48 protein-coding genes (1 of these 48 running past the window's edge) are annotated in these 57671 nt (G+C 31.4%); 12 read left to right on the top strand and 36 right to left on the bottom strand.

Annotated elements, in window-relative coordinates; genetic code table 11:
• From M3P09_RS03455 to M3P09_RS03430, 6 genes are all read right to left on the bottom strand, one after another.
• Positions 1–758, bottom strand: partial view of a carbon-nitrogen hydrolase family protein gene (locus M3P09_RS03455; RefSeq protein WP_249972038.1) — the 5' portion only. It extends 196 nt beyond the left edge of the window; 758 of the gene's 954 nt are visible here — the first part of the coding sequence; it begins with the start codon at positions 756–758; its stop codon lies off the left edge, out of view.
• Complete coding sequence (locus M3P09_RS03450) at positions 759–1661, bottom strand: geranylgeranylglycerol-phosphate geranylgeranyltransferase (protein ID WP_099564616.1); 903 nt, start codon at positions 1659–1661, stop codon at positions 759–761.
• A gap of 8 nt (positions 1662–1669) precedes the next feature.
• On the bottom strand, positions 1670–2599 hold the full coding sequence (locus tag M3P09_RS03445) for a mevalonate kinase family protein (protein ID WP_249972037.1): 930 nt from the start codon (positions 2597–2599) through the stop codon (positions 1670–1672).
• Positions 2600–2629: 30 nt separating this feature from the next.
• A complete protein-coding gene (locus M3P09_RS03440) occupies positions 2630–3712 on the bottom strand; it encodes a diphosphomevalonate decarboxylase (protein ID WP_249972036.1) in 1083 nt (360 codons plus the stop codon).
• Between the two features lie 77 nt (positions 3713–3789).
• Complete coding sequence (locus tag M3P09_RS03435) at positions 3790–4338, bottom strand: DUF1697 domain-containing protein (protein ID WP_249972035.1); 549 nt, start codon at positions 4336–4338, stop codon at positions 3790–3792.
• Complete coding sequence (locus M3P09_RS03430) at positions 4339–5550, bottom strand: BaiN/RdsA family NAD(P)/FAD-dependent oxidoreductase (RefSeq protein ID WP_249972034.1); 1212 nt, start codon at positions 5548–5550, stop codon at positions 4339–4341.
• Between the two features lie 48 nt (positions 5551–5598).
• Between M3P09_RS03430 and M3P09_RS03425 the strand changes: the two genes are divergently transcribed.
• The 6 genes from M3P09_RS03425 (at position 5599) to M3P09_RS03400 (ending at position 9795) form a co-directional block, all read left to right on the top strand.
• Entirely contained in the window at positions 5599–6441 is an 843-nt protein-coding gene (locus M3P09_RS03425; RefSeq protein WP_249972033.1) for a hypothetical protein, read from the top strand.
• Positions 6442–6738: 297 nt separating this feature from the next.
• Positions 6739–7299 (top strand): hypothetical protein, encoded by a 561-nt coding sequence (locus tag M3P09_RS03420; protein WP_249972032.1) that lies wholly within the window; start codon positions 6739–6741, stop codon positions 7297–7299.
• Positions 7300–7496: 197 nt separating this feature from the next.
• A complete protein-coding gene (locus tag M3P09_RS03415) occupies positions 7497–8087 on the top strand; it encodes a hypothetical protein (RefSeq protein WP_249972031.1) in 591 nt (196 codons plus the stop codon).
• A 163-nt stretch (positions 8088–8250) separates the two neighbouring features.
• Positions 8251–8649 carry a hypothetical protein gene (locus tag M3P09_RS03410; RefSeq protein WP_249972030.1) on the top strand — a complete coding sequence of 133 codons (399 nt, stop codon included), beginning with the start codon at positions 8251–8253 and terminating at the stop codon, positions 8647–8649.
• A 5-nt stretch (positions 8650–8654) separates the two neighbouring features.
• Positions 8655–9050, top strand: coding sequence for a hypothetical protein (locus M3P09_RS03405; RefSeq protein ID WP_249972029.1), 396 nt, complete (start codon positions 8655–8657; stop codon positions 9048–9050).
• A 178-nt stretch (positions 9051–9228) separates the two neighbouring features.
• Positions 9229–9795, top strand: a complete 567-nt coding sequence (locus M3P09_RS03400; RefSeq protein WP_249972028.1) for a hypothetical protein — start codon at positions 9229–9231, stop codon at positions 9793–9795.
• Between the two features lie 143 nt (positions 9796–9938).
• On the opposite strand, the gene M3P09_RS03395 is transcribed toward M3P09_RS03400, so the two are convergent.
• Positions 9939–10568, bottom strand: coding sequence for a TetR/AcrR family transcriptional regulator (locus M3P09_RS03395; protein ID WP_249972027.1), 630 nt, complete (start codon positions 10566–10568; stop codon positions 9939–9941).
• Positions 10569–10622: 54 nt separating this feature from the next.
• On the opposite strand from M3P09_RS03395, the gene M3P09_RS03390 reads away from it, so the two are divergent.
• Positions 10623–11480, top strand: a complete 858-nt coding sequence (locus M3P09_RS03390; RefSeq protein WP_249972026.1) for an alpha/beta hydrolase — start codon at positions 10623–10625, stop codon at positions 11478–11480.
• Positions 11481–11613: 133 nt separating this feature from the next.
• A complete protein-coding gene (locus M3P09_RS03385; RefSeq protein WP_249972025.1) occupies positions 11614–12243 on the top strand; it encodes a hypothetical protein in 630 nt (209 codons plus the stop codon).
• 24 nt (positions 12244–12267) lie between these two features.
• Here M3P09_RS03385 and M3P09_RS03380 read toward each other — a convergent pair whose 3' ends face one another.
• From M3P09_RS03380 to M3P09_RS03315, 14 genes are all read right to left on the bottom strand, one after another.
• Complete coding sequence (locus M3P09_RS03380) at positions 12268–12765, bottom strand: ion channel (RefSeq protein ID WP_249972024.1); 498 nt, start codon at positions 12763–12765, stop codon at positions 12268–12270.
• Between the two features lie 166 nt (positions 12766–12931).
• Positions 12932–16051, bottom strand: a complete 3120-nt coding sequence (locus M3P09_RS03375; RefSeq protein ID WP_249972023.1) for an efflux RND transporter permease subunit — start codon at positions 16049–16051, stop codon at positions 12932–12934.
• Between the two features lie 17 nt (positions 16052–16068).
• Positions 16069–17148, bottom strand: a complete 1080-nt coding sequence (locus M3P09_RS03370) for an efflux RND transporter periplasmic adaptor subunit (RefSeq protein WP_249972022.1) — start codon at positions 17146–17148, stop codon at positions 16069–16071.
• A 10-nt stretch (positions 17149–17158) separates the two neighbouring features.
• Complete coding sequence (locus M3P09_RS03365) at positions 17159–19498, bottom strand: TolC family protein (protein ID WP_249972021.1); 2340 nt, start codon at positions 19496–19498, stop codon at positions 17159–17161.
• Positions 19499–19604: 106 nt separating this feature from the next.
• Positions 19605–23309 (bottom strand): metallophosphoesterase, encoded by a 3705-nt coding sequence (locus M3P09_RS03360; RefSeq protein WP_249972020.1) that lies wholly within the window; start codon positions 23307–23309, stop codon positions 19605–19607.
• Between the two features lie 145 nt (positions 23310–23454).
• Positions 23455–24672, bottom strand: a complete 1218-nt coding sequence (locus tag M3P09_RS03355) for a bifunctional alpha/beta hydrolase/OsmC family protein (protein WP_249972019.1) — start codon at positions 24670–24672, stop codon at positions 23455–23457.
• Between the two features lie 4 nt (positions 24673–24676).
• A complete protein-coding gene (locus tag M3P09_RS03350; RefSeq protein ID WP_099564638.1) occupies positions 24677–25198 on the bottom strand; it encodes a peptide-methionine (S)-S-oxide reductase in 522 nt (173 codons plus the stop codon).
• Positions 25171–25419, bottom strand: a complete 249-nt coding sequence (locus M3P09_RS03345) for a glutaredoxin family protein (protein WP_249972018.1) — start codon at positions 25417–25419, stop codon at positions 25171–25173. Before M3P09_RS03345 ends, M3P09_RS03350 begins: the two co-directional genes overlap by 28 nt.
• 1 nt (position 25420) lies before the next feature.
• The gene (locus M3P09_RS03340) at positions 25421–25912 is read right to left on the bottom strand and encodes a peroxiredoxin family protein (RefSeq protein ID WP_249972017.1); all 492 of its coding nucleotides are present in this window, start codon (positions 25910–25912) and stop codon (positions 25421–25423) included.
• A gap of 25 nt (positions 25913–25937) precedes the next feature.
• Positions 25938–26477: a peptide-methionine (S)-S-oxide reductase MsrA gene (gene msrA / locus M3P09_RS03335; protein WP_249972016.1), complete on the bottom strand. Its 540-nt coding sequence runs from the start codon at positions 26475–26477 to the stop codon at positions 25938–25940.
• Complete coding sequence (gene msrB, locus M3P09_RS03330) at positions 26467–26928, bottom strand: peptide-methionine (R)-S-oxide reductase MsrB (protein ID WP_249972015.1); 462 nt, start codon at positions 26926–26928, stop codon at positions 26467–26469. The genes msrA and msrB overlap by 11 nt, the downstream gene beginning before the upstream one ends.
• A gap of 156 nt (positions 26929–27084) precedes the next feature.
• On the bottom strand, positions 27085–27558 hold the full coding sequence (locus tag M3P09_RS03325; RefSeq protein WP_099564643.1) for a YHS domain-containing (seleno)protein: 474 nt from the start codon (positions 27556–27558) through the stop codon (positions 27085–27087).
• 8 nt (positions 27559–27566) lie between these two features.
• Positions 27567–27920 (bottom strand): hypothetical protein, encoded by a 354-nt coding sequence (locus tag M3P09_RS03320; RefSeq protein WP_249972014.1) that lies wholly within the window; start codon positions 27918–27920, stop codon positions 27567–27569.
• A gap of 107 nt (positions 27921–28027) precedes the next feature.
• A complete protein-coding gene (locus tag M3P09_RS03315; protein ID WP_249972013.1) occupies positions 28028–29062 on the bottom strand; it encodes a helix-turn-helix transcriptional regulator in 1035 nt (344 codons plus the stop codon).
• A 154-nt stretch (positions 29063–29216) separates the two neighbouring features.
• Here M3P09_RS03315 and M3P09_RS03310 point away from each other — a divergent pair, with 154 nt between their 5' ends.
• On the top strand, positions 29217–30407 hold the full coding sequence (locus M3P09_RS03310; protein ID WP_249972012.1) for a Pycsar system effector family protein: 1191 nt from the start codon (positions 29217–29219) through the stop codon (positions 30405–30407).
• A gap of 1 nt (position 30408) precedes the next feature.
• Here the strand turns inward: M3P09_RS03310 and M3P09_RS03305 are convergent, their stop codons facing one another.
• A complete protein-coding gene (locus M3P09_RS03305) occupies positions 30409–32781 on the bottom strand; it encodes a GAF domain-containing protein (protein WP_249972011.1) in 2373 nt (790 codons plus the stop codon).
• Between the two features lie 242 nt (positions 32782–33023).
• Here M3P09_RS03305 and M3P09_RS03300 point away from each other — a divergent pair, with 242 nt between their 5' ends.
• Positions 33024–33446 (top strand): hypothetical protein, encoded by a 423-nt coding sequence (locus tag M3P09_RS03300; RefSeq protein WP_099564648.1) that lies wholly within the window; start codon positions 33024–33026, stop codon positions 33444–33446.
• A gap of 84 nt (positions 33447–33530) precedes the next feature.
• Here M3P09_RS03300 and M3P09_RS03295 read toward each other — a convergent pair whose 3' ends face one another.
• The 12 genes from M3P09_RS03295 to M3P09_RS03240 all read right to left on the bottom strand — a co-directional run bounded on the left by M3P09_RS03295 (position 33531) and on the right by M3P09_RS03240 (position 54124).
• On the bottom strand, positions 33531–35024 hold the full coding sequence (locus M3P09_RS03295; RefSeq protein ID WP_249972010.1) for an aminotransferase class V-fold PLP-dependent enzyme: 1494 nt from the start codon (positions 35022–35024) through the stop codon (positions 33531–33533).
• 17 nt (positions 35025–35041) lie between these two features.
• Complete coding sequence (locus tag M3P09_RS03290; protein ID WP_249972009.1) at positions 35042–37459, bottom strand: protein-disulfide reductase DsbD family protein; 2418 nt, start codon at positions 37457–37459, stop codon at positions 35042–35044.
• 470 nt (positions 37460–37929) lie between these two features.
• Entirely contained in the window at positions 37930–39237 is a 1308-nt protein-coding gene (locus M3P09_RS03285) for a dicarboxylate/amino acid:cation symporter (RefSeq protein WP_249972008.1), read from the bottom strand.
• A gap of 28 nt (positions 39238–39265) precedes the next feature.
• Positions 39266–40576, bottom strand: coding sequence for a fibronectin type III domain-containing protein (locus tag M3P09_RS03280; protein WP_249972007.1), 1311 nt, complete (start codon positions 40574–40576; stop codon positions 39266–39268).
• 10 nt (positions 40577–40586) lie between these two features.
• Entirely contained in the window at positions 40587–42125 is a 1539-nt protein-coding gene (locus tag M3P09_RS03275; protein ID WP_249972006.1) for a glutamate racemase, read from the bottom strand.
• Between the two features lie 2 nt (positions 42126–42127).
• A complete protein-coding gene (locus M3P09_RS03270) occupies positions 42128–43711 on the bottom strand; it encodes an N-acyl-D-amino-acid deacylase family protein (protein WP_249972005.1) in 1584 nt (527 codons plus the stop codon).
• Positions 43704–45344, bottom strand: coding sequence for a gamma-glutamyltransferase (locus M3P09_RS03265; RefSeq protein ID WP_249972004.1), 1641 nt, complete (start codon positions 45342–45344; stop codon positions 43704–43706). Before M3P09_RS03265 ends, M3P09_RS03270 begins: the two co-directional genes overlap by 8 nt.
• The gene (locus M3P09_RS03260) at positions 45341–46573 is read right to left on the bottom strand and encodes a M14 family metallopeptidase (protein WP_249972003.1); all 1233 of its coding nucleotides are present in this window, start codon (positions 46571–46573) and stop codon (positions 45341–45343) included. Before M3P09_RS03260 ends, M3P09_RS03265 begins: the two co-directional genes overlap by 4 nt.
• Before the next feature lie 11 nt (positions 46574–46584).
• Positions 46585–47739: a M14 family metallopeptidase gene (locus tag M3P09_RS03255; protein ID WP_249972002.1), complete on the bottom strand. Its 1155-nt coding sequence runs from the start codon at positions 47737–47739 to the stop codon at positions 46585–46587.
• A gap of 143 nt (positions 47740–47882) precedes the next feature.
• Complete coding sequence (locus tag M3P09_RS03250; protein WP_249972001.1) at positions 47883–49280, bottom strand: SusD/RagB family nutrient-binding outer membrane lipoprotein; 1398 nt, start codon at positions 49278–49280, stop codon at positions 47883–47885.
• Between the two features lie 11 nt (positions 49281–49291).
• Positions 49292–52816, bottom strand: a complete 3525-nt coding sequence (locus M3P09_RS03245) for a SusC/RagA family TonB-linked outer membrane protein (protein WP_249972000.1) — start codon at positions 52814–52816, stop codon at positions 49292–49294.
• Between the two features lie 156 nt (positions 52817–52972).
• The gene (locus M3P09_RS03240; RefSeq protein ID WP_249971999.1) at positions 52973–54124 is read right to left on the bottom strand and encodes a FecR family protein; all 1152 of its coding nucleotides are present in this window, start codon (positions 54122–54124) and stop codon (positions 52973–52975) included.
• Positions 54125–54230: 106 nt separating this feature from the next.
• Here M3P09_RS03240 and M3P09_RS03235 point away from each other — a divergent pair, with 106 nt between their 5' ends.
• Positions 54231–54818, top strand: a complete 588-nt coding sequence (locus M3P09_RS03235) for an RNA polymerase sigma factor (protein ID WP_099564659.1) — start codon at positions 54231–54233, stop codon at positions 54816–54818.
• Here M3P09_RS03235 and kbl read toward each other — a convergent pair.
• Together kbl and M3P09_RS03225 are read right to left on the bottom strand one after the other, a co-directional pair.
• A complete protein-coding gene (gene kbl / locus M3P09_RS03230; RefSeq protein ID WP_249971998.1) occupies positions 54815–56002 on the bottom strand; it encodes a glycine C-acetyltransferase in 1188 nt (395 codons plus the stop codon). The genes M3P09_RS03235 and kbl overlap by 4 nt on opposite strands.
• 3 nt (positions 56003–56005) lie before the next feature.
• Positions 56006–56968, bottom strand: coding sequence for an NAD-dependent epimerase/dehydratase family protein (locus M3P09_RS03225; protein ID WP_249971997.1), 963 nt, complete (start codon positions 56966–56968; stop codon positions 56006–56008).
• A 170-nt stretch (positions 56969–57138) separates the two neighbouring features.
• On the opposite strand from M3P09_RS03225, the gene M3P09_RS03220 reads away from it, so the two are divergent.
• Positions 57139–57600 (top strand): Lrp/AsnC family transcriptional regulator, encoded by a 462-nt coding sequence (locus tag M3P09_RS03220; RefSeq protein ID WP_099564662.1) that lies wholly within the window; start codon positions 57139–57141, stop codon positions 57598–57600.
• Positions 57601–57671 lie beyond the last annotated feature (71 nt).

The raw sequence follows: 57671 nt of genomic DNA, 5'->3' as shown, positions 1-57671 counted from the left end.
CAACTACCTCCATTAGCCAAAATATTTGGAGCATTTTCTAGAATCTTATTTAAGTGTGGTGTATCTTCAGGAAAATCATTTTTGTTCATTAAGCTAGAAACCGAAATAACAAAAGATCGCGATTCTCTTGCAATAAATCGTGTTATATCTTTGGTATTATGGTCACTCCCCGGCCATACGGCAATATGCAAATTTTCTCCTAAGCCATACAAAGCTGCTCGTGGTAAAGGCATCCAATTTTCCCAACAGTTAAGTCCTCCTACCTTAAATTCTTTAAGCGAATGTACTTGCAACCCATTACCATCACCAGGTGACCATGTTAAGCGTTCATCGTAAGTGGGTTGTAATTTTCTATGCACAGATTCAATACTTCCTTCTTGATTTATATACACTAATGAAGCATAAATACTGTGCCCTCCTCTATCTAAAGGCCTCTCAATTACACCTAAATAAACTGCTATTTTATGTTGCCTTGCTAATTGAGAAACCACATCTAAATCGCCTTTTTCAATTGTAATAGAATTAGATACGTAATGAGCGTGCAATTCTTTATTTACTTTTTTATTCCATTCTGCTCCTCCAGTTAATGCTAACCAATAAGGATAACCAGGAACTAAACCTTCTCCAAAAACAATAAGCTCCACGTCACTTTTAGAGGCTTCAATAATTGAATTTTCAACTTTTTTTAATGTCTCTAATTTATTCAACCAAACTGGTGAAATTTGAGCTAAAGCTACTTTAAGCATGTCTTTCTTCATTTAAATTCTGTTTAATACTAAATCAACATTAATTAAAACAATACTAAAAACACCAGCTAAAATGATGAATTTTAAAATATTATGTAGTATTAAATAATGTGTTTTTGTTTTTGATATCCATAGTAACAATAAAAACCCAAAAAGCAATACAATACATAAATAAAAATAGATGTACATATAACCAATTTCAAAATGGTACACCAATAAATATATAGGAACTAAGGTTAGTACAGCCAGTATAGTTAGCATTACTTTTGATACTTTTTCGCCATAAGCAATTGGTATTGTTTTATAATTTAAAAGTAAATCACCTTTTATATTTTCTAAGTCTTTGGTGAGCTCACGCATAGACACAATTAAAAACAGAAACAGAGCATGTACAAAAATGACTGTTTCAAAATTTTTATAATACATAAAAATGGCAAAAAAAGGTGTAATGGTTAAAACAGCTGATGTTAAATTACCTATAAATGGGAGTTTTTTTAATTTATGTGAATAAAACCAAATACCAAATATGTAAACTGAAAAGAATATAACAGGTTTAAACGACACGTAACTTGCCATAATAACCGCAATAAAATTCAATACAAAATAGAATGACAATTTTGTGTTTTGGCTTACCAACCTATCTAATTTTGATTTTTGCGGACGATTAATTAAATCCTTTTCTGAATCGTAAAAATTATTGATAATATAGCCTCCTGCAATAGTAGCAGCTGATGCTAAAACAAGCATAAACAGGTTAATATCAAAAAGAATACCTTTAAGAGGCTTATCGTGTGCAAGAATATATATGGCTGCTAAATATTGAGCAATAATAATTACCAAAATATTGTAACCACGAACCACAGAAAACATGCTAAAGAATTTTAGCAATACATGTTTTTGTTTTCGAGAAAGCATAATGTAAGTTAGAAGTTGTAAACTACCTCTAATTTATAATCTTTAAGCGTTTTTTGAGCAACATCAATATTTTCGGTAAAACCTAAAATATATCCACCTCCGCCAGAACCACAAAGTTTCAAATAGTATTCATTTGTTTCTATACCCTTTTTCCAAAGTTCATGAAACTGCTTTGGTATCATAGGTTTAAAGTGATTTAAAACTACTTTTGATAATTGCTTAGTATTACTAAATAATGATTTAATATCCCCTTTAAGAAAATCATCAACACAAGCATCAGTATGCTTAATAAACTGATCTTTAAGCATTTTTCTAAAACCTTCTTGTTTCATATTCTCCATAAAAATATGAACCATAGGAGCAGTCTCTCCAATTATTCCTGAATCTAATAAAAACACAGCACCTTTACCTTCACTTTTTTGGGAAGGAATTCCAGTAGCCTCAATGTTATCTTTAGAGTTAATAAGAATTGGAATACTTAAATAGCTATTTAAAGGGTCTAACCCTGAAGATTTTCCATGGAAAAAGGACTCCATTTCAGAAAAAACAGATTTTAGCTTAAGTAATTTTTCTCTTGTTAAATTCTCTAAAACTGTAATTTTATCTTGAGCGTATTTGTCGTAAATCGCAGCTACTAATGCACCACTACTACCTACACCATAACCTTGTGGGATTGACGAATCAAAATACATCCCTTTATCTACATGCTTCTGAAGTGTATCGATATCAAAGGTTACTAATTCTGCATCAATGTTACTTAAATAACTAACAAAATTCTTTAAACTTCTATTAGATTCTATAGCTTCTTCAGATGGGTTTTCGTCCATCTTTAACGCGCCATTATAAAAATTATATGGAATAGACAGTCCTTTAGAATCTTTAATGATTCCATACTCCCCAAAGAGTAATATTTTTGAGTAAAAAAGAGGTCCTTTCATTTAGCAATTTTTTGATTCGGTTTTGCAAAATTACAACAGTTTCGCCCCAAATCCAATTCTATCACTAATATAGTGACCATTTTGGCAATATGCAACTAATTCATTTTTAATGAATTCGTTAACTAATTCCGATTCAGCTTCTGGGAATAATACATGGACATTAGCTCCTGCATCTAAAGTAAAACAAACATTAGAATTAGTTTTTTCTCTAAACGCCCATATTTTATTGATAATTTCCAAAGTATTAGGTTTCATCAAAATAAAATACGGCATGCTAGTCATCATCATTGCATGCAACGTTAGGGCTTCGCTTTCAACAATATCAATAAAAGCCTTTAAATCTCCATTTTTTAATACACCTATAAGGCTAGAAAGGTTTTTATGCGCTTGCTTAAATCGTTCTTCGGCAAATGGGTGATTATGCATTAAGTTATGTCCTATCGTACTACTCACTTGCTTTTCGCCTTTATCTACTAATAAAATAGTGTCTTGATAGTTTTTAAAGTTTTGATGAACTTCAAAAGAGTATTTTACTCCAAAAAGGTCTGAACTTTCAGCAATATCTTGATGTTTACCCCAAACTACTAAATCACCTTCAAGACTTCTACTAGCACTTCCAGAACCTAATCGTGCTAAAAAGGATGCTTTTTGAATAAAATATTCATCTGTCACTTTGACTCCGCTCAATGACCGTTCAACACTCATTAAACAAGAAGCTAAAGCACTCATTCCTGATGCTGATGAGGCAATACCAGAACTATGCGGGAATGTATTTGAGGTTTCTATTTTAAAATGGTAGTCTTTTAAAAATGGTAAATAAACTTCAATACGTTTAAAAAAAGTTTCAATTTTTGGTTTAAAATCGTCTTTATTTTCTCCATCTAAATATACTTCAAAAGAAAAATCATCATTGTTTTCTTTTTTAGAAAAACTAAGCGTGGTAACTGTTTTACAATTATTTAGCGTAAAACTAATGGATGGGTTTTCAGGAATTTGATGTTCCTTTTTTCCCCAATACTTTACTAAAGCTATATTACTTGGAGAGGACCATGTATAACTTCCATTTTCTAGTGTTTTTGAATATGATTTTAAAATAAAGTCTTGTTCTACCATCAATCAATTTTATTCCGACAAAGACTGTCTAAAGACAGGATATTTTATCTTATATTTTCAGCAAAAATAAGTAAAATCTAATCGCCTTTTTCATTTTCCAAAGACATTGCTAGTAATTTTACCATTGTATTATAATTTCTAGCAGTCCCAATTGTTTTGAGTTTTCGTTCAAAAAAATTCATATTGAATTTGGCTTTACCATATCCTTTTTCGCAATAAAAATAAATGCAATCATTAATGATGTAATATTCTTCACCTTCATAAACTTTTTCTGAAGCGATCTTTACCAATTCTTCTTCTGGTAGATTATGCAACATCGTAAAGTAACTTTTTATTTTTTTTTCTTCAGAAAATGGACAATTATTAAAAATAGTCTGTAGATGTTTTCTTGTTCTAACTAAAACAGAAACCTCAAAATCAAAATGCGAGATAATTGCACTTTGCATCATTTTTTCAATGTTTTGAGTGCTTGTATCTGAAGATTGGAAAACTACATTTCCGCTTTGTATGTATGTTTTTATATTTTTTAATCCTGATATGGCAAGCAACTCTCGTAACTCTTCCATCGGCACCTTTTTGTGCCCACCAACATTAATTCCTTTTAATAAAGCAATATAAGTATTCATTTATTTTGATATAGATTTTGCAGCAATGTAAGCTCCTGTCCATGCGTTTTGAAAATTAAACCCTCCAGTTATAGCATCAATATTTAATACTTCTCCAGCAAAATACAAGTTTTTGTGCAACTTACTTTCAAATGTTTTAAAGTTTACCTCCCTTAAGTTTATGCCTCCTGCTGTTACAAATTCTTCTTTAAAAGTACTTTTGCCGTCAACTTTAAAAACCGCTTTAGTTAATTGCATTGCCAAATCTTCCAATTGCTGTTTATTAATTTCTGCCCAAGTTTTGGTTTCATGAATATGGGCTGCTAAAACTAATTGTTGCCATAGTCGTTTTGGTAAATCAAATTGCGAAAATTTAAACACTGTTTTCTTATTTAAATCTTGTTTTAATTGTTTTAGAATAGCTAAACAATCTTCAAACGGTTGTTCAATAAAGTTAACTTCAATAGAAAATTTATAATTGCGTTTAGCCAATTCTAATGCTCCAAAGGCAGATAATTTTAAAATAGCTGGAGCGCTCATTCCAACATGAGTTATAAGTAATGGCCCTTCTGATTCTAAATTAGACTTTACAACTTTTACCTTTGTATTTTGCGCAACAACTCCAGGAATATTTTTGATGCGCTTGTCTTTTATATTGAATGTAAATAATGACGGAATTGGTTTTGAAATGGTATGATTTAATTGCTCAAGCAACTTCCACATTTTTGGATTACTTCCTGTTGCTATCAATACCTTTTCTGAAGTAAAATCGCCTTGATTGGTTTCCAATAACCAGCTTTTAGTATTATTTTGAATAGATTTAACCGAATGGTTATACAAAACATCAACATGGTTCTTTTTAACTTGATTTAAAAAGCAGTCGATAATGGTTTGTGAAGAATTTGAAACTGGAAACATTCGTCCATCTTCTTCAATTTTTAATTCAACGCCTTTTTTCTCAAACCACTCAATAGTATCTCCAGTCATAAATTGATGAAATGGCCCTAGCAATTCTCTTTCTCCTCTTGGGTAATTTTTAGTTAATTCTGAAGGAATAAATTCGGCATGTGTTACATTACAACGCCCACCACCAGAAATTTTAACTTTCTGTAAACCTTCTTTTCCGCGTTCAAGAATAGTAATTTTTAAACTTGAATTTTGTTCAGCAATATTTATGGCTGCAAAAAAACCCGCGGCTCCTCCTCCTATAATAATAACATCGTATGCTTTCATAAGTTTTAAAAACGGTGTAAATTTAGCATTATAAATTATCTCTACTAAATGAATAAGTTTCTTTTATCTTTTATACTACTTACATCTTCTTGCAGTACAGGAAACTTAAAAATTATTGCAGATTTACCTAAAGCATTAAACGAAGCTTCTGGGATTGAAACTAATAATCATTCTGATTTAATATGGATGGTAAATGATGGTGGAAATGCATCTAAATTATTTGGGCTTTCAAGTGATGGAAAAATAAAAAAAGTACTAAAAATAAATGCTAAAAATAACGACTGGGAAGACTTAGCGTCTGACAAGGAGGGAAACATATATATTGGTGATTTTGGAAATAATGCTAACAAACGCAAAAATTTAGCCATTTTAAAAATCAGTGTCGATTCTTTAAACAATAAAGGTAAAATTAATATAGAACGTATTTCATTTAACTATCCTAATCAAAATAAATTCCCACCGAAAAAGAAACATTTATATTTTGATTCTGAAGCATTTTTTCATTTTAATGATAGCTTGTACATATTTACTAAAAGCCGTGTAAAAGGTGATTTTGGTAAAACTGATTTGTACAGAATCCCTGCAAAACAAGGCAAACATATTGCCGAATATATATCTTCTTTTAATTCCTGCCCAGAAATAGATTGTTGGATTACTTCTGCAGATATTAGCGATGATGGTAAAAAAGTAGTGCTTTTAAACTCAAAATCTGTATGGGTCTTTATCGATTTTAAAGAAACTGATTTTTTTAGCGGAAAGGCAATAGAATTCCTGTTAAACCATAATTCGCAAAAGGAAAGTATTTGCTTTAAAAATAAAAATACACTTTATATTTCAGATGAAAAGGCACATGGAGTTGATGGTAATTTATATAAGCTTGAAATAAATTAACCCACTATTTCTTGTTATATAAAATTATGATTACCTTTATTTAATAAGAATTTTCTATCATTTTTTATGGAAACTCAAGAACATAAAAATCATCAAAACTTCCGCATAGCATCCAAAAAAGACCGGATAAAAGGATAAAAGTTCTTTATATAAACAAGTTAGCAAACATATAACCAACCAATGAAAATTTTCAAAATATTTATAATCTTACTTCTATTCATTGGATGTTCTGAAAATAAAAATCGAATAACGGAATTCGACAAAATATTAGGTAAAGAAAATAGCGAAACTCTGAATTTGCTTGTATCTGAATTTGAAAATGACTTTCTAAAAAGACAATATCCGAATTTAGATACCAAAAGTGCTTATGAAAAATTTGTGACTGAAATTAGTGAAGGCAAAACCGAGCATCTAATTGAGTTTTCAGAAAAATCTAGAAATCTTTTTAATGAAAGTACTTTAAGACTTGAAATCTATTGTGTAGTTGACTCAACTTGGATTGAAAAAAATCCATGGAACGATAAAGCTCTATTAGTTAAAGGCAGAACTAAATGTCTCAATTCTGACGGAACATTTGAAAATGGTTTAATGGAAATGCCATTTAATGAAAATGAAATTTCAAGAGATTCGATACAAAAAAGATATATGAATTTTGTGGAATCAAATTTTAACGGAAAATATCTTAAAGCCCTGAATTCAATTTCTGATAAGTCTGATTTCTGGAGTTCTTTTGTAAAAGACAGAAATGATTTTGGAATTATAATATCTGAATTCATTGCCAAAAGAATGTTGGCACATAAAGTGGATTTTGATGATTATTATATAAAAAGATTAATTGTAACTGAATTAAGTTATTAAAATACGTTTGCTAACAACGTGTAAAAATAATTGCTTGTGACTTGCCTACTTGGAAATTCCTGCGGAATTTCCAATGGTTTGGTTCATTTTTATTAAGTTAGTTGCTGAAACACGCAACTATTCTTACACAAACACGTTGTGGTGCATATAACAAAATGAGAACTAACATTAAAATATCGTTTCTGATTTTACTGATTTTGACAATAATCGGATGTCAAAACTCTGACAAAAAAGAAGAACAATTAGTTCACAAAGAATTTGGAAAATGGAAAACAGAAAATGACAGTCTTGGAGTTGAATTAGATATTAACCGATTTAACAACTGGAATGACTTACTAGAACGGACTGAAAAAATTGTTTGTAATGACAGTTTGCCCAAAATAACTTTAACAACAGACAAAGAATTAAAAACCATTTATTTCCGCAATCCTTGTTGGGAAGACTTTGCTTGTATTTTAATCAAACAAAAAAATGTAATTGAAATTCATAACGATACGATTAATAAAAATGATGAAAATTTCTTCCCTTTGGATAGTTTAGAAAGCGTTTTAAAAAGAGACATTGAAAATAATGGGAAAAACCCAAAATTAAGTGATAACCCAGAAAAACTACTGATTTATGTTTCTTACGATAACAAAAATGGATTTAAAAAATTACCTAAAACTTTAAACCAACTGACTGAAACCTATAACCGAATTACAAATAAAACGGATATTAAGATATGGTTAAATGAAAAAATTTATTTTATTCCGCCGCCGCCACCGAAAAAACTAAACGAAATTGAATAAAAAATACGCACCACAACACCGTATAAAAATAATTGCTACATTGTGCTTAACCAAAGGTCGTTGCTGTTTTGCTACATCTGATTTTCCTGCGGAAAATCCTCGCACACAAAACCGCAACTATTCTTATACATAAACGTTGTGCATAATTTGAGAAACTCACTAAATGAAAAATAAATTTGGAATTTTATTAATAATTCTCTCTTTAAATTCCTGCAAGAATGAACCAATTTGTTCTGTAAATGAAAATAATGCTGGAAAAGAAATTTTTGATTTAGATGAGGCGTCTTGCTTCATAGCATTAAAACTGGACAAAAAAGCATCTGATTTGAATTTGATTCGTGACGCATTAGTTGCGGAAGAAAACTATATGAATAAAATTGGACTGACTTCCAATAATCCGAATTCGGAAAACGAAACAGAACTAGATATTGAATTAGATATAAACAGACTCGCGGAATATGCTCTGAACGAGGAAAAAGTTGACTTAACAAAAGATTACCTACTCGAAATCTATGATACTGAAATTGAGTATTTAAAATTCATTGGAGTAGTAATTGAGTAAAATGTATGAGAATTAAGAGTTTTATAGTAGTTAAAGTAATTGTAATATCAGTTCTATTTTCTTGTGCAAATTCAGAAAACTTCAAACTAGATTTACTTTCAAATGATAAAGAAAAAATTATAAAAGCGAGTTATGAATTGGGAGAAATTCGAGATACGACTTCTGTGAAAAATCTTTTAAATAAAGCATTAGACCCAAGAATTACACATAATTTAAAATTCTATGGTTCTTCAGTAAACTATAGCAAACTTATTGCTTTACAAAAAATATCTAATAATGCTTATACCGAGAAAATAAACCAACACCAAGTAGATACAATCGCAACTATTTTCTTTCGAGATTGGGCAATTAAGAATAAATACTTGAAAAACGAAGCAGAAGTTGATATTAACTATTATTAAAAAACTATGCACAACAACGTGTATATTTAATTGCTTGGTCTGTGTGTACTCGGAAAATCCTGCGGATTTTCTATTCAGTTTGTATTTGCTAAATTAGTTGCTTAAACAACGCAACTAATCTTATACAAAAACGTTGTGCTTCATTATGAATCGAACGATTTTCTAAATCATAATTAAAATGGAATTATTTAACTATATCGCTATTGCCTTTTCATTTGTTTATAGTACTGCAGCAATTAGACTTATAGGCGGATTGTCCGCAGCAATAAATAAAAATAGTAGATATGTAGTCCACCTATTATTTATTGTAATTATGTTAATTAGTATTATAACTAGCTTTTGGGGAATTTGGGCACATAGAAATCTCGAAGACTGGAAATTATATAAATTTATTTTCCTACTTATTGATGGTGCACTGTACTATTTCATAGCGACAGTTTTAGTTCCAGAAAATCCTAACGAAGTTGACTCTTGGAGAGATCATTATTATAAGAATAAGCATAAGCTATTTTATGCTATACTAACATTTTTAGTGTATATCCAATTAAATGGTTTTGTTTTGACTGGCGAATTTTACTTTGGTCCAGAGCAATATTTCCATATAATTTCTCTTATTCCTATATTTTTTGGTTTGCGGAGTAAAAATCACAAAGTTCATCTTGTTATTGCTTGTTTCTATATAATAACGACTTTGACAATGATGCTAACTGTGGCCTCTGAACCAGGATGGGTAAGTCAGTTGTAAAATAACGAAAGTACGACAACGTATATAGTTCATTGCGTCTGAAATTCCCTTCGGAATTTCCTCGCAGCTGAACAATGGGTTCTTTCCTTTTTGCTATCTTAGTCTTTACGCAACGAAACCATACACGAACACGTTGTAACACATTACTCAAAAAACTCTGGCAATAAATTTTGAAATTCCTTTTTTCCTTTAGAAGTAAGAAAAGGGAATAATATACTTATGAATGTATTTACGTGATAATCTATATTTCCTGTATTCAATTTATTCGAATAAAGATGACTAGAATATAACCAAGTATTACCATAATCAATCATTCTTTCCGCTAGAAAATTATATTCTAATTCAAAAGATGATTCTTTCATCAAATCTTTTACTTTCATTTTTTTAAATAACAAGAAACACCCCTCAATTCTTTTTTTATATACCTGTTGAAAATGTTTTTGTACTTTACTATTTATACAAATAAGATTATATAAGTCAGTCCAAAAAAAATTATAATCTAACATTCTCCTCATACTTCTCTCAATATCAATTTTAACTTGTTCAATTGAGACTTCAACATTAGCTAACAGGTCAATTCTTTCGTCAAATTCTGAAACCATTTCAAAATACAAGGCCTCAAAAATATCTTCTCGTTTTTTGTAATGATAATTTAAATTTCCCGAACTCATATTCATTTTTAAGGCTATCATTCTTATAGTTACATTGTGATATCCTTTTTCATTGAATAAAGTCTTAGCTGCTTCTAAAATTAGTTTCTTTTTTTTGCTCATTAGTAAACTTGTCCTAAATAAATATTTTTAGTAAACTTGTCCTAAAAATACAAAATGAAATCATTATATAAATCACAAATTGGAAAAAAAGAGATTATAAGTCTTTATGATCAAAAATTAAAGGACTTAAATATTGATTATAAATACAAACTCATCAATACGAGTTTTGGAAAAACCAATATTATCGTGATTGGAGATTCCACGAAACCACCAATATTAATAATCCACGGTTCAAATGGATGTGCTCCAATTTCATTAGAAACCTATCCAAATCTTTACAAAGATTTTCAAGTATTTGCAATAGATGTTCTTGCGCAACCCAATAAAAGTGCGGAAAACAGGTTGAGTATGAAAGACGACAGTTATGGTTTTTGGATGAATGAAATTATAAATAAACTAAGCCTAACCGATGTAACTATGGCTGGTTTTTCGTTTGGAGGTCTAATTATACTCAAAACATTAATTCAAGATGAAAAAAACATTAAAGTAGTGTTTTTATCTGCTCCTGCTTTTATTGTAAATGGTAATCCTATAGTTTTATTATTTAAGGTTTTTATTCCTATGAAGCTCTATATGAAAACTAAAAAATCAAAGTATCTTGAGAAGTTTTTAAACACTCTTTTTACAGAACCAGATACATTCGCTCTTGAGTATTTATCAAAAGTGTTTTTATATTTTAATATGGACTTCACACCTGTTCCTGTAATAAAAGATTCTGAAGCCAAATTAATAACCACTCCAATAAATATATTTGCCGCAAAAAAAGATATTATGTTTCCTGGAATAAAAATGCTTAAACGTGCTAGCAAAATTTTTCCATCTTTAAACAATACTATTTTATTAGAAAACTCTAAACACGTCCAAAACAGAATTGATAATAATAAAATAGAAAAAATAATATCGAGAAAATAACGTATTACAACAAAGGCTAAAAACAGAACCTAACCTACCAAACCGATTTTCCGTATTTTAGCTGGAACGTTGGCAGGCATTTGCGAGAAAGATATGCGGGTACTATTATAAAAATTAATGGGCAAAAAAAATCATGACTGTAATAAATCAACTTTCATCATCATTAGGACATAAAGGGAATGATGCGAATATAGCTTTAGCTAAGAAACTTGCTGAAACTGAAAATAGTGATGCTATTAAAGAACTTGTTGAAAATCTAAAAAACAAGGATAAAAAAATACAAGCTGATTGTATAAAAACACTTTATGAAGTTGCCTATATAAAACCAGATTTGATTGCGAGTTACTATTCAGAATTTTTAGAATTATTATCAAACAAAAACAATAGATTGGTTTGGGGTGGAATGATTGCCTTAATGACAATTACAGATTTGAAAAGTAAGGAATTATTTGAATCATTAGATTTGATTTCAGATACGGTAAATCAAGGTTCCATTATAACGATTGATTCAGGAGTTGAGATTTACGCAAAGCTTAATAAATATTCGGAATATCAGGACAAAGTAGAAAATTTGTTGACTGACCAATTATGGAAATGCCCAATAAAACAATTGCCTAAGTATATGGAAAAATCAATTATTTCGATAACTAAATGGAATAAGGAGATTTATAAAAAAATAATTAATGAACGAAAACCGGAATGTGAAAAAGACTCTCAAGTAAAAAGACTTGATAAAGTGTTGAAACAGATTGATAAGATATAAAACGCATTATGAGAATTAGTATAGCTAATCTTTAGTAGAATGCTGAATGTATTTACCAACTACAATAGCAGTAACAATTACTAAATAAAACTGCCCCATTAAACCTGTTATAATAGCTGCTTTTTGAGATAAAGGAGTAGTAGGAACAATATCGCCGTAACCAATAGTCATTAAGGTTATGTAAGAATAATACATAATAGAATCTAAGCCTAAAGCGACTTTACTGCCATCTATTACAATTCCTTTAAACGAATTAGGCTCTAATAATTCTATAGTAGCAAATAGAAAAAAAGCAATAAACCCTAAAGAAATATAACCACACATTAAACCAATAACTACAGTGTTATTAACCCGTTTAGCTTTCCATATTTGCATGATAATTTGGTGGGTAACTATGATATAAAAAATAAAATAAACACTTAATCTTATTAAAAAATTATCTTGAAAATCTGTATTTCTACTTATCATACTACTACCAAAAACAAATAAAGAAATGGTAAATAGTATAATTAAAAACCACATCAATTTTTTCTTTTTAGAAATAAGCAAAATCCCTGCTATTGTATTGACTAAAAATAAAATTGGGGTTAATACATTTTCGAAAAATTCACTAGGAAACAGTAAAGACCCAAACAATATAAATAATTGTGTAACAAAAAAAATCTCGAATCTATGTTTATATAAATCCTTAATCATCCAATAGGGTTTCATTGAACTCATAATCTTTATAATTCACCTTAAAAAAGGCACTGTATAATGAAGGTATAAATAACAATGTAATTACTGTACCAAATAATAACCCTACCATTATGCCTATAGCCATGCCTTCCCACATTTCACCTCCAGAAATATATAATGGTATTAAGCCTAAAACGGTAGTAAATGTAGCTAGAAGTATTGGGCGAAAGCGTTGTAAACAAGCCGCTATAACAGCATCTTGTTCTGTTCTACCTAAATCTCGTTCTTCTATTTCCATACGATCAATAAGTACTATAGCATTATTAATTACAATTCCTGCTAAAGAGATTACTCCTAAAAACGGCATAAATCCAAACGCTTCTCTAAAAATTAACAACCCAATTACTACACCAATAATTCCTAAAGGAATAGTTAACACTACCATGGTCATTTTTCTGAAAGAATTAAACTGAATAATTAAAAGTAAAACAATAATAAACCCAGAAACAGGTAAGTACCCAATTACTGAGCCCATACTTTCTGCTGTTTGTTTGGCATCACCTCCAAACTCATAGCGATAGTCTTGTGGCCAATTTTGCTGTTGTTCTTCTAACCAAGGTGTTATCACTTTGGTGATTTCAGATGCATTCCCACTTGCTCTTAATTCACTAGTTACATTTATAGTTCTACGTAAATCAAAACGTTTAATTTTTGAATATTGCCACTGCGGAACTATGGAAGCTACTTGCAATAATGGCACACTAGCTCCTGAGTTTTGTGAGTATATATTTAAAGTTTCTAATGATGCTAAAGATTGTTGCTGATTATCATCACTACGCATGAGAATTGGAATCGATTTATCATCTTCCCGATATTCACCAGTTTGAAAACCATCTAAAACCGTTCGTAAAGACGTTGCAATATCTTCACTGCTAACCCCTGCGGTTTGTGCTCTATTTTGATCTATTTCTATTAAGAATTTTTTGCTTTTTGGCCCCCAGTCATCCTTAACATTTTTGGTTCCTGAAATACTTGATAATTTTAATTTAACAGCTTCAGCTATTTGAGATAACTCATCTGGATTCTGACCTGAGACTTTAATTTCTATCGGCGTTCCTCCTCCTCCAGCCCCTAAAGCACCTACTTTAATATCTGCATTTGGGAAACTATTAAACGTAAACTTATCTAGTTTCGCAACCATTTTATTGTTTTCATTAAAAGATGAGGTGTTCACTAAAATGTGTGCGTAATTAGAATTTGCTTCATCTGGCGAATATCCTAAATCATATGACTCTGGTCCTTCTCCTATATATGATGACCAATCTGAAATTCCAGCAGTTCTACTATCATTAACCTGCAACGAATCTGCCATAAATTGCTCAATACGTTTTACAACTTCTGTAGTACGCTCTATTTTGTTTCCTTCTGGAAGATTAATGTTTATAGTAATCATATTACGATCGCTATCTGGAAAGAAAATAAATGGAATTTTGGTAAAACCATACAAAGAGGCAAAGAAAATAAGGAAAATGCCAATAATCACTTTCCACTTATTTAACAGTGCCAGCAGAATAAGGTCTTTATAATACACTTTAAGTTTATTAATAATTCTATCAATAAAGCTTGGTTTCTTTTCCCCTTTAGGGGCTACTTTTAAAAACAGGTAACAGAATAATGTAATAACTGTTAATGCTATTATCCAAGATGATAGTAATGCAATTGTTATCACAACAAAAATAGGTCCTACAATGTCTCCCATTGTTGTAGGTGATAAAAAGAATGCTAAAAAGGCGGCAGACGTGGTTAAAGTAGAAATGAGTAATGGCATCCATAATTCAGAAAAAGCTTCCAACGCTGCTTGCTTTTTGTCTATGCCTTGTTCCATTTTAACCATAATAGTCTCGGCGACCACAATGGCGTTATCCACTAACATTCCTAAAGCCATAATCAAGGCTGCTAACGTCACTTGATTTAGTCCTATATTTATGATTCCCATAATCATTAAAGTCATAATGGTTACAATAGGAATCAAACTGGCAATAACAAAGCCTGTTCTAAAACCCAGAAAGATTAACATAACTAATAATACAATACCTATAGATTGCATAAGGTTTACAATAAAGTCGCCAACTTTAACATCTATGTATGTATCTAAAGAAGATACTCTGGTAAGCTCTAGTCCTATTGGTAATTTTTGTTGCCATTCGTTTACAACTTTATTTACTTCTTCTCCTAGTGTAATTACATTAGCATTTTCTTTTAAGTTAACATGTAATGAAATAGCATCTTTCCCATTAATTCTTACTTTTTGAGTTGGTGGGTCTATATAAGCCTTTCTTATAGTTGTGATATCTCCTAATTTTACCAATTGCGAGCCATTGCTATTACCAACAGATATAAGCATGTTTCTTATATCTTCAACCGAATTAAAATTTCCAGTAGGCTCCAATATAATACGCTCATCTCCTAAATTAATTTGTCCGCCAGAATTTAAAATATTAGTAGAAGCTATAGATTGTTGTAGTTTAGAAGCAGAGAGCCCATATTCTTTTAACCTCGTATTGTCAAACTCAACAAAAATGCGCTCTTCTTGTTCTCCTCCCATTTCAACTTTTGCAGCATCAGGTATTTTGATAAGTGCATCTTTTATATCATCTGCATATGTTTTCATTTCTGCATAGGAATAACCGTCAGAAGTTAAGCCAACTACAATACCATACACATCTCCTACACCATCATCGTTTAAAGAAGGGTTTACACCCTGAGGTAATCCTTGTAATGCATTTAATTTTCTACGAAGTCGATCCCAAACACCTTGCATTTTTCCTGACGCTACTTCATCTTTTAAGGTTACGGTAACCACAGACAACCCTGTTCTAGAGGTACTAGAAACTTCTTTTAATTCAGGGAGTTCTTGGGCTACTTTTTCTATTTTATCGGTTACTAATTGCTCAACACGTTCTGGTCCAGCGCCTGGAAATTGAGATACTACCGTAGCAACTCTTACCGTATAGGGAGGCATACTATCTCGAGACAAGCCAGAATACATAGTTAAGCCCATAAGTATTATGGTACCTAGCACCATAAATGTAATTCTGTTTTTATCTATTGAAAATTGTGCTAAATTCATTGGTTGGTTGTTTAGAATTATTGAAGCCTTACTTCTTGTCCATCTAATAATGTTTGTAAGCCAGCAGTAGCAATTTTTTGTCCCGCTTTTAATCCAGATTTTATCTCAAACCCTTCATTAGTTAAATCACCAATAGTAATTTGTTGTTTCTTAACTTTAGTAATCTCTCCTGCTTCTTCTACAAGAAACACAAAACGCCCATTACTATCTTCTCCAACAGCATTTGCTGGTACAACTAAAATAGTTTTATCATTTTTACTATCTCCAAAATCGAAAGTGATATTAGCTGCCATACCACTTTTAATTTCATCACTAGGGTTTACTATAGTGACACGCACTGGATAAGTAGATGTATTGGCATCAACTGCAGGTGCTATTTCGGTTACTTTAGCTTTAAATTTTTTATTAGGTAGAGAAGAAAAGTCTACATCTACCACCATATCTTGTTTTACACCATTAATAACACTTTCAGGAATTCCTAAAGTAATCTCCATATCTCTTCCTGCATTAAGTGTCGCTACAGGGTCGCCAGGGTTAACATTTTCATCAACTTCAGAATTTACAGCAGCAATAACACCATCTTCTGGTGCGTAGAGGTATCCAAAACGAATTTGTTCTTGTTGAATTGATACGCCTCGTTTAGCAGATTCATGACTTTGTTGCGCAGTTTTATATGCGTTTTTTGCCGCTTCAAAATCACTTAATGACGAACTCCCTTTTTCGTATAGTGAACGCACTCTATTTAAACTCAATTTAGCTGTGTTCATTTGAGAAGCAGCACTATTCAAGTCTGTTAAGGATTGCTCATAAGACAAGCGAGACTGAACATTATCTAGTTTAGATAACAACTGTCCTTTTTTTACTTTCTGCCCTAATTTGATATCATATTGAGTAATGATTCCTGTATTTCTAAAACTTAATTTAATAATTTTATCTGTTTGAGCTGTTCCGCTAAATGTTCTTATTTTTCCTCCTCCTAAATAACTAACTTCTTGATATTTAACAGGGCGCACAAACTTTTCTACAGTCTTTTTCTCTTCAGCACAAGAAAATACTACTAAAAGGATTATGATACAAAGGTTGGTTATATTCTTCATAATTATATTTTTAATTTCTATTATTCAAAAATTCAATAAATCGTTGGTTAAAATTTGCGTTATCTGCTTCACTATTAAGTAAAAAATAATACCCTAAATAACGTTCTAACTGCAATGCATTAATCATATAGTTATACACTGCACTTACTCTTGCTATCTGAGCATTTAGATAATTGTTTTGAGCATCAATTAACTGAACAATATTTACTGCTCCGTTAGAATAAGAGGCTTGAGTTAATTCAAGGGCTTCATTCGCAGTTTCTTCAGAAACTTTAGATAATTCAATATTGGATATTTGATTAATAACATCTAAAACAATGTTTCTAATGTTTACTGCAATATTTAATTCAGTATTCTCCTTATTAATATTTAGTTGATCTTTTTGAATTAATGCCGTTTGACGATTTATATTAGTTTGGTTGCTATTAAGTATAGGAATAGAAACATTTAAACCAATATTGTAATTGCTATCTAAAAAGCTAGAGCCTGCTGGTGCAGTACTGCCTACACCACTTCTATCAAAAACCCTATTGTATTGCCCTTGTAACGCTACTGTTGGCAAAAAACGTCCAGAGCCATTTAATTTGATATTCCGATTTGTGGCCTCTAAGTTATAACCTAAAGCTTTTAATTCAGGTGCGTTTACTTTAGACTCTTGAATCAAAAATTCTATAAATGGTTCTCTTAAAGTAGGGTCGTCCAACATCTCTATAAAATTGTCATAGTTATAACGCTTTAATAACTCACTGGTTAAATCAACATCTTCTATACTAATCTCTCTATTTATGGGATTATTAAGCAGTTGATTTATAACTACAAGGCTTTGTTCAAATTGATTAATTGCTTCAACCAAAGATTGTGTGTTTTGTGCCATTTGACTACGAAAACGAAGTAGATCTGATTTACCTGATTCACCAGCTTTAAAATTCTGTTCGGCTATTTGCAAATTACGTTTGGTAAGGTCTAAATTTCTTGCCTGTATCTGTAAGTTGGCTTTTAGTATGAGGACATTAAAATAAGCGTTTGAAGCATTAAAAATAGTATTAAGCTGTTCTATATTGAAGCTTTCTTGTTGTGCTTTCTGTAAGCTTTTTTGAATAGAGATATTAGCATTTGCTGCCTCTGAAAAAACCGTTTGCTGTAAGGTTATATTTCCTGCTGTTTGAAATTCTGGATTTTGGCCACTACTAATTTCTGCTAAATTAGGATCTGTATACGTTCCATTAGCAGATGCCGTTACATTGGGCAAATAATTACTCTTTGCCAACTTTACGTCTTGCTCACTTAACACGACATCTTTTTGAACAGATTGCAAGGATAAATTCTGATTAAGTACAGTATTAATTACTTCTAATAAATTGTATTGTTTCTCTGAGATTGCATTCTTAAAGTCTCCAACAAAATCTGTGTCATTAATTAAGCTGTATTTTATGGGAACACCAACTAATTCGGCAGTATTAAAATTCATGGTTAAACGACTGCTATAGTCAATAAAAACTGGCATATTAGATAACAACTCTCCGTTTATAAATCCTTCTATAGAAAGCGCAACACGACGGATAAACTGATCGAAATTATCTTCAGGCTGATTAGTTGCCATAATACCTAATTTCACTTGTTTAATACTATTATTGGTAAACGATGGTAACTGCTTACTAATAAAAGTTTGTGCAAGTAAATCGACTTCACTGTCTTTTAAGAAAAAACCACTAGCTAAATATACCGCATCAACTCCTTCTAGGTTTGAAGTAATGTCTGATACTGTTTCAAAAGGAATGAGCTTGTAATCTGCATCTATGTCTTCAAACTCTTTATCAAATGTTTCTTTTATAGGTAAAAGATCTATAATATGGTTTTCAATTAAGATGCCTAGTTTTTTATAATTAGTAAGTTCTTTAAACTTGATAAAGTCTTCTTGATAAGACTCCGATTCTACTAAATAAGTAAAATTATTTATACCAGATGTTACTTTAGTAAAATCAATTGTGCTAAAATCTCGGTTAACAGCTCCAAACAAAATAGTTGGTTTTTTATAAACCGTTTGCTTACTAACTATTTCGTTGTTTATTATACCAAACGCAAGAATTATGTCTGTATCATTATTGATAAGCTTATTATAATCTTCTTCAGCCTTTTTAAGATTATAGTTGTTTACAAGAATATTACTTTCAGAAAAACTAACCGTAGCATCTTCTCCTACTACTGCAATAATTTGGTCTTGCATTGTTTTTAGCAGTGGATTGACTTCTTCTGTTCTATTATCTAGAAGAATTCCTATGTTATATATTTTTTTTTGTGCAAAGACGAATGATACTGAGAGTACCATAAGGATGGTTAATATCTTTTTCATTTACCATAAAGTTAGTTAGCTTCAATTTACGAAAAAAAAACATCTATCCTAATTTATAAAAAATAAGGCTATTAACTTTTTATGAAAAAAAAAGCTTGAAAGAAGTTTAAAAACCAAACCCAATTTTGAAGGCTAAACGTAAACCATCATCGCTATTAAATGCTGAGATATTAGCAGTAAACATATCTGCAGCATTGGCAAATATTCCACCACCAAATGATGTATTCCAAGTATTGGAATGGTACATAGGGCTTAACAACAAACTGTCGTCAACCCAAACACGTCCATAATCAAAACCTCCATAAAATCCTATATTTAAAGGCATTAATCCTGTTTTTACCTTACGAAGATTTAATCGTATATCTGTACTCTGCGCAAAGGCACTTTTACCTGTAAAACGTTCATTTCTATAACCTCGCAGTCCATTATTAGCACCAATATTTGCGCCTTGATAAAACTCAAAATCATCTCCTAAATTAAAATGCCCTTTAAATTTTGTAGCTAAAACTAGTTGGCCACTTGGCTCCAGCTTATAATCGAAGCTCAATTCTGGGATAACATACCCAAAACCTTTAGATTCACTAACATTATTTTTATAACCTGTTTGGATTGCAAATAGCATCCCTAAGGTTGGAAACGCTTTATTATCAGAATTTGCAAATTGATACTTTGCATGAATGCCATAAAAATCATCATTAACATCAACATTATCTCCAATAAATTCATCATTTATAAATCGTCCTTCGGTTTCTTCAACCTCAATAGATTCGTAGGATACTCCAACCTCAAAACTAGCGCCTAAGCGACCTCTCCATACTAAGGTAGGATAAAATTCTAAAGTCCTTAATTTTACTCGATTATAGTCCAAATCTACATCAAGGCCATCATTTTCATCAGCCTCTGGGTTGGGTGTTGCATTACCATAACCAAAAAAGTTTACAGCATAATTTGGACTAGTAAACTTAGCATTTATACCTAAATTCATGTTTCCAACCACATTTGCAAATTCTCCTTTGTAACCTAAATCAAATCCTTGAGTAGCAAAATAATATGCTGCAGACATGGTATGCTGAGAAGTAAATGGATTACGTTCAAAACCATAATGAGTTAGGGTATTAGAAAAGCCTATTTTAAAACCATCATCTGGGTTAGACCCTATAGTTGGCACAAATTGATTGCTACTATTTTTTAGTTTCTTATAATCATATACATTTGTTTCGTAATCATCTGTTAGTTTTCTACTTCCTTTATTGGTTTTAAACTTGCTTTTTTTAGATTTATAATCATATATTTTTACGCGTTTCCCATTCTGAACATCATAAACATCTTTGTTTTGACCTCCTATTAAGCGGAGTTTAATTAACTGATTACCTACTCCAGATACTTTAAACATATCGTCATCATCTAAACCATAAATCCAGATTTCTTTGGTGTCATGGCAAGTATAAATACGTTGATGAAAAACATCTGCTTTTTTTCCTTTTTTAATACGATAGGCTGTTACTTTTGTATCTCCTTTTGGCATACGTTCAACCTCAAACCAATCGTCTTTATCTGTTCCTTTTATAATTGCAAACTCATTAATATGATTATAATATTGATCTGATATTTTTTGAAGATTGCTGCGCCTACCTTGTAACTTTCTTTTAATATCTTGTATTGTTTCTTGATTTACTTCTGAAGGGAAATAAGTAAAGGCTTCATCAATAATACCATCTGTTAAATTCTCGACAATATGCTTTACTTGAGCATTCCAAACACTTCGATTAGATTGATTTATCAAGGCCATATCTAACGGGTAAGGTTCTAAATTAAACCATTTTGGACTTTTTAAATCTTCATCATAACTTTTCATTAAACGGAGCGATGGTAAAACCGTTGTTGCAAAACTTAGCAAAGCGCCATCGGCCATAATTGAAAACGCTTGATCGCGATCTCTAGGCACAGGGCGATATATTGTTTTTTTATTTTCCTTAAACTTTGCCCAACGCCATTGATCTTCATGTCTATCCCAGTCTCCAATAAGCATATCAAATAAACGTGCTCTTACATAAGCTTCTTCATCTAAAATGATGTCTTCATCTTTATTTAATTCTTTAAGTAAATCGTCTGTACTAATTAACTCATTTGAAAAACCAAAGCTAGCCTTGTCTCCATGACCATCAGAAGCACGTTCTTCTATCATATATAATTCATCTCCAAATTCATCATTAAATTCACCTAAAGCTTTTTGTTTAGGAATATAATACAATACAGGGTTGGTATGATAAACACCCACAGCATTTGATAATGTTGCTATTGTGAAAGGCGCATAAGGATGAGACCCTGTAAAAACATCTAGCAATAGTTTTTCGGTATAAGTATCATTAAACTGTCCTTCAATATATTGGTCTTTAAAAGCTACCGCTTGTAAATACTGAAGTGCATTTTTACGAAGTGCACGCATTACATATTCTCTGCCTTGTTTATCTTGCAAACGAACAGATTTAGACTGATGCCCACCTCCTTTTCTTACTGGGGTTAACCCTCCGAATAAAGTGTCAAGATTAACTGTTGGAACTGTTACTTTTTTACTAAACTCTTCACGATAACGCTCTCCCCAAAGTGCTTTATAAATACCGCCTTTAGTGGTTTCTTTTTCTGAATAAATTGAAGCCGTTTTTTGCTTAACTAAATTCTCACTGTATTTAATACTTGGTACCGTTTTTTCTGGAGCAATAACTTCTGTTTGAAATACAACGTTATTTACTTCTGTAGAATAAAAACGAACATGAGATGAACCATCTTTAAACACATCTAATCTAGCATATCCTGGCGTACCGTAAGAGAATTTCCCGTTTCCAACATTTCGCGTTGCCATAGATTTGGATCCCGATCCGCTAACAATTTGTGGTAAGTTATCTTGAACAATATACTGTAAATTATGATCGTGCCCTGAAACAAAAATGGTTTTATCATTTTCTTGAGATAATGTTATAATACGTTTTCTAAAATCATTATAGAGGTTATTTTGAATATCGACTGTAGTTACTCCTCCTGTTTTGCGAAGCACATTTTTTAATGTTCCTAAAACAGGAATAGGAGACATATGACTGCCAAAAGAATATTGCCCACCATGAGAACCATTAGTAAACATAGGATGATGCAATGCTACAATTGTTGTTTTCCCTCTAGCTTTCTTTATTAAACTTTCAAATTCTTCAAAAAACTTAGCTCGTGTTTTAATCTCGCAATCATCATTTATAGTTGGATGTTTATCCCAATCGGTTAAATACCATTCCGAATCAACAACTAACATAACAACCTCATCAGATATATTTACCTTTTCAATTGGGCATCCGTTTTCTGGCAAAAATGTATTCTTGCCTAATGCATTTTCAATGTACTTTTCTTGACGTTTAAGCCCTTCTAGACCATTGCTATACCAATCATGATTACCTGGAATAAAAATAGCTTCTCCTTTAAAATCCTTAACTGCATTGGTTTGAATTTTTAATTGATGTTCTGCAAAATCATACCCTTCATCTCCTTTATTTGGCAACCCGTTTGGGTAAATATTATCTCCTAAAAAAATAGCCGTACTATTTTTTGAAGCTTTACTCAATTCAGTTTTAAACGCTAGTAATGCCTCCGAAGATGAACCTATAGGCGAATTTCCAGCATCGCCTATTAAATAAAAAGAATGCTCTATCTCTTTATTAGGGAAAACAGAATTGGTATTTTGATTTTTATATTGTGGCTGATAAGTTGCGCATGCATTAAGTATAAAAAAGATACCTGTAATGAAAACGATTTTGGTTAGCTTATACATTTTTGGTTGTTTAATTGTTTAAATTTAATCAAATCTAAAGTAACTTTAACATAACAAGTGGAATATTACTTTGGAAGACAGATTTTGAATTTTACTGCAATTACTTGTTTTCACAATTTTATGCATCCAAATACGAATACAAATTTTAAATTATTGATGTGTCAAACACTACTTTACTTGCAATAGTTTTATGTACTGGGCAGCGTGATGCAATTTCTTTTAAACGCTGTTTTTGCGAGGCATCTAAATTACCAACAAATTTTAATTTCTTACTAATATGATCCAAATACCCTGGTTCTTCTATATCTAGTTCCAACTCATCGCTATGCTTTTTAGAATGCGATATATAAACAAATACTTCTTGTAAATCCCATTGTTTACGTTGTGCATACATTTTTAAAGTCATAACTGTACAGGCCGCTAAACCCGCATTTAGATACTCGTAAGGTGAAGGTCCAAAATCATCTCCTCCAACTGATGTCGGTTCATCTGCAATCATACTATGCTTTTTGGTTTGTATAGAGGTTGTAAAGTTATCTTCAATTAAATTTAAATGCCCTACTAATTGCTCTCCTTGCGTTTCCAGCATCGTATTTTCTTTAGGCTCAAAGTAACGCTGCACCCAAGTTCCAATTACATTTCCAACATAATTACTATCATTAGAATTAGTTAATAAGTGATCTGCATTATCAAGTGTAATAAAACTTTTTGGATGATGCGCATTATGATACAATTGCTCAGCATTTTTAATACCAACAATAGCATCAGTTGGAGAATGCATTATTAACAGCGGTTTACGTAAGTTTTTCACAACTGAAGGCAAATCGGTTTTATCAAAATCTGAAACAAATTCAGGGTTTATTTTAAATGGTCGCCCACCAATATTTACTTCGGTTAACTCGCCTTCTCTTATTGAATCGATATCATGAGAGAATAAATGCTTAACATGACTTACCGTTGCTGGAGCACCAATTGTTGCTACGGCTTTAATGTTTTCTAGTTTTGAAGCTGCGCTAATTACAGCTGCGCCACCAAGCGAATGACCAACAAGTAATGCTGGTGCTTTATAATTGTTGCCCATGAAATTATTTACCGCAATTAAATCTCCTACATTTCCTGAAAAATGACTTTCGGCAAATTCGCCTTCACTTTTGCCTAAGCCTGTAAAATCAAAACGAACCACTCCAAATCCGTAATTGGTTAATGCGCGACTAATATTTTTTACAGCACTTAAAGAACTTGTACATGTAAAACAATGTGCAAAAATAGCATATCGATTAGGTTTTTGATTTGCTGGCAATTCTAAATACGCTTGCAAAGCCAAGCCTTTATCGTTTTCTATATTTAATTTTGTACTCTTCATTTTTCTAAATTGATATTATTAAATGTTCAACTTTCTTATCATCGACATAATTAGAAAACTTATCTAGCAAAAGTTGTAATTTAGGGTTGATAAATGTTTCGCAAAAAGGCTTATTTGGGTTTTTCTGATAATAGTTTTGAATGGCTTCTCGTGAGGCTTTAAATTCTAAAAAAGGAAATACTTTAGTTATAATCTTATCATCAAAACCCTTTTGAAGATTTTCAATTATCTTTTTAGAATTATTTTCTTGCTCACTTGAAAACGTATAAACTGCCGAACGATATTTATTCCTCATAGAATGATTACTATTGCTTTTATGCGTATGTAAATGAATCTCTATTAATGTTTCTAATGTAATTTCTTCGGTATTAAAATGTACAACAACAGCTTCTGAAAACTCTTGGTTTTCTCCAACTGAAGACACATAACCTTGCTCAACTTTTTCAACACCTTTCAAAGATTGAAAAACGGCTTCGGTACACCAATGGCATCCGCCTCCTAACGCAACTTTTGTTTTTCTATCCATTTATTTAGCTCTTTATCTGATGGGTTTCTCAGCTTCTTTTCATCAATAGTTATAGTCGGAAAATTAAGCTTTCTGTTTTTGTAAAGACCACGCAATTCTTCTGCGTAGTCTTTACTTTCTTCTACATCAAGAAATGTATAACTTAAACTATGTGTTTCAAAAAATGCTTTATAATACTGCGTTTTGTGACACCTTTCCGCTCCATAAAGTTTAATTTGCATTTTAGTTTAGGCTTTTAAAAAAGGTAATCGCTGCATCTGGGTTTAAGTGAAAATCTGAAAACACAACATTATCATTTTTATCAATAAAAATAAACCAAGGTGTGCCTCCTGTTTTATAGTTTCTCATAATATTTGAATGCGATTTACCATCATCTCCAGCATCATGTCCAAATGGTATTTTCAAATTATATTGCTTTTGAGTTTCCTCCATCTTTTCATAAGTATTAGAATCATGACCTTCAAAAACAGTTTGTATTGCTAAAAAAACAATCTTATTGTTATCTTTTAAAGCCTCTACCATTTTCTTCAAATCTGGCAACCCTTTGCTGTGGCAACCAGGACACCAATGCTGAAAACAATACACCACTTTAAACTTTCCTCTAAAATCTGAAAGTTTGATAGGTTCTGTTTTCTTTCCGTTGGCGTTAATCCAATCATTAACTAGAAATTCGGGAGCTTTAAATACTTGGGCTTCCTCTGCTTTATTTGACATTATAATTGTCCTTTCTTTTTTAAGGTTATTTTAATTTATCAGCATGGAGTTTTCTCAGTTTTGCCAATTTAGGTGTAATTACAAAACTGCAATACCCTTGCGTTTGATTATTTCTATAGTAATCTTGATGTTCTTTTTCTGCTTCATAAAAAACATCTAAAGGCGATATTTCTGTTACTACAGGGTTTTCATAATAAGGTGATATTTCTTTTGAAACAATTTCAGCAATTTCCTTTTGCGTATCATCATGATAATAAATTACCGAACGATATTGTGTGCCTCGATCTGCCCCTTGACGATTCAAAGTTGTTGGATCATGAGTTGTCATAAAAATGACTAAAATGTCTTCATAAGAAATTATACTTGCATCAAAAGTAACCTGTACAACTTCGGCGTGTCCAGTTAAACCTGAACAAATCTCTCTGTACGTTGGATGCCCTGGAACATTCCCTCCAGAATATCCAGACACTACTTTTTCTACACCTTTAACCTCTTGAAAAACAGCTTCTGTACACCAAAAACAACCACCACCAAAGGTAGCTATTTGTGAATTCTTATTTCCCATTAGCTGTCTCCTTACTTAAAGTCATTGATTCTGAATTGATGCAATAGCGTAGTCCACTTGGCTCAGGTCCATCAGGAAAAACATGTCCTAAGTGACCATCGCAAGTATTGCACATCACCTCTACACGAACCATCCCAAACGCAGTATCTCTTTCATATTTAATGGCATTGTCTTTAATAGGCTGTGTAAAACTAGGCCAACCTGTACCTGAACTAAATTTAATAGTAGAATCAAACAAAGGTGTATTACAACACACACAATTGTATTTACCTTCATCATAAATACTACAAAGTGCTCCACTATGCGGCCTTTCGGTTCCTTTTTGTCTTGTGATTCTAAATTGCTCTGGAGTTAATTGAGCTTTCCATTCAACCTCTGTTTTTTCAACACGTCTGTCTGGAATTGGGTTTCCTTTTACGGAAAAGTTGATTACTTCTTTCCAAGTTAGCATACTGTCGGTTCCTTTCTTTTTTAATTAATAATATGCTTTTTTTCAACTTAAATATAGTCGAATTATTGTTTAAAAACTTACAGTTATAATTTAAAGAGAAAAGCACATCAATTACTACCTGTATCGATGTGCTTTTTTCAATATTCTAAGTGAGCTCTAATTATAAGTATTACTTAGGTTTTTCCAATTTTTGTCGGCTATAGAAACGAGTTTATTATGATTTTTTTCAGCCAACCATAATTGCTGAGCATCCAATTCTAGATTATATAAATATAAGAAATACTTACCATCTTTAACTATAAACTTGTTTGGGTCTGGTCTAAATTTTGCTCCTGCATAAGCTCCAAAAGCACAAAACCCACCGTATTGAGGTTCATATTTTGCAGGGTTTTTATCGAAACTAGCTTTTTGCTCTGCCGATGTGAAGTAGTAAACTACTTTCTTGTATTCTGATTTATATTTTTTTAAGCCTTTTTGAGCGATTCCTAAATTTAAATATGATACTGGGCTATACCCTTGTAAAGCAATATTACTATTGTCTATGTTATTTGCTTTTTTATCCTGAGCAAATGATACTGTAGTCATTAAAAATGTTATGACTAAGGCTGATGTTTTTATTAAGTTTTTCATTTTATTAATTATTGTGCATTAAAATATTCTTCTTGTATTACTCTACCTTCGTCATTCCAAATACGACGTATAATTTCGTGCCAGTAAATTTTAGTATTGTCTTTCATATTAAAATCGAAAGTAAACTCTGAAGCTGATACATTTCCATCAACAATTGTATGATGTAGAGTAATACCATTTACAGCAGCAATAGCTCCTGCAAAACCTTCCATTTTTTCAACCATTTGTGCTTTATTGGTTGTTGCTAAACCATTATAATCTGACGTGGTTGCATTATCTGCAAAGAATTGTTTAACAGCATCTACAATTGCTCCTTGAGCTACGATGCCATCAATTTTTGACGCTTGTTCTTTAATATTCATTATTATTTTTTTAGTGATTAAACAAATTGTGTTTTGTAATTACACTGCAAATATGCGAATGAACTTAGATTAAGAACATATACAAAATACGCTAAAAATTGTACTTTTTATTTTTTGTGAACTGAAGGTGAAACACCAACATGATTTGTGAAGAACTTAGAAAAATGATTGGCTTCTTCGAAACCTAAAGCAAACGCAACATCTTTAACATTTTCATTTTGAGAAAGCATTATTTTTGCAGATTGAATAATTTGAGAGCGTATTAGCTGACCTAGAGAACAGTTCATTTTTTGTTTCACTTTTTTTGAGAGTGTTTTAACACTAATATTCATTTTATCTGCATAAAACCCTAAGGCGTGCTCTTCTTTATGAAACAATTGAATTAGCTCAATAATGTTTTGAGAAAACATATCTCTATCCTCATAATCAAACGTATTTCTAAACTGGTTTGGTGTTTGTCCTATAGTATCTTTAAACACTCGGTTAAAATAAGCAGGATCTTTATAACCTTTTTCGTAGGCAATTTCTTGAATACTTTTATCTGTAAAAGCAATATCTTTTTTACTTTCTAAAAGCTGCTTTTTATGAATGAGTTTATTTATGGTAATACCTAGTTTATCTTTAATCAAATGCTGTACGTTATAATCATTATGCATATGATTCATAAAAGATTTCACATTAATTTTATTAGTAAATTCTTCGTCTATTATATCTTTTACATCAAAAATAACTTGATACTCTTCTTTATTTGCTTGAAAAGGGTTTTGCCAATACCATTGTTTTGTAGAAACATCAATAAGGTTACTCATTTCATCATTAAAAACAGTCTTATTTAAAAAAGACTGACAATCTTCACATTCATTAAAGTTTATATAGCCTAAAGAAATAAGGTGTTTAAATAGAATACGAACATCTTTAGATTCAAATAATATTTTATCTGGAAATTCAATAAAACGAACCACAAAATCATCAGACATAAACTTTATATACTGTCCTTTTTCTAAAAAAATAGCTTTGTCTTTCCAATCATGATAGCTATTAAAATCTACTTGAATATTTCCAGTGCCATTAAGTATATGTATTAAAGTGTACTTATTAATAAAATATACCTTGTTTATTTCAGCTTTAATTTTACTTACCATTAACTTTAAATAATTATGGTTATTTAGACGTATACAACTACTAAATACTACAATTTAATACGACTTGAAAGTAATAACAAAATTTACGACAAATTATAGCGTTAATTTACATTAATAAAAGTTTAGTATTTTTACTAATAAATCATTGCTCTTTATGAAAGACCTTATTGCAGAAGCTGAAAAACATGTCGTTCATCTATTAAATGAAAAACTTGACAATACATTTGTTTACCATAATTTGGGCCATACACAACTTGTGGTTGAAAAAGTAAAAGAATTAGCAGATTTATCTAATTTAAATGATTCTGAAAAAACTGAATTAATTATTAGTGCTTGGTTTCATGACACGGGTTTCACCGAAAGTATTGAAGGTCATGAGGAAAAAGGTGTAGAAATAGCTACAACCTTTTTAAAAAAACATAATGTTTCTGAAAAAGACATAAATAACATTTCTTCTTTAATACTAGCAACCAAATTAGATTATAAACCGAAAACACTATCAGAAAAAATAATACGAGATGCTGATTGTGCTCATATTGGAAGTAAAAACTTTAGTGACATAACAGTATTACTTAGAAAAGAATGGGAGCTTAACTGTAATAAAACTTTAAATGATGATGAATGGTTAAATGAAAACATAAACTTTTTAACAAAAAAACATCGATTTTATAGCGATGCTGCATCCTCTAGTTGGGATAAGGCTAAAAGTAAAAACATATCGCAGTTATTAAAAACTCAACAAAAACTGAATGAGAACACAAAAAAGGTAAAACAAAAAAAGGCTGAGTTAGACTTCAAAAAAAGTAAAATAGAATTACCTGAACGTGGTATTGAAACTATGTTTAGGGTGACATTAAAAAACCATATAACCCTTAGCAATATTGCCGACACTAAAGCCAATATTTTGCTTTCAGTTAATGCCATTATTGTTTCCTTGGTGCTATCTAACTTAGTTTCTAAATTAGACAACCCTTCTAATAGTTATTTAATAATTCCAACCGTTGTTTTTGTATTATTTACTGTAGCTTCAATTGTTTTATCCATTCTAGCTACTCGACCAAATGTAACGAGTGGTAAGTTTACTAAAGACGATGTTGCTAACAAAAAAGTAAACTTATTATTTTTTGGAAACTTCCATAAAATGAGCCTTAAAGATTTTGAATGGGCTATGGGAGAAATGATGCAAGACAGAGAGTACCTTTATTCTTCAATGAAAAAAGATTTGTATTTTCTTGGATTGGTTTTAGACAAAAAATATAAAATACTCAGACTTACTTATTCTGTTTTTATGGTTGGTATTATTGTAAGTGTTATTGCTTTTGCTGTAGCGTTTCAATATTCGTGAGTTAAGCCTTAATTTCTTTCATTAAATCATTATATGTGTAAAAAGATTTATCTTCTTCACTTTTATGATACAACACACTTACCCTAATTGCTTTTAAGCCTGTTACTGCTTGTAAATCTTGCAATTCAACTATTTCTACATCGGTATCTAAATAGTGTTTAGATTGTAAAAACTTAATATATCTTAAATACTCACGTTCGTCTTGTTTTTGAGAATAAACAATACTTATTTTCCCTTTTTGAGTTACACGTTCTTTTGTTCCTTTTATATAGGCTTTATCTACTCGTTTTTTTACAATTTCGTAACGTGCGTTATAAGTACCATCAACATCAAATTGTTTTTCATCCATTCTAAAACTAATAGATAAAGGCTGATTAAATACTAAAATCATAGACGCCACATCTAACGCCACTGGAAACCCTGACTGCATTTGGTAATAAGAATTTTCCATTTCGCACATAACCTGTAACTGCCATAAACGTAAATTATATAAATAAATAGGACTAAAACTTTCTTCTTTAGTAATAGATTCTCCTATGTACATATTATGCTCAACACCATCAGTTTTAAAGCGCTCAAAATAATGTGGATACATGGTTTGTGCTACTTCTTGTTTTTTATCTAAAAGAGAAGCCATTTCTTTATTAATCAAAGCAATAGTATCATCATAATCTTTTCTATGACGGTACAAAACATCTACCTTATCATCAATACTATCAAAATAAGCATCAATAGATTCTTTTAAGGTATCAATAGTATAAATGTGTTTAAGTGCTGGCTCAATTTCATCTTTAACAAATTCAGATATTTGTTGCTCGCTATCAACTTGAAAATGTGTATTTAGACCTTCTAAATACTCATTAATTTGATAAATAAATTGATCATAAATTGGTAAGGTTTCTATTTCTGAAGCTTTTTCAAAAATATCCTTAACTGCATTTAATTGAAGTGTTAAATCTAACCTTGTTGCTTTATTTCTAGCTTCTGAAGATCCTTTAATATCTATTTGTCCATAAAGTGGATAAATATTATCGAAAGCTATTTTTTTAAAAATAGCTTGTTCGCCATTAAATTCAGATTTTATAAAATCTTTAGCTTCTTTTTCAAAACGCCAATGTACACTCGGATGTATAGAAGTACATTCTTTTTGAATTATAGCTTCAATTAAATTTTCTTCATCACTTTTAGAACGTTCTACAGCTGATACTATAAAAGGCATAACATCTATTAACTTATTAGCATTAATACTATTAAGCACTTGTGGTTTATTAGACACTATTTCGATAATACCCATTAACCCACTTTCATTAGCTATAGGAGCAAAAATAGCGCTCTTAATGCCTTGTTCATGTAATGCTGTAATATGTGGTGCGCTATCTTTAGCCTTTTCCATGATTCTATCTACATCTGATACAGAAAAATATTTATTTTCATTTATCAGTCTATTATATGACCATGAACATAATGACCCTGAACAACTAGCGCTTTCTTTGTTTCCTAAAAGAAAACTATTCATCCCTACACCATATACACGTTCAAAAATACCTTCCTCTTTATTAAAGATTGAGAACCCTACCTTTAAATCGTTAATTCCAAAAAGAGACCTGAAAATTTCATGGAATCCTTCCATAAAATTCTCATCTTTTCTTTTATCATCTCCTATAAGGTTAGATTTTATATTAGATATCGATTGATCATCTGTTACATCAAAAATATTTGAAATAACAAAACCTTTAAAAGTGTAACTGTTTGGTGGAAATTTTTCTTTCCATAGATCAATGTTTTCAAAATTATCTAACAATTCATCATAATCCTTTTGAGTAATTTTAGGTGCATTTTTATTTGGAATTATCTCAGTAAAATCTGCATTATATAATATCTTGTAATAATGTAGTATCCCATTTGCATCTGGTATTTCGTAATAAAATGGTCTTTTAAAATTTAAATTATACCCATAGCAAAAGTTTAAAATGATAGTACAAGCAATGATATACTTATCATCTTTAGGCATGTTTTTAATATCAAGCTCAAAATCATCACCAGCAATTTCTATTATATTTTTAAATCTTTCAGATGAATTAAAAATTAAATTGTGAAAAGGAACTGATGCCGTTTTAATTTCGTTTTTTGTTAAAACAGGACTAAAAGAATCTTGAAGAATAACACTAATTTCTTTTTCTCTTTCCTTTAACATTGAAACATCACTAAATCCATCCCTTAACTCAGGAAAATTATCAGCTGTTTTTAAAATACGCGTTGCCTTTTCTGCTACGAACTCATCATCGCTATTAGCCAAAGTCTCGTAGTGTTGAAGCAATTTGTTAAAACTAACCTGTAGTCTTAAAGGCGATTCAATATTATCGTTAATATCCATGATATCAGATGTCTTATAATGCAAAGTTACAAATTATTGGATTAGTCGGCATAAACTAGACTTTCTAACATTAAAAATGTTACAAGTTTATGTGTTAAATTTTCATGTTTTTAACACCTAAAAAGCAAAGATTATAAAGCTTTATTCTAATTGAATTTTAACCAACTATTTAACAGTAAAAATATGAATTTGATAATTTTATGTATTTTTAAACACACATTAACTAACTAATACTAATTATTATGTTTTCAAAAACAAATTTAATTTCTACGCTTGTAACAGGTATTTGGGGCTTTTTTGGTGGCTGGATACTTTGGGGTATGATTGGAGACCCAATCTTGAAAGATCATGCTATTACTTCTGGACTTATGAAAGAAATGCCAGATATGGCTATTCTTGCTATTGGATGCTTAATTGTAGGATTTGCTTTTTCAACCCTATATTCAAAATGGGCAAGAGGCACGCATGGTGTTTCTCATGGTGTACAATTTGGCATATGGCTAGGTGTTTTAATAGGTCTAGGTAGTGGTTTAATAGATCATTCTACTGCTAATATTTTAGATTTGACAGGAACTATTATTAATGCAGTAATTTACATTGTGCATTTTGGTATTATGGGCATTCTAGCAAGTCTAGTTTATGGAAAGTTTAGCTCCGCTGAATAGGTAATAATAAGAACTAAATCAAACTAAAAAACTCCTCGTACGAGGAGTTTTTTAGTTTAATACTATTTGTGTTTAGCTCGTTTTCTATAATTTAAACCAATTTTGAGTAATTTCTTCTTCTATGTTGTAATTTCCTTTATGAATAAACTCGTTTTTAATAGCATTATATTCATAATCTTTACCCCATTCTTGAAAATTATTAGCAACTTCTTTTATAGAATCACATATGAAATGAATTTCTTCATTGGTCATCGTTGGGTGAATAGACATGCGTATCCAACCTGGTCTTTCTATTAAACAACCGTCAAGAATTTTTTTCTCTATAGATTTTGACGTAGGCTCATCTACATTTAATAAATAATGCCCATAAGTTCCAGCACAAGAGCACCCTCCACGCGTTTGAACGCCAAAACGATCATTCAAAAGTTTAACAATCAGGTTGTAATGAGCATCGTCAATATAAAATGAGAACACACCTAACCTGTGAGTATGCTTTGGGGCCAAAATTTGTACATTGTCTATTTTAGAAAGCTTACTAAAAATAATATCGTTTAGCTCATGTTCTCTATCTAAAATATTTTGAACTCCCATCTGTTCTTTTAACTGAATGGACAATGCAATTTTTATAGCTTGTAAAAAACCTGGCGTACCCCCATCTTCACGAGTTTCAATATCATCAATATAATCATGGTCTCCCCAAGGATTTGTATAACTAACTGTTCCTCCTCCTGGATTATCTGGCACTAAATTTTTATATAATTTTTTATTAAAAATTAAAACCCCAGATGAGCCTGGACCTCCTAAAAATTTGTGTGGAGAAAAAGTGATCGCGTCTAAATACTCGTCTTCATTTTCGGGATGCATGTCAATATTGGTATATGGCGCAGAACAAGCAAAATCTACAAAACACAAACCATTATTTTGATGCATTATTTTTGCTACTTGATGATAATTGGTTCTAATACCAGTAACATTAGAGCAACCTGTTACCGCTGCTATTTTTATTGGACAGTCTCTATGTTTTTCAATAAGTTTTTCTAAATTTTCTAAACAAGGTAAACCCTGACTATTAGAAGGTATTACTTCTACTCTTGCTATGGTTTCTAACCATGATGTTTGGTTAGAATGATGTTCCATATGAGACACAAAAATGATAGGTCTCTTCTCCTCGGGGATTTCTGTATGATCTTTTAAATTCTCATTAACTTTTAAACCTAAAATTCGTTGAAATTTATTTATAGCTCCAGTCATTCCTGTGCCAACTGTTATCAATACATCTTCTTTAGAGGCATTAACATGCTTTTTAATTATGTTTCTGGCATCATGATAAGCCAACGTCATTGCAGATCCTGTTATAGCAGTTTCTGTATGAGTATTAGCTACATATGGCCCAATCTCATTAAGCAGCTTTTCTTCTATAGGTCTATATAATCTTCCACTTGCTGTCCAATCTGCATAAATCACCTTTTTTCTGCCATAAGGAGAGTTGAAATATTTATCAATTCCAATAATATTTTCCCTGAATGGCTTGAAATAATTTTCAAGATTTGTCGATTTTTTAATAGTTGGATTAATCATAGTAGAATATAATTAAGTTAGTTTTGTTTGTTAAAAGAGTCCAAGCCTTTTTGCAAGAATTGAGCATATTCGTCTTCATCAGGCGTATACCCGACTGGTTCATTTAAAACCTCGTTATTGTTAGGGTTAAATAAAACGTAATAAGGTTGAGAATTTGATTTAAAGAATTGTGTTTGAAAATTAGCCCATTTATGCCCATAATTTTTAAGTAACCTTGTACCTCCATTAACTCTGTTAACTTCAACTTTCTGGTTATCTGGAAGGTCTTTTTTATCATCAACATATAAAGAGATTAACACATAATCATTTCTCAAATAACTATCTATTTTTTCTAATGGCCATATATGCTCTTCCATTTTTCTACAATTTACACAGGCATACCCAGTAAAATCAATCATGATGGGTTTATTGACTTGTTTTGCATAAGCAATTCCTTCTTTTAAATCTTTAAAAGTTTTTAAATTATTGGTAGTATTACTAGGTAAAAACCAACTATAGCCAACAGGAGGCGCCAAACCACTTAATAAAGTTAATGAGGTAAATGTATTAGTCTCTTTATTAACTCTAAATCCTGATGCTAAATATATAGCGAACGATGCTACCAGAATACCTCCGGCTATTCTTGTAAAAGAAAGCTTTTTAATCGGTGAATCGTGAGGGAATTTAATTTTTCCAAAAAGGTAAAGCGCTAAGCCTGCAAAAATGATAATCCATATCACCAAAAATGGTTCAATTTTTAAAATACCCCAGCGTTTTACTAAATCTGCATTTGATAAAAATTTAAAAGCTAATGCTAACTCCAAGAAACCTAATATTACTTTTGTTGTATTTAACCAACCACCAGATTTTGGTAGCGCATTCATCATATTAGGGAACATCGCAAATATTGCAAATGGAAGCCCTAATGACACACCAAATCCAGCCATACCCGCAGTAAGTTGCCACGCACCACCATCGGCTGTAAGCGAACCTGCAAGTAATGATCCTAAAATAGGTCCTGTACATGAAAATGATACAATTGCTAATGTCAATGCCATAAAGAAAATACCAATTATACCACCTGCGTTTTCGCCTTGGGTAGTTTTTGTTGTCCAGCTTGAAGGAAGTGTTAATTCATAGTATCCAAAGAATGAAAATGCAAAAAACACAAATACGGCAAAGAAAATAATGTTCAACCATATATTGGTTGATATCTCATTTAAAATGTCTGGATTAACAGAGTCTAAAAGATGAAAAGGAATGCTTAAAATTAAATAGACCATTAAAATGAAAAATCCATAAAGAATTGCTTTAGAAACGCCAGAACCTTTTCCTTGATCTCCTTTTTTAGTAAAAAAACTAACTGTTAATGGAATCATTGGAAATACACAAGGTGTTAAAAGCGCAAGTAACCCACCTAAAAACCCTAACCCAAATATAGTCCAGAGTGATTTTTTTTCAACTGAAGTAACTTCGGTTAACTTTATATCTTCAGGAACCATTCCGTAAAGCATATTATTTACTGAATCATTGTCAATATTTGAATTACTTGCAACCGAGTTTCTCTTTTCATTATCATTTAGAGAAAAGGTAAAAACTTCATCTATTTGCAAACATACCTTTTTGCATACTTGACCACTTAAACTCAATGATACTTCAGAGATATCAATATTTTTTAATTTTACTCTTTGTTTAAGAATTGCTGAATCATCAAAGAAAGATTCATATACCCCAAAAATTTCATTAAACTTTTTAATGGTATCGCTCTCAACAGCTTTTCCTTTTAATTCATAATCATCTGTCTGATTACTTTTTTCTATAACTATAGGAAGAGACCCACCTTCAGCAGTATATTGAGAATACACATGCCATCCTTCTTCAATTTCTGCTTTAATTACCAAATCATATTCTGTTTCAGAAATTTTATCAACCGAAGTTTGCCATTTTACAGGCTGTAACATGCCTGTTTGTTTATTTTCAAAATTATTTGAGGCCTGTTTTTTAGCAATAGGCATATTAAATACCAAATCAACCTCAGTTGGTGGTAAACACCTTGTATCATCACAAACCATAAATTCAACAGTTCCTCTAACTTCATTTATACTATCAATAACTTCTATAGTTTGCGTAAAGGTTGCAGATTCTTCAAAAAACTTAATTTTCATATTGAAAACAGGGTCGTCTACAGTATGTCCAATGTCTTCAGAAGTATTTCCAATAACTTTGAAGGCCGTATCATCTTCATCTCCATATAAAAATGTAGTAGGTATTGGTCCATCCTCAGGAACATTTTGAGAATACAAATGCCAGCCAGATTCAATCGTAGCTTTAGTTATTAATTTATATTTAGTATCTGAAACTTTCTCAACTGAAGTGGTCCATTTTACTGGATCCAGTATTTGTGAAAAAGCATTTAAGCTTAGTGATAATAGGAGAATTAAAAATAATTTCTTCATTTATAAATTATTATATTTTTCAAAAATAGAATTATGTTTATTGTTTAAAGGTAACATGTGTTACTTAAAAGTATAAGTATTATTAAAGGTAGTATAAATTATTACTTGTTAGTTTATAAAAAGAACTAATTAATTATCCTTTCTGTTACCTTTAAATCATTAATTAACTAAAGTTGCTTACTCAAAACAAAAGTATTAAAGAAAGACTTAAGTTTTGCCATTCTCTATTTTCATTTGATATAACATGTTTAACACGTGTACTTTTATGCTTATAAGACGTTTAAAAAGCCATTTCCCCTACTAAAGAAATGTTAAATAACATATTTTAGAGTTTTAAACTAGTACAAAGAGCTAAGAGATTTGCACATTTTTACAAGAATCATTGAAGTATTTTAATTGTATTATGAACCGCATAAACAAATACATTTACCAGATTTCCATTTATTTTTTCCTCAGAGAAACGCCTTTAGTTATTTTACCGATTCGTAGTTATCGTCCCAATTTTTTACTTTAGGTTCACCTAATTTCCCAATAGATTTTGCTACCAGCATTGAAACGGCCGCATCACCTGTTACATTTACTGCTGTGCGGCACATATCTAAAGGTCTATCTACAGCAAAAATAAGTGCTAATCCGGCTTCAGGTATTCCAGCGTAACCTAATACACCAACTAACATAACCATGCCTGCTCCTGGTACAGCTGCACTACCAATTGATGCCAATGTTGCGGTAGCTATAATGCCTATTTGTGTACTAAAACTTAAATCCATACCAAAAGCTTGTGCTATAAAAACAGCAGCTACTGCTTGGTACAAACTTGTCCCATCCATGTTAATAGTTGCTCCTATTGGTAAAACAAAACTTGCGGCTTCTTCCTCAACTCCTAAGTGTTCTGTAACTCGTTCCATAGTTACTGGTAATGTTGCTGCACTTGAACTTGTTGAAAATGCTAATAACTGCGCTGGAGATATTCCATTAATAAAAAAACTAGGTTTCTTCTTGGTAAACACTAATACTAACATAGTATAAATTGCAATCATTAAAAGCAATCCTATAATTACTGTTAATGCGTACCAACCTAATGCTTTGAATAAATCAACACTTGGTGATTCTACAACTAAAGCTGCTAATAAAGCAAATACCCCATATGGAGCTGCGAGCATAATAAGATCAACCATTTTCAAAATGACTTCATTAAATCCATCAAAGAAGTTTTTAACGGTCTTGCCTTTTTCTTCAGGAATCAAAATCAATCCAATACCAAAAAATACCGCAAAAAAGATAACTTGCAGCATATTACGGTTACTAGTCGCTGATGAGAAAATATTTTCAGGCACCAAATCTTCTAAAGGTTTTAGTGGACCAGCTTCTTTTTGAGCTTTTGCCGTTTCTTTATATTTAGTGGTGTTATCGGCATAATTACCAACCATTTCCTGCCTAGTTTCTTCGGATATAGAATGCCCAGGGTTTACCAAATTAACCAGAAGCAACCCAATAGATACTGCAATAATAGTAGTAGAAATATAAATACCTATAGTACGCCCTCCCATTTTTGAAAGCTTAGAGATATCTTTTAAATCAGACACACCCTTTATCAAAGCTGCCAAAATCAATGGTATGGCAATAAGTTTTAAAGAATTGATAAATATTTTTCCAAATGGCTTTATCCAATTTTGAACTATTTCTTTTCCCCCATCAAAATTCGTAAATAATAATCCTACTATTACTCCAAAAAGCATCCCTAGCAATATTCTCCAGTGTAGCGCAAGTTTCTTCATGTTTTTAAAAATTTAATGGTTATATTTTTTAGTTAAACACACTTTTTAGTGCATTGCTCATTTTAATCCATTCATCAGCACTTTCCCTAAGTTTAGTTCTTTCCTGTTCTATATGAATAAATCGGCCTGTAGTTTCTGATGCAGAAGCTGAACATGGGTTTGATGAACTATTTATTAATCGTCCTTGGGTATTCGTAAAACCTATAAGCCTCGTCCAACCAGTATCAATATGTGCCAACTTAAAAGTTAACGAGTTATCCTCAACTAAGAGTGCATCTTTTATTTGTGTGGCGTAATCTATTGATGGTGTTTCTCGTGTTCCATTGCTCAAAATAACATAAGGGTCGGTTGCATTTTTACCAAAACCATGTAATTGAATAAAAACAGAATTTGAAACTGCATTAAAAACATTTTCTGTTGTTTTTTGAAAAACAGAATTGATATTGTGAGCTAAATCAGAAACTCTGTAAGGTTGCGATCCAGAATTACATGTAGAAGTTGTTCCAGAACATGTTGACTCTTCACTATTATTACAACGATGAGCCCCACTTATAAAAACCGCCTTAGCAACATTATTTTTAAAACAATACACGGCTTGTTTACCAGTATTGGTGTCATTCTTTATATGTGGCGCTTGAATAATAAGGTTATTTATAGTAGGTGTTTTACTAAACACATAAGTTCCCCAATAATTAGATTTATCTGATTTCTCTTCTAAAATATAAAATACTTGATTTGGTGTTAATGATGTATCAGTAAACTCGTTAATTTGATAGTTTATTTCAGATGATTTTAAAACTGCATCATCAATATTTTCACCTAAAATAGCATCAATTATTTCATCCCATGTAGTTAATTGTGCGTCTAAAGGAATTTTATAATTATTCCCAGAATCTCCAGGCACATCATCGATAAAACTTCCTAAATAGGCTTCAATATCTCCAGATGTTGTAACTAAAACCGCTGTATCATCATCCGTTTTAACGTTAACAACATTACTAAAGCCAGATTCGTTTCCTGCAGCATCCCTTGCTTTTAACTTAAAAGAATATGTGGTGTTAGCGTCTAATCCACTTGCCGTATGACTTGTTGATGATATTGTTGCTAAAGCTTCATCATCTTTATAAATACTATAATTTTTAACCCCAATATTGTCTGTAGAAGCTGTCCAGCTTAAATCTATAGACATTGTAGAAATGCTTGTAACTATAAGGTTTGTTGGCGCCGAGGGAGGAGCAGTATCTGTTGTTTGTGCAGGAGCTGAATCGTCAGAGCCTCCACTAGAACAACTTGAAATTATAACACAATATACTATGGCTAAATATCTATAAACTTTCATCCTCTAGTAACTAAATTTTACTTTCTTCCTTTAGTGATTTTGTTTTATTATTTTTCTGATTAAAACCCTGCATTAATTGATATACATATGGGATTTGCTTTTGAAAACGTGTTAAAATATCATACGAGATATTGTCTCGACTAAAAGGGACAACTTTTACATACTCTTGAATTTCATCTACATTCCTACCATATTTGTAATCATAAGGAAAACGACCATCTGCATCAATTATATTATTTACATTGTCTTTGTTGGCAACACTAATGTAAAACTCGCTATCTTTAATATTTCCGTTAGGGTTAAACAAAGATTCATTATTTAAATAATCGTGTAACTCTTTAGCTGTATCAACTGCTGGGTCTATTAAGTTTATATTTTCAACCATAAATTCACGGTACATATACTTGCCATTTTTCCCTTTGTAGCTATATAATTCTTTTAAAATATCATCAATCTCATTCGTCATATATGGATAATGTGTACAACCTAAAATGATTGATTTTAATTTGTTATTAGTTTTTGATTGACGGATTTGCTCCATTAAAGTTACTAAGTGATAACGCACATAATTTTTTGCATCATTAATTTGAAGGATTGAACAATCGTCAACTTTTTCAGTATCGCAAAGCATTTTACTATTATCGAAATCGAAATTATAAATATCGAAAAGCGCTTTATCTATTTTTACATCTCCATCTAAACCAGGTCCTTTATAATCGTTTCGTGGTTTTTTCAAGTTCTTATCAAAATAATTTGGGTCTTCGTCAACAGCTTCTGCAATACCAATACCTCCTTGAGAAAACACTTCAATATTCCCGTTATAACCTAAATCTTCTTTAAACTTTAAAAGTGTATTTCTATAACCTTTAGAAGCCACAGTTCCTGCTGTAGCCAATACTCCAATAATAGCATCCTCATCTTTTTCAATGGTTGCCAATGTGCCTCTAACTCCGGCATCAATAACACCAATTACTTTTAGGTTTGAATTGGCTTTTCTTAAGAATTCTTCAATATATTCTTTTCCGTAAGCTGTAGCAGTGTTACAAGCAATTACCAAGGCTTTTACAGGTTGTTTATCTGTATTAACTGAATTATCTGTGGCATCTAAATAATAATTATTACTCATTAAAAACTGTGCGTCTTTAATAATATGCTCATTTAGTAAATCAACTTTATCTTCTTTTGAGTAATTGCCATAAGGCATATTAGCTTGGTCTCCCAGATATATAAAGGATTCTTTACTAAAATCTATCTCACCATCGCTTCCTTTTTTATGGTTTTCGTTATTATTTTCATCATAATTAACAATAGCTTTAAGAACTGTTAAACCACCTGTTCCTGAATCGAAAACACCAATTGGTAAACTTTTATCTCCATTAGGATAATTATTAAAATCGATATGATAAAAACTATCTTTGTCTTCAATAATGGTAGTAATAATATCTTTCTTTACTTCAGAAGTTTGTGATACTTCTTCTGTTTTTGCCGCCTTTTTACAACTTACTATTAGCAATGCTAACAACAAAAACAAGAGTTTTAACTGTCTCATAATTATTTCTTTTTTAATACTTTTCCGTTTAAAAGCCCTGTGAATTCACCTTTCTCAATAGATACTTTTCCATTGATGATACTATACTCTAACCCTTCTGCATATTGAAAAGCGTCTTTGTAATCTGCTATATCTCTAAAAGTTTCTGGGTTAAAAATGATTATATCAGCATAATAACCTTCTTTAATTTGCCCTCGCTTAGGTATTCTAAATATGTTTGCTGTTTTTGAAGTGCTCCCATTAATAAATGTTGCCATATCAACTATACTATCTTGTTTTACATATTTGTGATACTTACGCGGAAATGTTCCATATTTTCTAGGATGCCCTGTATTTCCATCTGATCCAGTAACTACCCAATCTTGTTTCATGAAATTGTGAATATCATCAGGATTCATGTTAAATGAAGCTACTCTTACATATCCAGTTTCTAGAACTGGGTATACAGCTTGTTCTGGCGGTATGTTTAACAATTCTGATATTTGCTGAAGTGTTTTACCCAAATAAGTAGCATTATTACATTTAACAACAAGTAGTTTTTCTGCACCACCTCTGCGCCTAATATTATTTCTGGTTTCTTCAAAAATGCGCTCTTTTAATTTTGGATTGAAAGCACGATACAATAAAGAATCTTTCCCTCCGCTTTCTGCCCAACGTGGTGAAACTGCAGCATTCAAACTAGTACCAGAGGCATCATACGGGTATTGATTTGCTGTTATTTCAATACCTTCTTTTCTTGCTGCTTCAATAATTTTAATAATAGAATCGCTTTGATGCCAAACATCAACGCCTAAGCATTTTATATGTGAAATATGTATTGGCAATTTTGCCTGACGTCCAATTTGTATAGCTTCTTGAACCGATGCTACCAAACCAATGGTATTAGAGCTTTCATCTCGCAAATGCGTATCATAAACACCTCCATTTTTTGCAACAATTTCAGCCAGAGCAATAACCTCATCTGTACTTGTATAACTCCCAGGAGCATAATATAATCCTGTTGACATGCCAAAGGCTCCTGCATCCATTTCTTTTTGCATTAACTCTTGCATTTTAGCAATATCATCAGGTGTAGGTTCAACATTACTTTTCCCAATAACTGCTTTTAAAATTTCGTGATGCCCTATAAGTTGTACAGCATTAGTACCAATACCTTGTTCTGAATATAACCTTTGATATTTCTTAGCAGGATAAAAACTATCACCATCATTACCAACTATGGTTGTGGTGATGCCTTGCATCATAAAAGGGAGGTTGTGAGCTGTTTTTTTGTCTTTATACTCTCTATCGGCATGCGTATGCGGATCTATAAAGCCTGGTGACACGATTAATCCTTTTGCATCGATTGTCTTTGTCGCTGTTATTTTAACATCGCCTTCATTCCCAACAAAAACAATTTTATCATCTTTTATAGCTATTAAAGCATTACTTGAGGCTTTATCTGTTCCGTTATAAACGGTTCCGTTTGTTATTAGAATATCGGCATCAACCTTTTCTTCAGAACAGGAAAAAATCAAAAGAATAATTAAACAACTTATAATGTTATTTCTTAAATACATTGGTTTATATAACTTATTATTATTCATTCATCACAGTTATTGTTGTACCATCTCTTCTGGGATCTGCTGCAGCTTTCCACTGACCATTCCTGTATTCTATAGCATGAACCCCTCCAAAATAGGCGTTCAATCCAGATTTATTGGTTAAGTCATAATTTGGGAATGCTATTTTAAACCTTTTGCTTCTAATTTTTTGAAGATTTTTTGAAGTTATATTTTCATCTTCTATATAGGCAAGGTTTCTAATAGCATGAACACGGGGCTCATTAATGATATCTGTAATACTCATTTCACTATCTACCCATAATTGAATTAATTGTGAAATAGTTGAAACAATACGCTTGCTTCCTGGTGTACCAATTACTAATACATTCTTGCCATCTTTTTTAACTAGGCTTGGACTCATTGATGATGGAATACTAACATTAGGTTCTAAAGACTTACCAAGACCAAAACCCATTAGTGACTTTAAATAGCTATTATAAAAGAAACCTAAACTTTTAGTGGATGTTATTGAGCCAAAATAAGCACCAACACTCGAGGTTACACTTACTGCGATTCCTTCTTTATCTGTTACTGAGAAATGTGTGGTTTCCCCTTGTCCTTTTTCTTCAGAATTAGGAATAACTTTTAATAAGTTATTGGCATTCTTCAATAGAGTCTTAGCATAATTTTTGGAGATTTTCTCATCTATTTCAGACTGAAAATTGCTATAATCTTTAATAGCATTATCTAACCTATCATTATGACTTAAATTAAGAACATTAAGTATCGCCAAAGTTCTTTCAGTGGTATTAGCCTTTAAATCATTCACATGATATTGTTCAAGCAAATTTAGAACTTGTAATACTTGCCAACCACCTCCTGGAGGGATAAACGAATAAACATCATACCCCCTGTAATTAACATGTAAAGGTTTATGTTCTTTTGGTTCTGGAAAATTTGATAAATCGTTAAACGTTATCCAGCCTCCATTATTTTTAAAATCTTCTGCAATTTCCTTTGCTACGTCTCCTTTATAAAAGTCATCACCTCCATTTATGGCTAATTTTTTTAGGGTCCTAGCTAAAGTTGGTTGCTTAATTAAATCTCCAATAGCAGGAATCTCATTATCTACTAGTAGTTCTCTATTATGATATGGATTATCTATAAACTTTTGCTGCACTCTTTTAAACACATGATGTCTATGAATCCCATTTATGAAGCCATTTTCTGCATAATGGATTGCTGATTCTAATAATTCTTCCCATTTTAATTGACCACTCCCATACTTTTTCCAAACATAATTTAGAATTTTTACCTGAGAAGGTATAGAAACTTGCTTATAGAATGTAAGATCTTTTTTTTCTATGTTTGAGTCTAAAATCGTAGGTGTTAAAGAAATACCTCCTATAGCAATAGGTTCTTGATTAGGAAGTGACAAAATAATCATTGTTCTGCCTCCTATACCAGACATAGCTGGTTCTGTTACTCCTAAAGTAAAAGCAACAGCAACTGCGGCATCCACTGCATTACCTCCTTTTTTTAAAATTTGCGCTCCAGATTCTGTTGCTTCTGGAGTTGCTGAAGATACTAGTCCTAAGGTTTCATTTTGCGCTATAACAACATTAAAGTATAGAATACTTATCGTTACTGAAGCTATTAAGTGCATTGTTTTCATTTATTTTTATTTAGTAAAACACGCATCATTTGTTCGGCAGTAACTTTACCTATTAATTTTATTCTGTCTTTAGGTGTTGCATCTCCAATTTCATAAGTTATACCTGTAGCATTATGCCCGTATAAAAACCAACCTTTAGATACAGGCTTACTACTGTTTCCTGCGGCTTCATTTACTTTATAATTTGGGATATTTTGCTCTAAGGCTTTAAACCAATCATCAATAAAGTTTGGCAAGGTTGTTCCTTTTCTAATTGTATTTGTATAAAACACATCTTTGTTTGTGGAGTGAAAGTCTAAGCCTAGTATCACTTTAGCCTTATTTTTTTGTAAAGTTTTTGTAATATATTCTACAGTTTGTTTCACTTCTGGTTGGTTGTATATTGACCAATCTCTATTTGTATCAACACCTCCTGCATTATGACGCCAATGCCCAAGATCAACTCCATCTGGGTTCATAATAGGAAAAGCCAATACCCGATACTTATTTAAAAATGTATCAGAAATATTAGATTGAGTTAAAATGGTTTTTAAAAACTCTTGAAATGCAAAATAACCAGTAACTTCAGGCGGGTGTTGGCGCGTTAATAGAACAATAATATCTTTGTTTTTTTTATCTCCTTTATAAATATCAAGAACAGGTAAATTTCTCCCTAATGTTGATTTTCCAAAATTGCTAAAGTGTACATAATCCTCTTTCCCTTTAATTAAGTTTGTATACCACAATTTAACATCTGATGACGAGTTTATTTGCTGAGCTGCCACAGTTAAAGGAGACTTATCTAATTTTAGCTTTATAGTTACAATGCTATCTCTTTTGAAAAAATTAATAGAATCAATGATAAACCAATTTTTATCTTTTTTTAATTTAGGTGCATATCTATGTTTATACCCCTTTGGATATTGAAACTTTAAGTAAAATGACTTTGGGGTTTTTGACCAAATTTTAAAGGCATAATATGCGCTATTATTAATGGGCTCATTTTCAGGATTTATTAAGAGAACAGCTGTGCTATCATTTTCCTTTTTCAACCCATTCAATCTTGCGCCATCAAACTCATTGCTAGCATAAACCCCTAAATCATCTAAAGTAAACGTTTGTTTCTTTTGAGATTTAATGGACTTTGTTGTAGTGTCTACAGGTGTTTTAAAAGAAACAGTGTCTGCGCTTTTACAACTAACTAAAATTAGAATAATTAGTACTAAATAGTTACGATGAAATAGTTTCATAAATTCGTTCTTTAAAAATTATTACTTTTATTTAATGTTGCCATAAATTCGTGGGCGTATACTTGAGCTCTTTTTATTATGAGGTCTCTATCTACCTCATCACCTTCCTCATAGGTTACTGCCTCACAACCAAATTTGTTAAAGAAGTAATTATAACAATACGGCAAGCTTTGAGCTCGTCTTCTAGCTTCAACCTTAAACGTTGAGTTATTTTCAATTCGAGGAATCCAATTTGGAATAACTTTATTCCTTTTTGCTTCATTTATTGAATCTAAAATTAAAAGGTATGGTCCTGAGTATGATGTATGAAAATCAAGTGCAAATCGAATTTTTTTTCCTTGGCTAGTTTTATAAGTTAAATATTTATCAACCATTTGAGTTTCTGGTTGTGTAAAGTCTACCCAATCTCGATTTAAATCTACACCATTAGCATTGTGCCTCCAATTACCCATATCTGCTCCATCTGGATTTAATAAAGGAAACGTATAGATATTAAATTTACTTCTAAAAGTATTGGCTGTTTTATAGTTACTTAATAGCTTTTCGTAAAAAGCTTTAAATGCAATAGTACCACCAGGAACTTCTGGTGGATGCTGTCTGGCAATTAATACTATTGTATTTACAATACTATCATTATCAACCTCTAAAGCATAATTATTTTTGTTTAAAACTGTTTTCCCAGCAACTATTTTATTGATTTTTGGATGCTTAATCAATAATTGATTCATCCATAAATAGGTGTCTTCTGATGATTCTATTTCTTGCGCTGCAACGTATAATTTTTGAGGAGAAACATTTAACTTCAATGTTGCTATTCCTGTGCTAGTATCAATCTTAATTTTTTGAGAGTCAATTTTCTCCCAATTCTTTTTGTCAATACTTAATTTAGGAATATAGCGGTGCTTATACTTACCATAATTAAGCTTTAACTCTATCTGTTTACTTATTTTAGAACTAATACCAAAAGCAAACCACGGACTTTTATTTACCGGTTCGAAGGCTGGAGATATATAAGCTGTATACTTATTTGCTCCTGTCTTCTCTACTTTGGTTAATTTTGAGCCATCAAAGTCTGTATAAAAAATAGCATCTTCAGACACTTTTTTATTACAACTAAGTATGCTACTTATTACAACCAAACAAAAAATAAATTGAAAAAGCTTCATATAGGTTTACTTTAGTATTGAGAATAAAATATTAGTGTATAGGCTTATATAACTACTCGCCATTACTTAAAATGAGGGATTGTCTTTAATAAGAAGTTTTTAAAAACAACCCCTACACTAACTCAAAAATCAAACTTTTTTGTCTATTGGTTTATTTGTGTTTTCACAAAAATATCAGCTATATCAGGTACATTATCCGCATTGGTGTTTTCTTCATCAAACGGATATAAGAATCGTTGTGGTCTTTGAGATCCTGTATTAAAAGGTACAGGCACTTGTAATGCCGTAGCGTCTTTTTCAGTTCTTCTAATATCGTTAAAGCTTAAAATATCTGCAAAGAAAGTTACATAACGTTCTTCAATAATTTCTCTAAGCAAAGCATCTTCTTTTGATAAAGAGCTGTCAGCATTTTCAATACCACCTGCTTCAAAATCTGCTTCGACATAATCGTCATAAATTCCAGAACTTGTAGAGAAGTATACACCATTTCTCAAATTAGCTCTATGCTCATTTAATTTAGCTAAAGCTGAACTAAAATTAGTAGAGTTTGAACGTAATGATGCTTCTGCCCAAGTTAGCAGATTCTCTTGATATGATATCTGATTCATTGGCTCGTTGTTTGCTGCTATTCCTGATAAATTAATATCTACACCATCATAATAATAAGCAGCACGATCTACTTCATCCGTTTTAGCATTGTTTCTACTACTAGCACCAGTTCCTACCAAATCAATTAAAAAAGATCCTTCTGTAGTCAAATCATCTGGAAAACTACCAGTAAAAAACTGATTTAATAAATTTGTATCACCAGTTAAAACAACTGCTGGCGGGTAATATTTCATAGATTCAGATTCTGAAGATATCCCGTTTTGAGCCGCCGCCGCCGCATTAGAATAATCCCTAACATCTAAAAACAATCTTGCCTTTAATGTATAAGCAGCTTTAACCCATTTGCTTGAGTCGCCTCCAAAATAAATATCTTCGTTTATTCCTCCACTTGTCCCTGCTACCTGCAAATCTGATATAGCTTCATCTAATAAAACTTGCAGAGCTGTATAAACTTCTGTTTGGCTATCATACTTTGGTGTTGGTATTTCATCATTGCTCGCTTCTGAATAGGGTACATCTCCGAACACATTTACTGCCGTACCAACAGCATAAGCTTCTAAAACTTTTGAAGCCCCGTAGAAAAAGTTTTTATTAGTAACTTCTATTCCGCTTCTTATTTCTCTAGCTTGCTTTACAACACCAACATAAATATTACGCCAAGGCGTATTCGAATTAGTGTTTCCGTATTCATAGTTTTGTACTGGAGCAAATCTACCAGAACCTACAAAGTTTCCTGTCCAAACTCCTGCAGCCCAATTTAAATAGCCAGATTGTGCAGTTGTATTTGCTAATTGCATACCTGTAAATAATGTTTGACCATCTACAACTCCAATTTTATTTGGGTTGTTATCATTTATATCGTCAACAACGCTTTGGCATGCTACTAAACATATAAAGGTTGCTATAATTAAACTTGTTTTAAATAATCGCATAATTAATTTTTTTAAAATGTTATATTTAAATTAAACATATAAGACTTTGTGGATGGGTTTGTGTAATAATCTAACCCTCTAGAATTACCAACTCCTGCAAAATTCTTATCAGGATCATTACCAATCACATCAGTCCATAAAACCAAGTTTCTACCAGTTACACTAAAGGCAACCGCTGATAATTTTAATTTGTCCAATACTTTTTGTCCTAAAGAATATGTTAATGTTAATTCTCTTAAACGTGTCCATGTTGCATCTTGTAGCCATAGCTCACTAAACCCTCTATTTCCTGCTCCATTACCTCTATACCAGTTTTGTTCTAAAAGTACTTGTCCTGCACCAAAATCGTATAAATTACCTCTTACTACATCTCCTGGAGTATAGGCGTTACCATTAACATCTACTACTCCTCCTGCTGGAATAGTAACCTTATTCCCTGATTCTGCACTAAAACCTCTTTGAGAATTAATTTGCCTTGTCATGTCATAAAAATCTCCACCTTGTGAGTGCTCAAATAACACATTCATTGACAGGTTTTTAAATCCAATATTAAAACCTAAGCCTCCAGTCCAGTCTGGGTTTGGGTCTCCAATTATATCATAAACAGGAGTTCCTACCGGAAAACCATTAGCATCTAATTCAATACTTCCATCTGCATTTCTAGGTAATTTACCTCCAAATATGGCTCCCATTTGATACCCTTCTGCTGCCACAGAATCACCTGTACCAAAACCAGTTAAAGCCTGAATATCTGCTCCTGCCAAACTTGTTACTTCATTTTTATTGGTACCAAAATTACCATAAGGAGAGAATGACCAATTCTCATTATCTCTTAATAGATTGGCATTAAACTCAAACTCAAATCCATTATTTTTCATTGCAGCTCCATTAGTATAAATACTTGTAAAGCCCCCACTTGGAGCTCTATCTAAAGTTAATAGGATATCCTCAATATCATTTGAGTAATATGTGAAACTTGTAGACAATGCATTATTAAAAAAGCGTAACTCTAAACCTCCTTCAATTTCTGTTTTTATTTCTGGTTTTAAATCTGCATTTCCTAATTGATTATCTAACCTAAATCCTCCTCCATGGTTAGTTGAAGAAAGGTTACCAAAAATACCATTACTATAAGTGAAATCTCCTTCATAATTTGTAGCACTTCGGTAAATTCCTGGTTGAATACCTACTTTACCCCAACTTAACCTAGCTTTTGCAAAACTTATAAAACTATCTTCTGGGAAGAAGCTAGCATCTGAGAATTGCCATGCAGCACTAGCCGCTGGATAAAAGAATGGCTTATTAATTGTTGAAGCTGCTTCTACTGTACCAGATAAATCTATAAATAGTTGGTTATCTATTCCAAAATTTGCAGTTGCAAACCCCCTGTTGGATCTACGATGACTTATAAAATTATCAGCTTGAATTATTCGTGAATTATCTAAAGTATAAATTTCAGCATTTACTATAAAGTCACTACCCACAGTAGTTTCTCTATTAAACTTTCTATCGTTAACATTCCAGCCCAACACAAACGAAGAGGTGATTTTTTCATTAATATCTGTATCATACTTAGCAATAGCATCAAAATTCAATTCTGTAGCCCCTATGCTTTCAAATGTTAAGTTACCTTCAAGTCGTGGTTGAGATCCTGTTCTAGCCGATCCTCTTGGGTATAAATAAGTTCTATCATCACTATAAGTATCAACACCACCTCTTAACTTAACATTTAAACCCTTAACAGGAAAAAGATCAAGCTCTGCTGAATAAATATGTCTATTTACAATATTTGGTGCTTTTTGTTTATTGGTTGTCCATAATGGATTATTATAACGAGGTCTTTCACTCGCACCAATTGGATTTCGATATGATCTATGACGGCCACTTGTTTCTGCACCAGAAGCACTTACATAAGTTCCTGTATAATCTTCAATATCAAAATCTGAAATATTTCTATAAAACCCTAGTAATAATCCTGCAGTATTTGAGTTTTGCTGAATTCTGTTAGCACTTACTCTTGAATATTTACCTTTAAGTTTTAAACTGATAAAGTCACTAAACTTCCGAGAAGCACTCAAATTTACAGTATGTCTTTTATAGTCATTATTTCTAACAACACCTTCATGATCTGTATTTCCTAAACTGAAAAAGATATTACTATTATCATCTCCACCACTTATACTAACCGATTGCTCTAATAATATTCCTGTTTGGAATACTTGATCGAAATTCTTTTGCAAAAATGTTTCTTTAGAATTTTTACCTCCATGAAGATTTGTAGAAGTTCCATCTGGAATATCATAATATATTCTACCAGTTTGGTCTCCTATAAAGTAGGCTCCCGAAGTATCAAATGCATCTTCTCCTCCAGATCTGGTTGATATTTCATCTCCCCAACCGTGTAAATAACCATATCTAAACCTACCACTTAATCCTTGACCATAATTAGATTGAAGAGGTGCAGTTGCGTTAACTTCGTCCAGAGCTAAAGATGTTTTTAAAGACACCTTAAATCCTTTTTTTCCAGATTTAGTTGTAATAATCACTACTCCATTTGATGCTCTTGACCCCCATAACGCTGCAGCTGATGCGCCTTTTAAAACTTGTAAGGTTTCAATATCATTAGGGTTAATATCATTTAAACGAGATTGTTGTGATGTACCGTTTCCTGTAGAGGAACTAGCTCCACCTTGCGAGTTACTATTACTTACAGGAATACCATCAACAATAATGAGTGGTTGCGTACTTCCAAAGATAGTATTAGCTCCTCTAATCCTAATATTAGAACCAGAACCAGGATCGCCATTTGAGCGTGTAATATTAACACCAGACATTTTACCTTGTATAGCATTCGCTACAGAAGTTTCTCCTGATCGAGTCATCGCTTCTGCTTTAACACTAGATACAGCACTACCTAGTTTATCTGTCTTAACAGCAAAACCTAAGGCATTAATCACAACCTCATCTAAACTTGCTGCATCTTCCTCTAAAGTAACATTGATTTCTGTTTGGTTTCCAACAACAATTTCAACTGTTTTAAAACCTATATAGCTTAAAACAAGAATAGCTCCCTCTTCTACATCTAAACTAAAATTTCCATCAAAATCTGTTGAGGTTCCTGTTGAAGTTCCTTTAACTATAACATTAACACCAGGTAACGGAACACCATAATTATCGGTTATTGTACCTGTTAGTGTTTTTTGTTTATTTTTTTTAATTATTATCTCTGGCTTTTCATTAATAACGATTGAGTTATTTTCTGAAACCTCAAAATTATAATTACTGACTGAAAAACATTTCTTCAATAACTTGTGTAGTCTGATGGTTCCTTTAGTAATATGAACCTTAGGCAAGTCTTTAAATAAATCTGTTTTATAAATAAATTTATAATCTGTTTGATTACTGATTAATTTAAAAACCTCATCAATACTTACAGTTTTATCCTGATCAATAACGACTTTTACATTCTGGGATAAAACATTGTTCGGAGTTAAACTGAAAACTACGGAGCAGAAAAAGAATATTAAAGTTTTCATAACGATTGTTAGTAGTTTCTTTCTAAAAAAGAACAAAACTTTAGTTGGTTTAATTTTCATAAATTTGCATGTGTTAATTAGTTACATTTAATTGATTAATTACCTAAAGGGGGAGGAAATGTTTGCGGTGAGATGTTAATACTTCCGACCCTCTTTTTATTTTAATATGATAGTATTATTGTTTATTTCATAAGCATTAATAATTTTTGTTTTTTTGATTAAATCTAATACGTCTTCTATTTTTTGATCTCTACCTAACTCTCCATTGAATTCTGTATTTTCAAAAGATTTATTTTGAAAAATTATAGTAACATCATACCATCTAGAAAGCACTTTCATTATTTCTTTTAATGGCTTTTTGTAAAAAATGAATTCTCCATTAATCCAACTAATTTCACTATTAACATCAACCTCTCTAACCCTTATATTATTAGTAGATACATCAATAACAGATTGCTGGTTAGGTTTTAAAAATTCTGTTTTATCATTATTTTTAACCGAAACTTTACCCTCAACTAGCGTTGTATATATAGCACTTTCATCTTTATAAGCCTTAATATTAAACTCTGTTCCTATAACTTCAATTTCTTGAACATCAGAAAGTATTTTGAATTTTGAGCCTTTATGTTTTGTACTTGGAGATACATCAAAATACGCTTCGCCATATATTAATTCTACTCTACGGGTTTCTCCTTCAATGAAACTTACTGGGTATTTTAGTTGAGATTCAGAATTTAACCAAACTTGGGTTCCATCTGAGAGTTTTACAAAAAACTGACCTCCCCTAGGTATTGTAAGATAATTATATACTATTTCGGATGGTTTATTTTTGTTAGCAGAGCCATAAACTATTTGTTCTCCATTACTGTTTGCATTTTTAGTTTTAAAAGACTCTCCTTTTTCCAATTCTACAACAGAACCATCACTTAGTGTTAATGTGGCTTTATCTGTACCAGATTCAATATTATTTACAATTATTGGGCTGTTTTCTACAGGATTATAAAATATATTATCTCTGAAAAAATAACTTGAAGCCAATATTCCTATAAAAACTGCAGCAGCAACGTACTTTACTATATTACTATTTTTACGTTTTTCTTTTCTTATACTACCTAATATATCTTTCTTAGCTTTTTTAATATCATACTTACTTACAAGCATATTAGCATAAGCGTTAGTCTTAATATATTCAAAAAACAATGTTTCGTTTTTAGGATTACTTATCCATAATTCCAACTGCCTAAGCTCATCAATATTTGCTTCATTAGTAAGAAACTTTGTAATTATTATTTCGGTCTTTTTATCCATTTTTTTTACGGCATCTATATTTGTATAACGAAACTAAAATTACTATACCACCACGCTTTATTAAAAAAAAATTAAATTTGTTTTAACTTAATTCCATATTATCTAATTGCGCTACGTATTTTCTAATCAAAAAAAACTCATAAAACACCTTAGAAAAGGTAATACTGCTGCATATTCTTATTTGGTAGATCTCCATTATAAAAAGTTATGTGATTATGCTAGTAATCTTGCTAGAGATAATTTCAAATCAGAAGATATTGTCCAAAATGTTATTACCAGAATGTGGATAAATCGAAAAAAATTAAGCCCTGATATTTCTATTAAGAATTACCTTTATAAATCAGTTTACAATGAATTTATAGATCAATATAGAAAAGAAATAGCAGTTACAATTTTAGAAAAAAAATATATAGAAGGCTTAGAGACAATTATTGAAATAAAGGATATTCCTGAAACAAATAAACTAATGACTCTTGTACAAAATGAAATAGAACAATTACCACCTAGGTGCAAAGAAACCTTTTTACTAAGTAAGCAGGATGGCCTTACATATGTTGAAATTGCAGAATATCAAAATGTATCTGTCAATACTGTTGAAAAACAAATGGTTAAGGCCTTCTCAATTCTTAGGAAAAAGATGAAAGAAAAAGTTATGTCGTTTATGTTTTTACTATTTAATATTAAAAGCTCCTAAATAACTTCTAACTTTTTACCTACTTTAACGAAAGCTTTAATGGCTTTTTGAATATGTTCTTTATTATGTGCAGCAGACAATTGCACTCTTATTCTGGCTTTTCCTTTAGGTACCACTGGAAAGAAAAAACCAATAACATAAATACCTTCTTCTAATAAATACTTAGCAAAGCTCTGAGCCAATTTTGCATCGTATAACATAATTGGAACTATAGGGTGATGTCCTGATATAATATCAAACCCTGCCGCCGTCATTTCAGAGCGAAAATACTTTGTGTTTTCTTCTAGTTTATCTCTTAACTCTGTTGAATTTGATATTTTGTCTAGTACCTTTAAAGTTGCTCCAACAATAGCTGGCGCCAAAGTATTTGAAAATAGATAAGGGCGAGAGTTTTGCCTTAAAATATCAACAATCTCTTTTCTAGCTGCTGTAAAACCTCCTGAAGCACCTCCTAAAGCTTTACCGTATGTACCAGTAATAATATCAACTCTATCCATAACATTATGATACTCATGAACCCCTCTACCTGTAGCTCCCATAAATCCTGTTGAATGGCATTCATCTATCATTACTAAAGCATTATACTTATCAGCTAAATCGCAAATTTTATTTAATTGCGCAATAGTCCCGTCCATTGAAAAAGATCCGTCAGTTACAATTAATCTACGCCTAGAAGAACTCGCTTGTATAAGTTGTTCTTCAAGACTAGACATATCGTTATGTATATATCTAAACCTTTTTGCTTTACAAAGACGAATACCATCAATAATAGAGGCATGGTTTAAAGCATCAGAAATAACTGCATCTTCTGCAGAAAGCAAAGGTTCAAATAAACCTCCATTGGCATCAAAAGCTGCAGCATATAAAATGCAATCTTCCATGCCTAAAAACTGTGCGGTTTTTTGCTCCAGCTCTTTATGAATGTCTTGTGTACCGCAAATAAATCTCACCGAAGACAAACCAAAACCATAGTTTTTAATGGCATTTACTCCTGCTTCAATAACTTCAGAGTTAGAAGCTAACCCTAAATAATTATTGGCGCAAAAATTTAGAACCTCTTCTTGAGTTGTCGTGCTTATACTTGCTCCTTGTTTTGAGGTAATTATACGTTCATTTTTATAAAGACCGTTAGATTTAATAGTTTCAATTTCTGTTATTAAATCATCTTTTATATTGCCGTACATAAATTATATAGTTATAGGGTTGTTATTGTATTTAAGTTCTAAGTTTCTAAGCATGACATCTGTCATTAACTTTAAATCAAATTTAGGTTGCCAATCCCAATCTTTTTTAGCATCGGAATCATCTATACTCATTGGCCAAGAATTTGCAATATCTTGCCTAAAGTCTGGCTTGTATGTTATCTCAAAATTTGGGTGAATTTCTTTTATGGCTGTCGCTAATTGTTTTGGGTTAAAACTGCACCCAGCAATGTTATATGATGTTCTAACAGTTATTTTCTCCTTTGGAGCTTCCATTAGCTCTAATGTGGCTCTTATTGCATCATCCATATAAATCATAGGCAACATGGTTGATGCATTTAAAAAACATTCAAACTTCTGATTATTAACTGCTTTATGAAAAATATCTACAGCATAATCGGTTGTACCTCCACCTGGTAAAGATTGATATCCTATAACACCCGGATACCTCAAAGAACGAACATCCAATCCATATTTTTCATAATAATAATTTCCCCAGTTTTCTCCAGCAGCTTTACTAATTCCATAAACTGTTGTGGGTGTTAAATTAGAAGATTGTGGTGTATTTAATCGTTCTACATTATTGCCAAACACTGCAATAGAACTTGGGAAAAAGACTTTTTTGATATTGTATAATCTTGAAACTTCTAAAACATTAAAAAAGGTTTTCATGTTTATATCCCAAGTGTTTAAAGGGGCCTTCTCTCCATTTGCAGATAAAATTGCTGCAAGATGATATATTTGAGTGATTTTATACTTTAAAACAATCGCTTTTATCGCTTCAAAATTTGAAACATCAAGAACTTCAAATTGCCCATTAAAATCTCTATCATACCTCAAATCAGAGGCAATTACATTATCAACACCATATTTCTTTTGTAGCTTTTTTGTTAAAACAGTCCCTAATTGTCCGCTAGATCCAGTTATTAATATGATTTCTTGGCTCATTCTTATTAAAAATATTAAAAGAATAAAATTAAATAATTTGCTTATTTTACAATTAAAAAAGCTTTTAATAATAAAAAAATAAGTAATTTTATCTTTTATTTATCTATTCATAAGAAATATAATCTTTAAATAATATTCGTTAAACATAAAAAAAGAAAATTTATCTTCAAATGGAAAAGCTAGACGAAGTAGACCTTAAAATTTTAAGAATTCTACAAAAAGATTCAAAAAAAACAACTAAAGAAGTTGCAGAAATACTGAATCTAACTCCATCGCCAGTATATGAACGCATAAGAAGATTAGAAAAAAAAGGGTATATTAAAAAGTATGTAGCACTTTTAAATAAAAAACTTCTTAATATTCCCATAACCGCTATTTGTATGGTATCACTAAGATATCATAATGAAGGCTTTATTGATAAATTTGATAAGCAAATCAAAGCCTTAAAAGAAGTACAGGAATGCTACCATATGGCTGGGAAAGTTGACTTTTTTTTAAAAATTAATTTAGATAGCCTTGACGAATATCATGAGTTTGTTCGATTAAAATTATCGAAAATTGAAAACATTGGTGTTCTGGAAAGTTATTTCGTTTTAAAAGAAATTAAATCTACTACTGAATACTTTATATAATAAACAGATGAAAATTCTGCCTTTTTATAAGATTTAGCCTAAAATATCAGTGTGCAAAAACCGTTTATTCG

It is taken from the genome of Jejuia spongiicola, from assembly GCF_023502325.1.
GTDB lineage: Bacteria > Bacteroidota > Bacteroidia > Flavobacteriales > Flavobacteriaceae > Wocania_A > Wocania_A spongiicola.
The sequence above is the reverse complement of the archived record's forward strand: the minus strand, read 5'-3'. Positions and strand labels throughout refer to the sequence as shown.

What these genes read in the sequence shown, in the direction of transcription:
- M3P09_RS03450 (WP_099564616.1), bottom strand. Translation starts at nt 1,661, where the DNA reads ATGCTTTCTCGAAAACAAAAACATGTATTGCTAAAATTCTTTAGCATG.
- M3P09_RS03445 (WP_249972037.1), bottom strand. Translation starts at nt 2,599, where the DNA reads ATGAAAGGACCTCTTTTTTACTCAAAAATATTACTCTTTGGGGAGTAT.
- M3P09_RS03440 (WP_249972036.1), bottom strand. Translation starts at nt 3,712, where the DNA reads ATGGTAGAACAAGACTTTATTTTAAAATCATATTCAAAAACACTAGAA.
- M3P09_RS03435 (WP_249972035.1), bottom strand. Translation starts at nt 4,338, where the DNA reads ATGAATACTTATATTGCTTTATTAAAAGGAATTAATGTTGGTGGGCAC.
- M3P09_RS03430 (WP_249972034.1), bottom strand. Translation starts at nt 5,550, where the DNA reads ATGAAAGCATACGATGTTATTATTATAGGAGGAGGAGCCGCGGGTTTT.
- M3P09_RS03425 (WP_249972033.1), top strand. Translation starts at nt 5,599, where the DNA reads ATGAATAAGTTTCTTTTATCTTTTATACTACTTACATCTTCTTGCAGT.
- M3P09_RS03410 (WP_249972030.1), top strand. Translation starts at nt 8,251, where the DNA reads ATGAAAAATAAATTTGGAATTTTATTAATAATTCTCTCTTTAAATTCC.
- M3P09_RS03405 (WP_249972029.1), top strand. Translation starts at nt 8,655, where the DNA reads ATGAGAATTAAGAGTTTTATAGTAGTTAAAGTAATTGTAATATCAGTT.
- M3P09_RS03400 (WP_249972028.1), top strand. Translation starts at nt 9,229, where the DNA reads ATGGAATTATTTAACTATATCGCTATTGCCTTTTCATTTGTTTATAGT.
- M3P09_RS03395 (WP_249972027.1), bottom strand. Translation starts at nt 10,568, where the DNA reads ATGAGCAAAAAAAAGAAACTAATTTTAGAAGCAGCTAAGACTTTATTC.
- M3P09_RS03390 (WP_249972026.1), top strand. Translation starts at nt 10,623, where the DNA reads ATGAAATCATTATATAAATCACAAATTGGAAAAAAAGAGATTATAAGT.
- M3P09_RS03385 (WP_249972025.1), top strand. Translation starts at nt 11,614, where the DNA reads ATGACTGTAATAAATCAACTTTCATCATCATTAGGACATAAAGGGAAT.
- M3P09_RS03380 (WP_249972024.1), bottom strand. Translation starts at nt 12,765, where the DNA reads ATGTGGTTTTTAATTATACTATTTACCATTTCTTTATTTGTTTTTGGT.
- M3P09_RS03375 (WP_249972023.1), bottom strand. Translation starts at nt 16,051, where the DNA reads ATGAATTTAGCACAATTTTCAATAGATAAAAACAGAATTACATTTATG.
- M3P09_RS03370 (WP_249972022.1), bottom strand. Translation starts at nt 17,148, where the DNA reads ATGAAGAATATAACCAACCTTTGTATCATAATCCTTTTAGTAGTATTT.
- M3P09_RS03365 (WP_249972021.1), bottom strand. Translation starts at nt 19,498, where the DNA reads ATGAAAAAGATATTAACCATCCTTATGGTACTCTCAGTATCATTCGTC.
- M3P09_RS03360 (WP_249972020.1), bottom strand. Translation starts at nt 23,309, where the DNA reads ATGTATAAGCTAACCAAAATCGTTTTCATTACAGGTATCTTTTTTATA.
- M3P09_RS03355 (WP_249972019.1), bottom strand. Translation starts at nt 24,672, where the DNA reads ATGAAGAGTACAAAATTAAATATAGAAAACGATAAAGGCTTGGCTTTG.
- M3P09_RS03350 (WP_099564638.1), bottom strand. Translation starts at nt 25,198, where the DNA reads ATGGATAGAAAAACAAAAGTTGCGTTAGGAGGCGGATGCCATTGGTGT.
- M3P09_RS03345 (WP_249972018.1), bottom strand. Translation starts at nt 25,419, where the DNA reads ATGCAAATTAAACTTTATGGAGCGGAAAGGTGTCACAAAACGCAGTAT.
- M3P09_RS03340 (WP_249972017.1), bottom strand. Translation starts at nt 25,912, where the DNA reads ATGTCAAATAAAGCAGAGGAAGCCCAAGTATTTAAAGCTCCCGAATTT.
- msrA (WP_249972016.1), bottom strand. Translation starts at nt 26,477, where the DNA reads ATGGGAAATAAGAATTCACAAATAGCTACCTTTGGTGGTGGTTGTTTT.
- msrB (WP_249972015.1), bottom strand. Translation starts at nt 26,928, where the DNA reads ATGCTAACTTGGAAAGAAGTAATCAACTTTTCCGTAAAAGGAAACCCA.
- M3P09_RS03325 (WP_099564643.1), bottom strand. Translation starts at nt 27,558, where the DNA reads ATGAAAAACTTAATAAAAACATCAGCCTTAGTCATAACATTTTTAATG.
- M3P09_RS03320 (WP_249972014.1), bottom strand. Translation starts at nt 27,920, where the DNA reads ATGAATATTAAAGAACAAGCGTCAAAAATTGATGGCATCGTAGCTCAA.
- M3P09_RS03315 (WP_249972013.1), bottom strand. Translation starts at nt 29,062, where the DNA reads ATGGTAAGTAAAATTAAAGCTGAAATAAACAAGGTATATTTTATTAAT.
- M3P09_RS03310 (WP_249972012.1), top strand. Translation starts at nt 29,217, where the DNA reads ATGAAAGACCTTATTGCAGAAGCTGAAAAACATGTCGTTCATCTATTA.
- M3P09_RS03305 (WP_249972011.1), bottom strand. Translation starts at nt 32,781, where the DNA reads ATGGATATTAACGATAATATTGAATCGCCTTTAAGACTACAGGTTAGT.
- M3P09_RS03300 (WP_099564648.1), top strand. Translation starts at nt 33,024, where the DNA reads ATGTTTTCAAAAACAAATTTAATTTCTACGCTTGTAACAGGTATTTGG.
- M3P09_RS03295 (WP_249972010.1), bottom strand. Translation starts at nt 35,024, where the DNA reads ATGATTAATCCAACTATTAAAAAATCGACAAATCTTGAAAATTATTTC.
- M3P09_RS03290 (WP_249972009.1), bottom strand. Translation starts at nt 37,459, where the DNA reads ATGAAGAAATTATTTTTAATTCTCCTATTATCACTAAGCTTAAATGCT.
- M3P09_RS03285 (WP_249972008.1), bottom strand. Translation starts at nt 39,237, where the DNA reads ATGAAGAAACTTGCGCTACACTGGAGAATATTGCTAGGGATGCTTTTT.
- M3P09_RS03280 (WP_249972007.1), bottom strand. Translation starts at nt 40,576, where the DNA reads ATGAAAGTTTATAGATATTTAGCCATAGTATATTGTGTTATAATTTCA.
- M3P09_RS03275 (WP_249972006.1), bottom strand. Translation starts at nt 42,125, where the DNA reads ATGAGACAGTTAAAACTCTTGTTTTTGTTGTTAGCATTGCTAATAGTA.
- M3P09_RS03270 (WP_249972005.1), bottom strand. Translation starts at nt 43,711, where the DNA reads ATGAATAATAATAAGTTATATAAACCAATGTATTTAAGAAATAACATT.
- M3P09_RS03265 (WP_249972004.1), bottom strand. Translation starts at nt 45,344, where the DNA reads ATGAAAACAATGCACTTAATAGCTTCAGTAACGATAAGTATTCTATAC.
- M3P09_RS03260 (WP_249972003.1), bottom strand. Translation starts at nt 46,573, where the DNA reads ATGAAACTATTTCATCGTAACTATTTAGTACTAATTATTCTAATTTTA.
- M3P09_RS03255 (WP_249972002.1), bottom strand. Translation starts at nt 47,739, where the DNA reads ATGAAGCTTTTTCAATTTATTTTTTGTTTGGTTGTAATAAGTAGCATA.
- M3P09_RS03250 (WP_249972001.1), bottom strand. Translation starts at nt 49,280, where the DNA reads ATGCGATTATTTAAAACAAGTTTAATTATAGCAACCTTTATATGTTTA.
- M3P09_RS03245 (WP_249972000.1), bottom strand. Translation starts at nt 52,816, where the DNA reads ATGAAAACTTTAATATTCTTTTTCTGCTCCGTAGTTTTCAGTTTAACT.
- M3P09_RS03240 (WP_249971999.1), bottom strand. Translation starts at nt 54,124, where the DNA reads ATGGATAAAAAGACCGAAATAATAATTACAAAGTTTCTTACTAATGAA.
- kbl (WP_249971998.1), bottom strand. Translation starts at nt 56,002, where the DNA reads ATGTACGGCAATATAAAAGATGATTTAATAACAGAAATTGAAACTATT.
- M3P09_RS03225 (WP_249971997.1), bottom strand. Translation starts at nt 56,968, where the DNA reads ATGAGCCAAGAAATCATATTAATAACTGGATCTAGCGGACAATTAGGG.
- M3P09_RS03220 (WP_099564662.1), top strand. Translation starts at nt 57,139, where the DNA reads ATGGAAAAGCTAGACGAAGTAGACCTTAAAATTTTAAGAATTCTACAA.